Source organism: Kitasatospora sp. NPDC017646 (assembly GCF_044329365.1).
Classification (GTDB): Bacteria; Actinomycetota; Actinomycetes; order Streptomycetales; family Streptomycetaceae; genus Kitasatospora.
On sequence record NZ_JBIRJC010000002.1, the window covers coordinates 5096 to 62098 of the forward strand.

Sequence of the window (57003 nt, forward strand, 5' to 3'; positions counted from 1 at the left end):
GGCCGATCCCCCCCCCGCCTATCTGGGGGGGGGTGCCCCCGGGGTAGGCCCGGGCCATGTCGCCGCCCCCCCCCCCCCCCCCCCGCCCCCCCCCCCCGGGGGGGGGGGGGCGCCCCCTCGGCCGTGGCGTCCAGCAGGCGCAGGACTCCTGGGGGCGCGGGCCCCCGGAGGCGAAGGCCTTACGGGGCGCGCGGGCCCTACTGGGCGCCGGAGGTGGCCGACAGCAGCTGCTCCAGCTCCTCCTCGCGCTCCTGCGCGGCGACGAAGAGCAGCTCGTCGCCGCCCTCCAGGGTGTCGTCCTTGCCCGGCACCAGCACCCGGCCTTCGCGGATGATGCTCACCAGCGCGGTGTCCTGCGGCCAGGCGACCCCGCCGACCCGGGTGCCGACCAGCTCGGCCTCGGCGGCCAGGGTCAGCTCGACCAGGTTGGCGTTGCCCTGGCTGAAGCGCATCAGGCGGACCAGGTCGCCGACGCTGACCGCCTCCTCGACCAGCGCGGACATCAGGCGCGGGGTGGACACGGCCACGTCCACGCCCCAGGACTCGTTGAAGAGCCACTCGTTCTTCGGGTTGTTCACCCGGGCGACCACCCGCGGCACCGCGTACTCGGTCTTGGCGAGCAGCGAGACGACCAGGTTGACCTTGTCGTCACCGGTCGCGGCGATCACCACGTGACAGCGCTGCAGCGCCGCCTCGTCCAGCGAGGTGATCTCACAGGCGTCGGCCAGCAGCCACTCCGCCATGGGCACCCGCTCCACCGAGATGGAGTTGGGGTTCTTGTCGATCAGCAGGACCTCGTGGCCGTTCTCCAGCAGCTCGCCCGCGATCGAGCGGCCCACGGCACCGGCCCCGGCAATGGCGACGCGCATCAGTGACCCTCCTCCTTCGGCCCCTGCGCGAACGCGGCCTCGACCGCCGTCAGGTCGGCCCGGCGCAGCATCACGTGCACCAGGTCGCCTTCCTGCACCACCATCTGGGGCGAGGGCAGCATGCCCTCACCGAGCCGGGTGACGAACGACACCCGGGCGCCGGAGGCCTCCTCCAGGCGGCCGATCCGCTGGCCCACCCAGTTCGGGTGGTACGCGACCTCGGCCAGCTGCACGCTGCCGCTCGGGTCCTGCCACAGCGGCTCGGCGCCGCTGGGCAGCAGCCGGCGCAGCATCTGGTCGGCGGTCCAGCGGACCGTCGCCACGGTCGGGATGCCCAGGCGCTGGTACACCTCGGCGCGGCGCGGGTCGTAGATGCGGGCCGCGACGTTCTCCACGCCGAAGGTCTCCCGGGCGACCCGGGCGGCGATGATGTTGGAGTTGTCACCGCTGGAGACGGCGGCGAAGGCGCCGGCCTCCTCGATGCCCGCCTCGCGCAGGGTGTCCTGGTCGAAACCGACGCCGGTCACCCGGCGCCCGTTGAACCCGGCGCCCAGCCGACGGAACGCGGTCGGGTCCTGGTCCACCACGGCCACCGAGTGGCCCTGTTTCTCCAGCGTTCTCGCGAGGGCCGAGCCCACGCGGCCGCAGCCCATGATGACGATGTGCACCGGCGCTACCTCACCCGTTCCGTAGGGTTCTTGACCTGCGCAAACACCGTTCATCTCCCTTTCCCGCCCGGCTTTCCGGAACGAGGGTTCTCGTGGGGGCATCGGCTGGACACCGCTCGACAACCACAGTGTTGCCCGCCGACTCGTATCCGACACGCTAGCCGGTCCACCGAACACAGTCGCGACGAAGGGGGGGACAAACGGCGGAGCAATGTCCGGCGAGCGCCTACGATTCCTTAACGTGCCTATGCCGACTGACCTTCCGAAACGCATCCTGATCGGGCGCGCCCTTCGCAGCGACAAGCTGGGGGAGACCCTCCTCCCCAAGCGGATCGCGCTGCCCGTCTTCGCCTCGGACGCGCTCTCCTCGGTCGCGTATGCTCCCGAGGAGATCCTGCTCACGCTCTCCGTCGCGGGGGCCTCGGCGATCCACTTCTCCTGGCAGATCGGCGTCGTGGTGGCGGTCGTGATGCTCGCCGTCGTCGCCTCCTACCGGCAGAACGTGCACGCCTACCCCAGCGGGGGCGGCGACTACGAGGTGGCGACCGTCAACCACGGTCCGGCCGCCGGCCTGGTGGTCGCCGCGGCCCTGATGGTCGACTACGTGCTGACCGTCGCCGTGTCCACCACCTCGGGCGTCGCCAACGTCGTCTCCGCCGTCCCCGCGCTGCGCGGGCACGAGACGATCGTGTCCGTGGTCGTGGTCGTGCTGCTGATGGGCATGAACCTGCGCGGGGTGCGCGAGTCCGGCAGCGCCTTCGCGGTGCCCACCTACGCCTTCATGATCGGCGTGATGGGGATGGTCGGCTACGGCTTCCTGCGGCACTTCGTGCTCGGCCAGGACATGCCCGCCGAGAGCTCCGGCTTCCACCTGGAGGCCACCCCGGGCAACGGATCGCTGGCCGGGTTCGCGATGGTGTTCCTGCTGCTGAAGTCCTTCTCCTCCGGCTGCGCCGCGCTCACCGGTGTGGAGGCGATCTCCAACGGCGTGCCCGCCTTCCGCAAGCCCAAGAGCAAGAACGCGGCGACCACGCTGCTGATGATGGCGACCGTCGCCGTGGTGATGTTCATGGGCATCATCTGGCTCGCGCGGCTGACCGGCGTGCAGATGGCCGAGAACCCCGCCGAGCAGCTGGTCGGCGCCGGTTCCGGCTACCACCAGAAGACCGCGCTGGCGCAGATCAGCGAGGCCGTCTTCAGCAACTTCACGCCCGGCTTCTACTTCGTCGCCGCCGTCACGGGCCTGATCCTGGTGTTGGCCGCCAACACCGCGTTCAACGGCTTCCCGGTGCTCGGCTCGATCCTGGCCCAGGACCGCTACCTGCCGCGCCAGCTGCACACCCGCGGCGACCGGCTGGCCTTCTCCAACGGCATCATCCTGCTGGCGATCGCCGCGATCCTGCTGATCATCTCCTTCAACGCGGACCCGAACCGGCTGATCCAGCTCTACATCGTCGGCGTCTTCGTCTCCTTCAACATGAGCCAGTCCGGCATGATCCGGCACTGGACCAGGCTGCTGCGCACCGAGACCGACCCGGCCGCGCGGCGCCACATGCAGCGCAGCCGGGCGATCAACGGCTTCGGCCTGGTGATGACCATGGCCGTGCTGATCGTCGTCCTGGTCACCAAGATCGGCCACGCCTGGATCGCGATCGCCGCGATGGTCGTGCTGTTCGTGATGATGAAGGGGATCCGCCGCCACTACGACCGGGTCTCCGACGAGCTCACCGCCGCCGAGGAGCCGGACGACGTGGCGCTGCCGACCCGGGTGCACGCCATCGTGCTGGTCTCCAAGCTGCACAAGCCGGCGCTGCGCGCCCTCGCGTACGCCAGGCTGGCCCGCGCCCACACCCTGGAGGCGGTCACCGTCAACGTAGACCCGGACGACACGGCGGCGCTGCGGTGGGAGTGGGACGAGCGCGGCATCGAGGTGCCGCTCAAGGTGCTGGACTCGCCGTACCGCGAGATCACCGGGCCGGTGCTGGACTACGTGAAGAACCTGCGGCGCAGCAGCCCGCGCGACGTGGTCTCGGTGTACATCCCCGAATACGTGGTCGGCCACTGGTACGAGCACCTGCTGCACAACCAGAGCGCCCTGCGGCTCAAGGGGCGGCTGCTGTTCAAGCCCGGGGTGATGGTCACCTCGGTGCCCTGGCAGCTGGAGTCCTCGGAGCGGCGCAAGCCGCAGAAGGCCTGGTCGGCGCCCGGATCCGTCCGCCGTGGCGAGCCCCGGGCCCCCAAGGCCGTAAAGTCGAAGGATTCCGCCAGTACCGGTGCGTCCGTCACCGGTGCCTCCGACCTCAGCAAGGATTCCTCCCAGTGACGCGCAACACTCCGTCCCGCTCCTCGGGCTCCTCCGGCGCCTCCGGCAAGGGCAAGGGCGCCCGTCGGGGCGGCTCCCAGCCCGGGCAGGTGGCCCGGCCGCGCTGGGGCCGGCCGGTCCGGCCGGAGGCCACCGACCGTGAGGGGCTGACGGCGCGCACGGCGCCGGTCGTGCCGGGGGAGGCCCCGGCGGAGAAGCCCGTGCGGGGTGGGAAGCCGGCTCGGGACGCCCGGGACGCCCGGGACGCTCGGGACGCTCGGGGCGAGAAGCCGGGCCGGGACGGCCGGGACGGGAAGGGTGCTGCGGGCGCCGCCCGGAAGGCGCCGCGCAAGCAGGCGGTGCGGCCGCCGAAGGCGCTGCGCGGCGCGGCCGCACGGACGTCCCGGCCGGAGGCGCCTACCGGGGAGCCGCTGGTCGGCGAGCGCTACGAGGTCGAGGTCGGCCCGGTCGCGCACGGCGGCGGGCACTGCGTGGCCCGGCACGAGGGGCGGGTGCTGTTCGTCCGGCACGCGCTGCCCGGCGAGAAGGTGGTCGCGCTGGTGACCGAGGGCACCTCCACCTCGCGGTTCCTGCGCGCGGACGCGGTGGAGGTCCTGGAGCCCGCCAAGGACCGGATCGAGGCGCCCTGCCCGTTCGCCGGTCCCGGCAAGTGCGGCGGCTGCGACTGGCAGCACGTCACCCCGGGCGGACAGCGCAAGCTCAAGGCGGCGGTGCTGACCGAGCAGCTGGCGAAGTTGGCCGGGCTGACCCCGGCCGAGGCGGGCTGGGACGGCAGCGTCGAGCCGGTCGGCGGGAAGCTGCCCGCCGGACAGGTGCCGGCCTGGCGCACCCGGGTGCAGTACGCGGTGGACGCGGAGACCGGGAAGGTCGGCCTGCGCAAGCACCGCTCGCACGAGGTGCAGCTGGTGGACCGCTGCCTGATCGCCGCCGAGGGCGTCACCGAGCTGGGCATCGAGTCCCGCGAGTGGCCGGCGGTGGCGAGCGTCGATGTGATCGCCGCGAGCGGCTCCTCGGACCGCCAGGTGGTGCTGACCCCGCGCGACGGCGCCCAGCTGCCGCTGGTCGAGCTGGACAAGCCGGTGTCGATCGCCCGGGTGGACGACCAGGGCGACGTGCACAAGGTGCACGGGCGCAGCTTCGTGCGCGAGCGGGCGGCCGGGCGCACCTGGCGGGTCAGCAACGGCGGCTTCTGGCAGATCCACCCGGAGGCGCCGGACACCCTGGTCGACGCGGTGCTGGACGGCCTGGACCCGCAGTGGGGCGAGAACGCGCTCGACCTGTACTGCGGGGTCGGCCTGTTCGCGGGCGCTCTGGCCGACCGCGTCGGTGAGGACGGCGCGGTGCTCGGCATCGAGTCCGCCAAGCAGGCCGTGGTCGACGCCCGGCACAACCTGGCCGCGCTGGACAACGTGCGGATCGAGTGCGACCGGGTCGAGACGCTGCTGCCGCGCACCGGCATCACCGCCACCGACCTGATCGTGCTGGACCCGCCGCGTTCGGGCGCCGGTCGGGAGACCGTCGCGCACCTGGTCGGTCTGGAGGCGCGTCGGATCGCGTACGTGGCCTGCGACCCGGCGGCGCTCGCCCGGGACCTCAAGTTCTTCCGCGAGGGCGGCTACCGGCCGGTCTCGCTGCGGGCCTTCGACCTGTTCCCGATGACGCACCACTTCGAGTGCGTGGCGATCCTGGAGCCCGCCGGGGAGTGACCCCCGCGTCCGGCGGCAGGACGCCGAGGACGCCGAGGACACCGAGGACACCGAGGACACCGAGGAGGCGGCACCCCGTGGCGTACGGGGGCCGCCTCCTCGGCGTTTGCCCAGCGTCGTGGCTCGGTGTCGTGATCTGCGGTGACCCGGCTCGCGGGGCGCGGCTACTCGTTGCACTCCTCCTCGTCGGCGCTGTGCGGGAGGTCGATGCCGTGCTGGGCGGCGAGCCGGAGGAGCGAGGCGATCCGGCCCTCGTACGCCTGGACGCCGTCGGCGTCCCCTTCGGCCCGGGCCGCCGCGAGGTCCCGCCGGGCCTGGGCGAGCTGCTCGCGCAGCTCCTGGTCGAACATGGCTGTCATTGCCGGCCTCCAGAAAAACCGGTCGGTGCCGCTCGGGGAACGCTCAGGAGAGATCAGAGTCCCGAATGCCGGAGGACTCTTCAAGTCAGATTCGGTCAAATTCGGTCAGGTTCAGGGTAGGTCCGCTCACGGCTGGAGGGTGGGCCGGGCGGCCCCGGGGTAGGGACCCGTCGAAACCGCGGGTTCGAGGGTTCGACGGTTCGAGGTTGCGTGGGGGCGTGCGGGAGGTGTACGGGCGGTGTGCACGCGCCCTTGTTGTGCTAGCACTTCGGCGCTAGCTTGAACGCATGGGCAAGAAGCAGCTGAACGTCCGGGTGGACGCCACGACCGCGGAGATGGCCCGGGAACGGGCGGAGCAGCAGGGGATCAGCATGAACCAGTACATCGAGCGCCTGGTCCAGCAGGACATGGGTGAGTCGGGACGGGCCTTCATCGACGCCGCCGCGCAGTTCATGAAGGAGTACGAGACGGCCTTCCTCGCCGAGTTCGGGGACTCCGGCGAACTCCAGGACGTGCGCCGTTGAAACTGGAGGTCGACCTCTCGTGGCTCCTCATGACCGCCGAGCAGTACACGCCCAGTGACCCGCAGGTCACCGACTACGGCTCGCTGCTCGCGGCCGTCACCCGGCACCAGGCCGAGATCTTCGACATCTCCGTCTACCCCGAGCCGCAGGACCGCGCGGCCGCGCTGATGCACCAGCTGATCCGGGTGCCGGCCCTGGAGAAGACCAACGAGCTCTTCGCGACCGCCGTCGCCTACGCCTACCTCGTCGCCAGCGGCTGCACCGTCGCCACCACCGCGCGCGAGGTGCGCAGCCTGTCCCGGGCCATCCGGGAAGGGCGGCTGGGGGTGTCCGGGGTCGCCGAGCGGCTGGCGGCCTGGGTGGTCGACGAGGCCGAGGGGGAGGGCGTCAGCGGGGCGGAGGACGAGGACGACGACTGAAGGCCGTCCTCGTTCCGCCGCGGCTTGCGTTGTGGGGCTCCCGTTGTGGCGCTCCGTTGCAGTGCTCCGGTTCCGGGGCTCCGGCCGGATCTAGGCTTCGGAGCCCCGTTCTCCGTTCGGCGCGGCGCTCTGCTCGCCGTTCTGCTCGGTGTTCGGGGCGGGGGGCTCCGCGATGAGGGCGGTCGCGAACGGGCGGAAGCCGGCCCGGCGGTAGATCCGGGCGACGTCCTCGTCGGAGGCCGAGAGGAACACCGTCCGCACGCCGTGGGCCCGGGCGTGGGCCACCAGGGCCGCAGTGACCGCCAGGCCCAGCCCGCGCCGCCGGGCGGAGGGGAGCGTGCCGACCCCGACCACCTCGGTGACCGGGCCCACCGGGTTGTGCTGGCCCGCGCACAGCACCTCGCCGCCCTCCAGTACGGCGGCCAGCACGGTGACGCCGTCGGTGATCCGCTGGGCGGTCCGCGTCACACCGCCGTCGGCCGTCAGCGTCGCCGCGCTCGCGGCCAGTTCGGCCGCTCCCGCCGTGCCGGTGGCGGTGCCCGGGTTGCCGAAGGCCACGTGCGGGACGGCGACCGCGGCGGCCAGCTCGGGGGCGTCCGCGGCCAGCACCCGTACCTCCGCCGGCCCGGGGAGGACCGGGGCCGGAGCCGCCTCGTCCTGCGGGCCGAGCACCAGCAGCGGGTGCTCGTGCACCGTCAGCCCGGCGGCCTCTACCGCGGCGCGCAGCTCGGGGTTCCGCTCGGCCACCCACTCGAAGGCCTCCGGCAGGCCCAGCTCGCGCTGCCGCTCCAGTACCCGGCGGACGTCCTCGGCGGTGGCGGCCGGGCCGTCGTGGCCGGGCGTCGGGCGGGCGTAGTAGTGCCAGCCGGTGCTGCCCTTGCGGACGAACAGGGTCAGCGGGCCGAAGTCCTCGGCGGTGGCGGCGCTGCGCGGCACGGCGTCGTAGTAGCGCTCGATGCCGTCGAGCAGGGCGGGGTCGGGAGCACGGTCGACTGGAGTCACGGCGTGCATCCAAGCAGGGGTGCCGGTGGGGCGCCACTGCTTTCCGCGGAGCCCTTCGTGTGGGCTCGCCGCTGCCGGGCGCTCGATTGTTGCCGAACGCTTACCGGCTCGCTGTGATCTTGTGCGTGTACGCCGGGCATGCTGAGGCCTTCACAGCTCTGCCGAGGGGGACGGCGGACGTCCGCACTCGGCGAAGCAAGGGGGAAGTCAGGCCCATGAGGCTCTGCTTTCTGGTGGAGGAGCACTACAGACGGGACGGCATGCCACTGGACGTGGCGCGTCAACTCACCGCGTGGGGGCACCGGGTGGACGTGCTGCGCCCCGGGGACTCGCTGATGGCGATCTCCGAGGCGGTCCGCGGCGGCAGCCACGACGCCTGGGTGCTCAAGACCGTCTCCGGCGGCCCCGGGCTCACCCTGCTGGAGGCGGCCGCCGCCGTGGGCCTCACCACCGTCAACGACGTCCGCTCGATCCGCGGCGTCCGGGACAAGGCGCTCGCCTCGGTGATCGCCCGCACCCGCGGCCTGCCCGTCCCGGTCACCTACGCCGCCGCCCGTTGGGAACGGCTCGCGGAGATCCCGGCCGCCGAGTACCCGCTGGTGGTCAAGCCGGCGGACGGCAGCTCGGGGCGGGGCGTGCGGCTGGTGGCCGGGCCCGACGACCTGATCGGGCTCGGGCCCCAGCTCGCCGGGGAGGGGCTGCTGATCGCGCAGCCGTACGTGCCCAACGGTGGCACGGACCTCAAGGTGTACTGCGTCGACGGCGAGCTCTTCGCGACGGAACGTTCCTCCCCACTGCACCCCGGGGAGGGCGTGCGCGAGCGGCAGGTGCCGCTGCCGGTGAGCGTGGCGCGGATCGCGGCGCAGGTGGGCGAGGTGTTCGGGCTGGACCTGTACGGGGTCGACGTGCTGCTCGGGCCGGACGGACCGGTGGTGGTGGACGTCAACGACTTCCCGAGCTTCCGGCAGGTCCCGGACGCGGTCGCGCGGGTCGCCCGGGCGGTGCTGCGGCTCGCGCGCAGCGGCACGGCGGTGTCCGTGCCCGCGCTGGTACCGGCGGGCGGCGAGGACTACGGCCGACTCGGCCTGGTGGACGGTGAGTTGCGGTGAGGATAGGGCTGATCGCACGCGACCCGGGGCATCCGGTGCTCGCCGCCGCCGCCGAACTGCTGGTGCGGCGCGGGTGCCGGGTGGAGGTCGTCGCGCCGGGCGGTCCGGCTGGGGAACTCGCCGACGTCTATCTGCTCAAGGCGCGCACGCCAGGCGCACTTTCGCTGGCAAGGGAGTTGGAGAGGCGCGGCGCGGCCGTCGTCAACTCGGCGGCGGCGACGGAACTCTGTCAGGACCGGGTGCGGATGGCGGAACTCGCCCGCGCCGCCGGGCTGCCGTTCGCCACCACTGCCGCGGCCGGTCGGCTGTCCGAACTCGCCGACCCCGCCTACCCGTTCGTGGTGAAGAGCCGGCACAGTCGGCGCCACGACCTGGTCGCGCTGGTCCGCGGCGCGGCCCGACTGCGTGAACTCGCCGAGGCCTGGCCGCAGGAGGAGGTCGTCACCCAGCCGTACGTACCGGGCAGCGGTTGGGACCAGAAGCTGTGGGTGGTCGACGGGCAGGTGTTCGCTGCCCTGCGCCGCTCCGAACTCTCCTCCGCGGGGGACGGGTTGGCGGGCGCGGGGGAGTGGGAGCCGTCCGCCGGGCTGGCCGCGCTCGCGCTGCGGGTGGGGGAGGTGTTCGGGCTGGAGGTGTACGGGGTCGACCTGCTGGACGGGGCCGCCGAGCCGGTGATCGTCGACGTCAACGCCTTCCCCGGGGTGCGCGGGCGCCCCGGCGCGCCCGAGGCGCTCGCCGGGCTCGCGCTGCGGGTCGCGGGGGAGCGGGTGCGCCGGGGCTGATCCGTCGGCGGGGGCGGTCGTCGGCGGTTGGCGGTTGGCGGTTGGCGGTCGGCGGGAGCGGGAGCGTTGGCGGGCGGAGGCGGTCGTCGGTGGGCCGGGGTGGTTAGGCTGGCTGGCGCCCCCGAACGGCCGGGGCCGAACGGCGAGAGAAGACGGAACGTTGCTGCAGGACATCGAGCCCTACCTGGCCTGCCCCCACTGCGCGCAGGCCCTCACCCGGCACGAGCGCAGCCTGCGCTGTCCCGCAGGGCACAGCTTCGACCTCGCCAAGCAGGGCTACGTCAGCCTCCTCGCCGGTGACGCCCACACCGGCACCGGCGACACCGCCGAGATGGTCGCCGCCCGCGCCGACTTCCTCGCCGCCGGCCACTACCGGCCGATCGCCGACGCCCTCGCCGAGGCCGCCGCGACCCTGGTCGGGGCCGCCCCGTCCGCGGCCGGCGCCGGTCCGGAGGTCCGAGGGGCCCCGGAGGGCCCGGACGTCGTGGAGGGCCCGGGTGGCCTGGTCGCCGACCTCGGTGCCGGTACCGGCCACTACCTGGCGCACGTCCTGGACGCCCTGCCCGGTCGGGTCGGCGCCGCCCTCGACATCTCCAAGTTCGCACTGCGCCGCGCCGCCAGGGCCCACCCCCGGATCGGCGCCGTGGTCTGCGACGCCTGGCGCCCGCTGCCGCTGCGCGACGCCTCCGCCGAGCTGATGCTCAACGTCTTCGCCCCGCGCAACGGCCCCGAGATCCGCCGGGTGCTGCGCCCCGGCGGCACCCTGCTGCTGGTCTCGCCCACCGCCGGCCACCTGCGCGAACTCGTGGACGCCCTCGGCCTGTTGTCGGTGGACGAGGACAAGCAGCGCCGGATCGACGAGAAGCTCGGCCCGTACCTGACGTCGCTGGACCGGCGGCCGGTCGAGTTCACCCTGCGGCTCTCCGCCCAGGACGTCCGGACCGTCGTCGGCATGGGACCGAGCGCCTGGCACACCGACCCCGACCGGCTCGCGGCCGCCCTCGCGGCCCTGCCGGAACCGGTCGAGGTGACCGCCGCGGTGACGGTGGCCGCCTACCGACGGCCGCTGTAGTCAGCGGTGCGCGGCAGGTCCGCCACGTTGGGATGAATCTGCCGAGCAGGGACGTTTCGCCCGGTCGGGCTGGGGCTAACGTCCGACGGGTGAACCGCGACGCCGCCGCGCCCGCCGGGCCGGCTCCACTGCGCCCGGGCGGCGCACCGGGGCCCGACCGGCCACCCGTCCCACGCCCCACCGTCGAGGAGCTGCGGCTCACCGCCTTCAAGTCCTACCGGCGGGCCGTCCTGCCGCTCGCGCCGCTCACCGTGCTGCACGGGCCGGCCGGAGTCGGCAAGTCCAACGCCCTCGACGCGCTGGCCGTGCTGTCCAGGCTCGCCCTCGGTGAGGAGATCACCGGCTCCCTGAACGGGCTGCCCGACCGCACCGGCCCGCTCGCCACGCCCGTGCGCGGCCGCCTGGACGGATGCGTCCCGCACGGGCGGGACGCCGTCATCCTGGGCTGCACCGTCCGCTCACCGCGCGGCCGGATCCGGCTCGATCTGGTGATCCGCACCGGCGGGGTGGTCCGGATCGCCCGGGAATCGCTCAGCCTCGACGGCCGGATCCTGGTGGACACCGGCGAACAGGACGTACGGAACGGGCGCGTCAACGTGTGCTGGCACAACGACACCCGGCAGGGGGACATCCGGGCGCCGTTCCCCAGCGGCACCATGATCTCCGCGCAGCTGCCGCTGCGGGTGGCCGGCTCGTCCACCGGCGAGCGACTGGTCCTGGCCGCGGTCGAGGACCTGCTCACCGCGCTGCGGGAGGTCTTCCCACTGCACCCCGTCCCGGCGTTGATGCGCGGCTGGGCCAAGGCCGACCCGCAGGCCAGGCTGCGCAGCAACGCCGCCAACATCTCCGCCGTGATCAACCGGCTCGCCCACGAGTGCCCGCGCCGGTACGGGCAGCTGCTGCGGGCCGTCCAGGTGGCCGCGCCGCACCCGCTGCTGGGGCTCACCCTCGCCGAGCGCGAGGGCGGGCGGCGGGTGCTGACCGTCTTCGACGAGGGCGTGCTCGGCCGCACCGGGGCCGACCAGGCCTCCGACGGCATGCTGCGCCACCTCGCCTTCGCGGCGGTGCTGCTGACGGGGGCCGGGGTGCTGGACCTCGACGTGGCCGCCGAGGTGCCGTGGGCGCACCGGCAGCTCACCGTGCTCGCCGAGGACCTCGGGGCCGGGCTCGCCACCGAACAGACCGCCTCGCTGCTGCGCCTGGCGCGGGACATGGCGGGGCGCAACCAGCTGCGGGTGGTGGCCGCGCTGCAGGAGCCGACGGCGGCGCGGGAGGCGTTCGGGGCGGGCGGCGAGTCGGCGGGGGACGTGACACTGGTGGAGTGCCGGCGGGATCCGGCGACGGGGCTGACGGTGCTGCGGCCGGAGGGGGCCCGGGTGCCGGTCCAGTGCGGGCGCGGGGATGAGGCCTCGTCTTCGGTCGGGGGGCCGGCTGTGGTCGGGGGCTCGTCGGCCGTCGGGGACGGGGGTGCCCCGGCTGTGGTCGGTGACGCGGATGCGGTAGACCTGGGAGCGTGAACGAGCGAGTGACGAGGCAGGGGGAGCCTGCGTCGGGCGGAGTGTCCGGGGCGGCGGAGCCCGGGGAGCTGACGCTGGAGGGGCTGCGTCGGCGGCTGGTGGAGTTCGCGGCGGCCCGGCGGTGGGAGCCGTACCACACGCCGAAGAACCTGGCGGCGGCGCTGAGCGTGGAGGCGGGGGAACTGCTGGAGATCTTCCAGTGGCTCACGCCGGAGCAGGCGGCCGCGGTGATGTCCGACCCCGAGCGGGCCCACCGGGTGCGGGACGAGGTCGCGGACGTTCTGGCGTACCTGGTGCAGTTCTGCACGGCGGTCGGGGTGGACCCGTTGGAGGCGCTCGCTGCCAAGATCGAGCGCAACGAGCACCGCTTCCCGGTGCCGGGCGCGACGGCCGACGTCAACCCGGACGTGGGCTGACCACCCTTGTGAGGGACGGAAGTTATCCACAACCCCCAGGTTGTCCACAGCTTCCGACAAGCCGGATGCGGCCCACCCCGCCCTCCCCGCACGCTCTCCCCCGTGACCACTCCACCGCCCCGGCGGCGGTGCTGGTCGACGGCGACGACGAGCGGAGGGAGCGGAGGCCATGGAGGCGCTGCGACTGATCAAGACGGCCCGGCACGCCCTGGCCGAGGCCCGGCAGGTACCGGAGGTGTTGGCAGAGGCGCGCCAGGCCGCGCTGCTCACCGAGGCGGTGGGCGCCCGGCTGGCGGAGTCGGAGGACGACGAGCTGACGGGGCTCGGCCAGCAGCTCTCCGAGGCGGGGGCGCACGCGGCGGTCTGCCTGGACAGGCCCGTCACCGACGGCACCCTGCTGCGTGGCGGACGCGTCGGTCGGCTCACCGAAGTCGGTGAACTGGAGACGGCCTTGGAAGCGCTGGACGAACTGCTGCGGGAGGTCGGCGAGACGCTGGTCGTGCTGGCGTGCGGAGCCGAGACGGAGAGTCTGTACTGGACGTGCATCGACGGCGTCGACGCGATGTCGGAGTGCAAGGACGTGACCGCGCGGTTGCGGGAGGCGGCCGACCTGGGCGGAGGGGCGGAGCGTACGGCGCTCGGCGGCGCGGAACCGGAACGGGCCGGTGGGGGTTCGCCGTTACTCGTGGTCCGGCTCGGCCCGCCGGGTGAGGGCGGGCCGGCGGTGGAGGAGCGGGCGCCGGACTACCGGGTGCCCGGCGCGGCCGGAGCGTCGGAGGTGTCGGTGTCGGCCGGGTAGGCGGCGGCCGGAGCGGTGCTCCGGGTGCCGGACTGCAGCGTGGCGAGGTCCGCGGTCAGCGAGGCGAGCAGTTCCTGCATCTGCTCGAGCGGGGTCTTGGGGGTCGCGGGTCCGGCCGAGTCGCCGGCGGCCGAGCCCGTCGGGTGGCCCGGGGACTGCGGCGTGGCAGAGGGTTCGGACGCAACGAACCGTTCCGGTGACCGGCACCGCGCACCACCCGATGCGGTCCAACTCCGTTACGCGGTAAGTCTCTCGGGTGAGCCCGGGTTGCCGCCGCGGCACGGCCTCGGCTAGCGCGACAGGTGCCGGAGTTCCGACGCGCGGCCCGGAACCGGGCCCGGAGGAAGAGGAAAGGGGGAGAACCCACCCCTTGCCACTCTCAACGTATAGCGCATGGGGGGTCTTGCGGCAAGGCCCCCGTGGGGGCGCACAATCGCAGGCCTCAGATCGGAGCTGATGCCATGAACCCCCTGACCACCAGCGCTTTCGACCTGCCCGAGCGCCTGTCCGCCAAGGCCGACCCCGCGCTCATCGCGGCCGACGAGCGGCACTTCGCGGCCATCGCGGAGAGCCTGGAGCAGGCGATCGCCGAACTCTCCGAGCAGCTCGACACGGCGCGCCGGGCGCCGGGCGGCGCCGGGCAGGCGGCGATGGACCGGGACATCGAGGTCCACCGGTTGAGCGGGCGGCTGCGCGCCCTGCGCCGCTACGGCCTGGACCTGTGCCTCGGGCGCATCGTGACCGCGGAGGACGCCGAGCCCCTGTACGTCGGCCGGCTGGGACTCACCGACAGCGAGGGCCGCCGGCTGCTGGTCGACTGGCGCTCGCCCGCGGCCGAGCCGTTCTTCGCGGCGACGCACGGCGACCCGATGGGCCTGGTGAGCCGCCGCCGGTACCGCTGGACCCTCGGCCGGATCATCGACTACTGGGACGAGGTGTTCACCGCCGAGGGCCTGGAGGGGCACGCCGCGCTGGACGACCAGTCCGCCTTCATCGCCAGTCTCGGCGGCAACCGGTCGGCCCGGATGCGGGACGTGCTCGCCACCATCCAGGCCGACCAGGACGCGATCATCCGGGCCGGCTCGCGCGGCGCCCTGGTGGTCGACGGCGGTCCCGGCACCGGCAAGACCGTGGTCGCCCTGCACCGCTCCGCCTACCTGCTGTACTCCGACCCCCGCCTCGGCCACCGGCGCGGCGGCGTGCTGTTCGTCGGCCCGCACCAGCCGTACCTGAACTACGTCGCCGACGTCCTGCCCAGCCTCGGCGAGGAGGGCGTGCGCACCTGCACCCTGCGGGACCTGCTCCCCGAGGGCGCGGGCGCGGCGGAGGAGGCCGATCCGGAGGTCGCGCGGCTCAAGTCCTCGGCCGAGCTGGTGCGGGCGATCGAGAAGGCCGTCCGCTTCTACGAGGAGCCGCCGACCGAGGGCATGGTGGTCACCACCCACTGGGCGGACCTCTGGCTGAGCGCCGAGGACTGGTCCGAGGCCTTCGACGCCCCGGACCCGGGCACCCCGCACAACGAGGCGCGCGAGCAGATCTGGGACGAGCTGGCCGCGATCCTGCTGGACAAGCTGGAGCAGGACGAGGAGGAGGTCCAGCCCGAGCTGTTCCGGCGCTCGCTGCGGCAGGACCGGGAGCTGGTCGAGACGCTCAACCGTGCCTGGCCGCTGCTCGAAGCTGCCGACCTGGTCGGCGACCTCTGGTCGGTGCCCGCCTATCTGCGGATGTGTGCGCCCCACCTGGCCCCCGAGGAGGTCCGCGCGCTCCAGCGCAAGCACGCCCCGCAGGCCTGGACGGTCTGCGACCTGCCGCTGCTGGACGCGGCCCGCCAGCGCCTCGGGGACCGCGAGGCCACGCTGCGCCGCAACCGCCACCGGGCCTCGGTGGCCGCCGAGCGCGAGCGGATGGCGGACGTGATCGGCGACCTGCTCCGGGCCGACGACGACGGCGAGGGAGCGGTGACGATGCTGCGCGGCCGGGACCTCCAGGGCACCCTGGTCGACGACGGTGCGCTGCCCGGCACCGACGGGGACCGGCTGGCCGGCCCGTTCGCCCACATCGTGGTGGACGAGGCGCAGGAGCTGACCGACGCGCAGTGGCAGATGCTGCTGCTGCGCTGCCCGTCCCGGAGCTTCACCATCGTCGGGGACCGCGCCCAGGCCCGGCACGGCTTCACCGAGTCGTGGCAGGAGCGCCTCGGCCGGGTCGGGCTCGACCGCATCACCATGGCCTCGCTGAGCATCAACTACCGCACGCCGGAGGAGGTGATGGCGGAGGCCGAGCCGGCCATCCGGGCGGCGTTCCCGGACGCCAACGTGCCGGCCTCGGTGCGCAGCAGCGGCCTCCCGGTCCGGCACGGGTCGGCGGCGGAGCTGACGGAGGTGCTGGACGCCTGGCTCGCCGAGCACGAAGAGGGCGTCGCCTGCGTCATCGGCGCCCCAGGCTTCGAGGAGCGGGCGCGGGTCCGCTCGCTCACCCCGCAGCTGGCCAAGGGGCTGGAGTTCGACCTGGTCGTCCTGGTCGACCCGGAGGCGTTCGGCGAGGGTGTCGAGGGGGCGGTCGACCGCTACGTCGCGATGACCAGGGCGACCCGGCAGCTGGTCGTCCTGCGGAGTCACTGAGGGTCGGCCGGGACGCCACCGCCGGGACGCCACCGCCGGGACGCCACCGCCGGTGCATCCCCCGGTCGAGTGACGGGGCTGTCGGTCACCGCCGTCCGCAGTCCAGACTGGCGCGATGGACGAGGACGAACCGCTGGCGTCGTGGGCCGAGCGGCGGGAGCAACGGCTGCGGCCGGTAGGACAGTTGAGGGCGGTACGGCTCGCGGACGGGCAGCAGCGCGGTGCCCACGTGGCGCCCGACGGGCCGCGCCTGATCGTGCGGTGGGACGGCTACCAGTGGCTGCCGGAGACGGTGGCCGAGGACTACGCCGCCGCCCAGCGGATCCTGCACGGGATCAAGGGCGACGGCGTACGGAGGCCCCCCTATGCGGCGCCGCGACCGCGGAAGGCCCCGGGGCGCCACCGCCGGCCGTAGCCCGCGCCGCCCGTCAGGGCCCCCGGGCGCCTGCGGAACGCGGAAGGCGGTCCGGCGCACCCGGCGCCGGACCGCCGGAGGCCCCCACGGGCCAGACGGCCGATCAGCCAACCCTGCCCGCAGGTCAGTTGTGAGCGTGCAGGTCCGCGTTCAGTCCGCCCCAGGAGCCGGAGCGGGCGATGACCTCGACCGCGCCGGTCTGCGAGTTGCGGCGGAACAGCAGGTTGTCCTGGCCGGACAGCTCGACGGCCTTGGCGACCGTGCCGTCCGGGGTGGTGACCCGGGTGCCGGCGGTGACGTACAGGCCGGCCTCGACCACGCAGTCGCTGCCCAGCGAGATGCCGATGCCCGCGTTGGCGCCGAGCAGGCAGCGCTCGCCGACCGAGACGACCTGCTTGCCGCCGCCGGACAGGGTGCCCATGATCGAGGCGCCGCCGCCGATGTCGCTGTGGTCGCCGACCACGACGCCCGCGCTGATCCGGCCCTCGACCATCGAGGTGCCGAGGGTGCCGGCGTTGAAGTTGACGAAGCCCTCGTGCATCACGGTGGTGCCGGCGGCCAGGTGGGCACCGAGCCGGACGCGGTCGGCGTGGGCGATGCGCACACCGCTCGGGGCGACGTAGTCGGTCATCCGCGGGAACTTGTCGATCCCGTACACGGCCAGCTGGCCACCCTGGGCGCGGACGGCGAGGCGGGCCTGCTCGACCCTGTCCACCGGGACGGGGCCGATGCTGGTCCACGCGACGTTGGCGAGCAGGCCGAAGATGCCGTCCAGGTTCTGGCCGTGCGGCCGGACCAGGCGGTGGCTGAACAGGTGCAGACGAAGGTACACGTCGTGGGTGTCCAGCGGCTTCTCGTCCAGCGAGGAGATGGTGGTGCGCACGGCGACCACCTCGACCCCGCGGCGGGCGTCGGCGCGCAGGGCGTCGGCGGCGCCGGCGCCGAGCTCGGCCTCGGCCTGCTCGGCGGTCAGGCGCACGGTGCCGGCCGGACCGGGCTCGGCGGCCAGCGCGGGGGCGGGGTACCAGGTGTCGAGGACGGTGCCGTCGGCGGCGATGGTGGCCAGACCGGCGGCCACGGCGCCGTTCGGCGGGGAGGTGGATTCGAGCGAGGTGGATTCAGCAGTCACACCGTGCACGTTAACCAATGCGGCGCCCCGCTGCCGAACACGCCCAGCGTCCGGACGTGCCGGTCGGACCCGCAGGCCAGCGGGGTGTCGCGCCGGAAAACCCGGTGCCCGGGCTCCTCCCACTGGGCAATACTCGGCCGGGTGTTCATGTCGATCTCCACCACCGGCAGCGCCGAGACCCCCGCTACGGACCTCGGGTTCCTGCTGCACAAGCACCCCGGCAAGGTCCAGCGGTTCACGACGTCGCACGGCGAGGCCCACGTCTTCTACCCCGAGGCGGGGGACGAGGTCTGCACGGCGGCGCTGCTGCTGGACATCGACCCGATCGCGCTGGTCCGCAAGGGCCGGGGCAACGGCAAGGGCCGGGGCGGCTCGCCCGACTTCGCCCTCTCCCAGTACGTCAACGACCGGCCGTACGCCGCGTCCTCGCTGCTCGCGGTGGCGCTGCGGACGGTGTTCCGCTCCGCGATGAAGGGCGACTGCCAACTGCGCCCGGAGCTGCCGGGGCGGGTCCGCCCGCTGCGGATCGAGCTGCCCGCGGTGCCCGCGAACGGCGCGGGCGAGGGTGGCGGCCCGGCGATGGTGGCCCGGCTGTTCGAGCCGCTGGGCTGGCGGGTCGAGGCGGCGGCGATCCCGCTGGACGAGGACTTCCCGGAGTGGGGCGAGTCCCGTTACGTCCGGGTCGCGCTGGCCTCGGAAGCGGTCCGGCTCGCCGACGCGCTCCAGCAGCTGTACGTGCTGCTGCCGGTGCTGGACGGCGCCAAGCACTACTGGGTCGCCCCGGACGAGGTGGACAAGCTGCTCGCCGCCGGTGAGGGCTGGCTGGCCGCCCACCCCGAGCGCGCCCTGATCGCCCGGCGCTACCTGTCCCGGTGCTGGTCGCTGACCCGGGCCGCGATGGAGCGCCTGGAGCTGGCCCGGCTCGCCGAGGCGGACGACCGCGAGGTCGAGGAGATCGACAACGCGGTCGACGACCGCCCGTACGAGGACCCCGGGGCCATCGACGGCGCCGGCTCCACCGAAACCGCCGGCTCCACCGAAACCGCCAGCTCCACCGAAACCGCCGGGACCAGCGCGCCCCGGCCGCCCTCCCTCGCCGAGCAGCGCCGCACCGCGATCCTCGCCGCCCTGCGCGACAGCGGCGCGGCCCGGGTCGCCGACCTCGGCTGCGGCCAGGGCGAGCTGATCGGCGAGCTGATGAAGGACGCGCGGTTCACCGAGATCCTCGGCGTGGACGTGTCCGCGCGGGCGCTGCAGGCGGCGAACCGCAGGCTGCGCCTGGCGCGCCTGCCCGAACGGCAGGCGGCGCGGGTGAGGCTGGCGCAGGGCGCGCTGACGTACACCGACGCCCGGCTGAAGGGGTACGACGCCGCGGTGCTGTGCGAGGTGATCGAGCACCTGGACCTGCCGCGGCTGCCCGCCCTGGAGTACGCGGTGTTCGGCGCGGCCCGTCCGAGGGCCGTCGTCGTCACCACGCCCAACGTGGAGTACAACGTCCGCTGGGAGAGCCTCCCGGCGGGCCGTGCCCGGCATGCCGACCACCGCTTCGAGTGGTCCCGCGCCGAGTTCGAGGCCTGGGCCGGGAAGGTCGCGGCGTCGTACGGCTACACGGTCGAGCTGCGTCCGGTCGGCCCCGAGGACCCGGAGGTCGGCCCGCCGACCCAGCTGGCCCTGTTCCGCACCGGCACCACCACGACGGAAACCGACCCCACCGCGACGCCCGAAGGAGGCGAGAACCGATGACCGACGACGCGACCGAGACCGACGCGACCGAGACCGACACGCCCGAGACCGAAGCAGCCGAGAGCAGCGCGCCCCCGACCCCCACCACCCCTCGCCGCCTCCCCGTCACCGACGTCTCCCTCGTCGTCCTCGTCGGCACCAGCGGCGCGGGAAAGTCCACCTTCGCCCGCCGCCACTTCCTGCCCACCCAGGTGATCTCCTCCGACTTCTGCCGCGGCCTGGTCGCCGACGACGAGAACGACCAGTCCGCCTCCGCCGAGGCATTCGACGTCCTGCACTACATCGTCGGCAAGCGCCTCGCCGCCGGCCGCCTCACCGTCGTGGACGCCACCAACGTCCAGCCGGAGGCCCGCCGCCGGCTGGTCGCGATCGCCCGCGAGCACGACGTGCTGCCGATCGCGATCGTGCTGGACGTCCCGCCCGGCGTGTGCGCCGAGCGCAACCGCTCCCGCCCGGACCGCCAGCTGCCGGCCCACGTGGTGCCGCGTCAGCACCGCGAACTGCGAAGGTCGCTCAGGGGTCTGGAGCGCGAGGGCTTCCGCAAGGTGCACATCCTGCGCGGCGAGGCCGAGGTGGCGGCCGCCGGGATCGAGCTGGAGAAGCGCTACAACGACCTTCGCCACCTCACCGGCCCGTTCGACATCGTCGGTGACGTCCACGGCTGCCGGGCCGAGCTGGAGACCCTGCTGCTCCGTCTCGGCTACACCCTCACCCGGGACGCCGAGGGTCGTCCGGTCGACGCGGCCCACCCGGCGGGCCGCACCGCCGTGTTCGTCGGTGACCTGGTCGACCGCGGCCCGGACACCCCGGGCGTGCTGCGCCTGGTGATGGGCATGGTGGCGGCCGGTCACGCGCTCTGCGTGCCCGGCAACCACGAGAACAAGCTCGGCCGTGCGATGGCCGGGAAGAAGGTCACCGTCTCGCACGGCCTTCAGGAGTCGCTAGACCAACTGGCCGGTGAGTCCGAGGAGTTCAGGGCCGAGGTGCGCGCCTTCATGCGCGGTCTGGTGAGCCACTACCTGCTGGACGGCGGCGCCCTGGTGGTCTGCCACGCCGGCCTGCCGGAGAGGTACCACGGCCGCGCCTCCGGCCGGGTGCGCTCGCACGCGCTGTACGGGGAGACCACCGGCGAGACCGACGAGTACGGCCTGCCGGTGCGCTACCCGTGGGCGGAGGAGTACCGGGGCCGGGCGCTGGTGGTCTACGGCCACACCCCGGTGCCGAGCGCGAGCTTCCTCAACAACACCATCTGCCTGGACACCGGTTGCGTCTTCGGCGGCAGCCTGACCGCGCTGCGCTACCCGGAGCGCGAGCTGGTGGGCGTCGAGGCCGAGCAGGAGTGGTACGCCCCGGTGCGCCCGCTGGTCACCGACGCGCCGGGCGCCCGTGAGGGCCGTCCGCTGGACCTCGCCGACGTGGCCGGGCGCAGGATCGTGGAGACCGGCCTGCACGGGAGGGTGGCCGTCCGGGAGGAGAACGCGACGGCCGCGCTGGAGGTCATGAGCCGCTTCGCGCTGGACCCACGGCTGCTCGCCTACCTGCCGCCGACCATGGCCCCGAGCCCGACCTCCCGCCGGGAGGGCTACCTCGAGCACCCGGAGGAGGCCTTCTCCGCCTACCGCGAGGACGGCGTCCGGCACCTGCTCTGCGAGGAGAAGCACATGGGCTCGCGCGCGGTGCTGCTGGTCGCCCGGGACAGCGCCGCGCTGGAACGGCGCTTCGGGGTGGCCGGCCCGGGCGCGATCTGGACCCGGACCGGCCGGGCCTTCCTCGACGACGAGGAGCTGACCGCCGCCGTGCTGGACCGGGTCCGGTCGGCGGCCGAACGCTCCGGGCTGTTCGGGGAGCTGGGCACCGACTGGCTGCTGCTGGACGCCGAGCTGATGCCCTGGTCGCTGAAGGCGGTGGAGCTGCTGCGCCGCCAGTACGCCGCGGTCGGGGCGGCGGCCGGCGCCGCGCTGCCCGAGGTGCTGTCGGCCCTGGAGCGGGCGGCGGCGCGCGGGCTGGAGCTGGGGGAGCTGACCTCCCGCCAGCGCCGCCGCGCCGCCGACGCCCGGGCCTTCACCGAGGCGTACCGGCGCTACTGCTGGCCGACCGAGGGCCTGTCCGGCATCCGGCTCGCGCCGTTCCAGCTGCTGGCCGCTGAGGGGGTGAACCTCGCGGCGCGCCCGCACGACGAGCACCTGGCCCGGATCGACCGCCTGGTGGAGGCCGACGAAGCGGCCGCGGCGGAGAGCGGCGCCCGGGAGCCAGTGCTGCACCGCACAGGCCGGGTGCTGGTGGACACCGAGGACGAGGCCTCGGTGGCCGTTGCCACCGCCTGGTGGGAGGAGCTGACGGTGGCGGGCGGCGAGGGCATGGTGGTCAAGCCGCTGGCCTCGGTGGTGCGCACGGCGCGCGGCGAGGGCCGCCCGGGAGGTCTGGTGCAGCCGGGGGTGAAGGTGCGCGGCCGGGAGTACCTGCGGATCATCTACGGCCCGGACTACACCGAGCACCTGGACCGGCTGCGGATGCGCTCGCTGGGCCACAAGCGCTCGCTGGCGCTGCGCGAGTACGCGCTGGGCCTGGAGGCGCTGGACCGGCTGGCGGCCGGGGAGCCGCTGTGGCGGGTGCACGAGCCGGTGTTCGCTGTGCTCGCGCTGGAGTCCGAGCCGGTGGACCCGCGCCTCTAGCGGAGGCCGGAGGAGGGGGAGTCCGGACCGGGGCTCCCCCTCCTCCAGCCCCGTTCTGTATAGAAATTCCAACCATCGTATAGACTTGCCGCCTTCCCCGTAGTCCCGTCACCCCAGGAGCCCGGTATGGCCTTCAACCTCCGGAACAGGCACTTCCTCAAGGAGCTCGACTTCACGCCCCAGGAGTTCCGCTTCCTGGTGGACCTCGCGGCCGGGCTCAAGGCGGCCAAGTATGCGGGCACCGAACAGCCCCGGCTGCGCGGGAAGAACATCGCGCTGATCTTCGAGAAGACCTCCACCCGTACCCGCTGCGCCTTCGAGGTCGCCGCGCACGACCAGGGCGCCACGACCACCTACCTGGACCCGTCCGGCTCGCAGATCGGCCACAAGGAGTCCGTCAAGGACACCGCCCGGGTGCTCGGCCGGATGTTCGACGGCATCGAGTACCGCGGCCACGGCCAGGAGATCGTCGAGGAGCTGGCCCGGCACGCCGGTGTCCCGGTCTGGAACGGCCTGACCGACGAGTGGCACCCCACCCAGATGCTGGCCGACGTGCTCACCGTCACCGAGCACACCACCAAGCCGCTCACCGACGTCGCCCTCGCCTACCTCGGCGACGCCCGCTCCAACATGGGCAACTCGCTGCTGGTCACCGGCGCCCTGCTCGGCATGGACATCCGGATCGTCGCCCCGCGAGCCCTCTGGCCGGCCGAGGAGGTGCGGAAGGCGGCGCAGGTGCTGGCCGAGCGGACCGGCGCGATGATCACCCTGACCGAGGACGTGGCCGAGGGCGTGGCCGGCGCCGACTTCCTCTACACCGACGTCTGGGTCTCGATGGGCGAGCCCAAGGAGGTCTGGGCCGAGCGGATCGAGCTGCTCAAGCCCTACCAGGTGTCCATGGACACCGTCCGGGCCACCGGCAACCCGAACGTGAAGTTCCTGCACTGCCTGCCCGCCTTCCACGACCTCGGCACGGTGGTCGGGCGGCAGATGTACGAGGCGACCGGCATGACCGAGCTGGAGTGCACCGACGAGCTGTTCGAGTCGGCGCACTCCATCGTCTTCGACCAGGCCGAGAACCGCCTGCACACCATCAAGGCGGTCCTGGTCGCCACCCTGGGCTCCTGAGGGCCCGTGCCGGAGGGTCAGCGCGCCAGACGGACGCAGGCCACCCGGTCGCCCGCCGCGTGCCGGCCGGCCGGGGTGCCCGCGTGCAGCACCAGCGAGCGCGCCCCTCCCGGCCGCGGCTGCCAGTCCACCGCGGCCCTCGCGGTGCCCCGGCCCTGCCCGTCGGTGCGCAGCACCAGCCGCAGTTCGTTGCGGTCGTTGGCGTAGGCCGGATCGGTGGACGGCTGCACCGGGTCGACTACGTCCTGGTAGTGCGGCCCGGAGGAGGCCGGGTCGGCCCCGCAGTCGCCGGTGTGCAGGTGCACCGGGAACTCGTGGTCGGGGGCGAGCCCGGCCACCGTCAGGGTGAGCACCGTCCGCCCGGGCACCGAGCGGTCGGTGACGATCCGGGCGTGCGAGCCGTACGGCACCAGGTCCTCGGCGTAGCTGATCGCGGTCGGCCGGACGAAGGCGGTCGCCGGGTCGAAGGCCGTCTCCGCCACGGAGACCGGCGAGGCGGCGGGGGCGAGCAGGGCCAGCGGCAGCAGGGCGGCGGCGAACGGAGCGGGCATCGGGTCGGGCCTTCCACGGGCAGGGCGACGGTCACCCTGCTAACGGCGCCGGGCCCCCGGGGACACTCTCAGCTCACCTCGCGCGTGATTCCCCGGATCTCGCAGCGCGGCCCGCTGGCCCGCATCAGCCGCAGGTCGGCGGTGACCAGCGGCGCGCCGTACCGCTCGGCGACCGCGACGTACGCGGCGTCATCCGGGGTGAGGTTGTCCTTGAGCTCCCAGATCCGGCCGAGCAGCGGCGCCACCTCGACCTTGCGGACGGTCACCGCGGCCAGTTCGCCGGTGAGTTCGGCGACCCGCTCGGCGGTCAGCTCCTTGGCGAGGTAGAGGCCGCGCAGGGACTGCATCACCTCGATCACGATGTGCTCGGGCGCCACCCAGTCGCCATCGGCGGCGAGTTCGGCCCGGGCGCGGTCCCCGCGCGGGCCCGGGTCGGCGAGCGCCAGCACCAGCGCGGACGCGTCCACCACGATCATCCTCGGCCCCCTCTGCCCGTCACCACAGCGGTCACCGTACCCGGCCGGGCTCACCCGGTGGAGCCGGGCCCGGGGGTCGCACTGCCGGACGGCCGGTTGTGCTCCGGGCTGCCGTCATGGAACGGCCGGATCGTCCGCTCGGCCCGCTGCGCGGTCTCGGGGGTGATCCACTCCTGCAGGTCGGCGGACAGCGCGGCGGTCTTCAGCTGGTCGAGGCTGAGCGGCAGCCCGTCCCGGACGACCTGGACCTCGGCCTGTCCGGCGACCTCGGCCGTGTTGATCGAGTTGAGCGTCACCCTGGCCTGGTCGGGCCGCAGCACGTCGACCTCGCGGGAGAGGACGTCGCCGGTCGCCTTCTCGGTGAGCAGCAGACGGGTGCCGTCCGGGAGCACACTGTCGGAGCAGTAGCGGTAGTGGCCGCCGCCGCTCCCGTTCATCCAGGCGCAGCTGAACAGGTCGGCGGCGCTGGGGTGGGAGTCGGACCGGTGGTGGGTGCCGAAGCCGCCCTCCAACGAGAGCCGGACGTTCGCGGGGCCGGAGCCGTCGTCGTAGAGCAGGTTGGCCGTGACCTGCACGTACCCGGGGTCGGTACTGCCGGTTCCGGCCGGCTGGGAGTAGCCGGAGTAGTTGGAGGTGCGCCCGTCCGGGGGCAGGGACTTGGTCAGGGCGGCCAGCGCGGCGTGGCCGGTCATGGCGACCTTGCCGACGTGCGGCCCGGTGCCCGGCCGAGGCTGCTCGGGACTGTCGTCGGTGCGCTCCACCGGTCGCGGGTACCGTCCGCTGGAAGCCGACGCGGTCGAGGAAGCGGTCGGGGAACCGGCGGTCGAGGCGGCGGCCGCCGCCTGACCGCCGTTCCCGGCCCCGTCGCCGGTGCGCAGGGCGACCGCGCCGCCGACGGCGAGTGCGGCGACCGCCGTCACGGCGCCCGCGACGGTCAGCCGGCGGCGCCGCCGGATCGAGTGGCCCTGCCGGGCGCTCGCGGCGACCAGCGGGCCGAGGTCGGGGCCGAGGCCGTCCATCGTGCGCTCGAAGGCGGCGGACAGCTTCCGGCCGTCCGCGTCGGGCTCGTTCATGGTCTTCCTTCCGAAGCAGTGGGTGGGGGGCTCAGGAGCGGGTGAGGTGATCGGCCGCCCCGGGGCCGAGGACGGCGCGCAGCCGGCCGAGGGCGCGCAGCGACTGGGCGCGCACCGCGCCCGCGCTGACGCCGAGTTCGGCGGCGGTCTCCTCGACGCTGCGGTCCTCCCAGTACCGCAGGACGAGCACCGCCCGGTCCCGGGGCTGGAGTTCGGCGAGGGCGGCGAGCAGGGTGACCCGCAGCGCCGGGTCGTCGCCGGGGGCGGTGCCCTCGGGGAGTTCGCCGAGTGCGGGCCGTTCGCCGCTGCGGCGCAGCCGCCGGTGGGAGAGGTAGCTGCGCACCAGGGTGCCGCGCGCGTAGGCGTCCTGGTTGTCCGCCCGGCGGACCTTGGGCCAGGCGGCGAAGAGCTTGGCCAGGGTGACCTGGGTGAGGTCCTCGGCGAGGTGCCAGTCGCCGCAGAGCAGCAGCGCGGTGCGGAAGAGCCGCTGTCCACGGCTGTGCGCGAAGTGCTCGAACTCCGCGCGCTCCTCGGCCCGTCGCGTCTTCCCGATCACGCTGTTCCCCTCGTGCCCCGTGGGCGGGTGCTCCCGCCCCTGTGTCCGACTGGACGCGCGAGCCGTGGGTCCGCGTTACGGGCTCTGCGGCGCCGACCGGGTGCGGACGGCACGAAAGGAGGTGAAGGTATGAGGGGCGGCGCCCCGTGGGCCAACGCGGCGGGGCATGCCTGCGGTGGTGATGGCGGCGGCATGCACTATGGTTTATCTCGACATCGAGATAACTGCCCCTTACGATATATCTCGACATCAAGATACTTGCCGAGAGGCGCTCACCGGCGATGCGGGTAAGGCAAGCCTAACTAAGGCTGACCTTTATCACCGCGTGGCGGCCGGATACCGCACGAAGCACCAGAAGGAGTCAGTCGTGTCCGCGAACAGCTTCGACGCCCGCAGCTCGCTGCAGGTGGGCGACGAGTCGTACGAGATCTTCAAGCTCTCCGCCGTCGAGGGTTCCGAGCGGCTGCCCTACAGCCTCAAGGTGCTGCTGGAGAACCTGCTCCGCACGGAGGACGGCGCGAACATCACCGCCGACCACATCCGCGCCCTCGGCAACTGGGACGAGAACGCCCAGCCGAGCCAGGAGATCCAGTTCACGCCCGCCCGCGTGATCATGCAGGACTTCACCGGTGTGCCGTGCGTGGTCGACCTCGCCACCATGCGCGAGGCCGTCAAGGAGCTGGGCGGCGACCCGGCCAAGATCAACCCGCTGGCCCCGGCCGAGCTGGTCATCGACCACTCGGTCATCGCCGACAAGTTCGGCACCAAGGACGCGTTCACCCAGAACGTCGAGATCGAGTACGGCCGCAACAAGGAGCGCTACCAGTTCCTGCGCTGGGGCCAGACCGCCTTCGACGAGTTCAAGGTCGTCCCGCCGGGCACCGGCATCGTCCACCAGGTGAACATCGAGCACCTGGCCCGCACCGTCATGGTCCGCGGTGGCCAGGCCTACCCGGACACCTGCGTCGGCACCGACTCGCACACCACCATGGTCAACGGCCTGGGCGTGCTGGGCTGGGGCGTCGGCGGCATCGAGGCCGAGGCCGCCATGCTCGGCCAGCCGGTCTCCATGCTGATCCCGCGCGTGGTCGGCTTCAAGCTGACCGGCGAGCTGCCGGCCGGCACCACCGCCACCGACCTGGTGCTCACCATCACCGAGATGCTGCGCAAGCACGGTGTGGTCGGCAAGTTCGTCGAGTTCTACGGCGACGGCATCGGCGCCATCCCGCTGGCCAACCGCGCCACCATCGGCAACATGTCGCCGGAGTTCGGCTCGACCTGCGCGATCTTCCCGATCGACGCCGAGACCATCAACTACCTGCGCCTGACCGGCCGCGACGAGCAGCAGCTCGCCCTGGTCGAGGCGTACGCCAAGGAGCAGGGCCTCTGGCACGACCCGTCGGTCGAGCCGGTCTACTCCGAGTACCTGGAGCTGGACGTCTCCACCGTCGTCCCGTCGATCTCCGGCCCGAAGCGTCCGCAGGACCGCGTCGTCCTGGCCGAGGCCGCCCAGAAGTTCGCCGAGGCGCTGCCGACCTACTCCGCCGAGGCCTCGAAGCCGACCACCGTCACCGCCCCCGACGGCTCGACCTACGAGATCGACAACGGCGCGGTCGTGATCGCCTCGATCACCTCCTGCACCAACACCTCCAACCCCTCCGTCATGCTGGGCGCCGCCCTGCTCGCGAAGAAGGCCGTGGAGAAGGGCCTGCACGTCAAGCCCTGGGTCAAGACCACCCTGGCGCCCGGCTCCAAGGTCGTCATGGACTACTACGAGAAGGCCGGCCTGCTCCCGTACATGGAGAAGCTGGGCTTCAACCTGGTCGGCTACGGCTGCGTCACCTGCATCGGCAACTCGGGTCCGCTGCCCGAGGAGGTCTCGGCCGCCGTCAACGAGTCCGACCTCGCGGTCGTCTCGGTGCTCTCCGGCAACCGCAACTTCGAGGGCCGGATCAACCCGGACGTCAAGATGAACTACCTGGCCTCCCCGCCGCTGGTGGTCGCCTACGCCCTCGCCGGCAACATGAACATCGACATCACCAAGGACGCCCTGGGCCAGGACGCCGACGGCAACGACGTCTTCCTCGCCGACATCTGGCCGTCCGAGCAGGAGGTCGCCGAGACCGTCGCCGGCTCCATCGACGAGGCGATGTTCGACAAGGGCTACCAGGACGTCTTCGCCGGTGACCACCGCTGGCAGTCGCTCCCGGTCCCGACCGGCAACACCTTCGAGTGGGACGCCGAGTCCACCTACGTCCGCAAGCCCCCGTACTTCGAGGGCATGGCCAAGACCCCGAGCCCGGTGACCGACATCGCCGGCGCCCGCGTCCTGGCCAAGCTGGGCGACTCGGTCACCACCGACCACATCTCCCCGGCCGGCAACATCAAGCCGGGCACCCCGGCGGCGCAGTACCTGACCGCCAACGGCGTCGAGAAGCGTGACTTCAACTCCTACGGCTCGCGCCGTGGCAACCACGAGGTCATGATCCGGGGCACCTTCGCCAACATCCGACTGCGCAACCAGATCGCGCCGGGCACCGAGGGCGGCTACACCCGCGACTTCACCCAGGCCGACGCCCCGGTGTCGTTCATCTACGACGCCTCGCAGAACTACCAGGCCGCCGGCGTCCCGCTGGTCGTCCTGGCGGGCAAGGAGTACGGCTCCGGCTCGTCCCGCGACTGGGCCGCCAAGGGCACCGCGCTGCTCGGCGTCAAGGCCGTCATCGCCGAGTCCTACGAGCGCATCCACCGCTCGAACCTGATCGGCATGGGCGTCCTGCCGCTGCAGTTCCCGGAGGGCGAGAACGCCGACTCCCTCGGCCTGACCGGCGAGGAGACCTTCTCCATCACCGGCGTGACCGAGCTCAACGAGGGCCGCACCCCGAAGACCGTCAAGGTCAAGGCGGGCGACAAGGAGTTCGACGCGGTCGTCCGCATCGACACCCCCGGTGAGGCGGACTACTACCGCAACGGCGGCATCCTGCAGTACGTGCTGCGCTCGCTGATCGGCTGAGCCTCGCGCTAGCGCCCGAAGGGGGGCCGGACCGCACTGCGCGGTCCGGCCCCCTTCCGCATGCGGGCCCGGATGCCGACGCCCCTTCCGGCCTGCGCCGGGACTGGGCCCGGGACGAGGCAGGGGGCCCGCCGACACGCGGTCGGCGGGCCCCCTGTCAGCCCGGTCAGGCCCGGTCGTCAGCCGGTCGTGCCCCGTCGCAGGCCTGCGCCCGCAGGGCGCGGGCCAGGTCGTCCCGGCGCTCCAGCACCAGCCGGCGCAGCGCCGGCGCGGCCTGCGGGTGGCCCTCCAGCCAGGCGTCCGCCTCGGCCAGGGTCTGCTCGTCGGTCTGGGCGATCGGGAAGAAGCCGCCGACGATCCGCATCGCGATCTCGATGGTCCGCTCGGCCCAGACCCGCTCCAGCAGCTTGAAGTACGGCGCCGCGTAGAGGGCGGTCAGGTCGCGCTGGGCGGGGATCGCGAAGCCCGCGCTGTTGGCCTCGACCAGGGCGCTCGGCAGCTCGTCGGAGTCGACCACGGCCGACCAGGCGGCGGCCTTGGCCTCCGGGGTGGGCCGGGCGGCCAGGCACTGGGTGTACTGGCGCTTGCCGCCCGCGGTGTTGTCGGCGGCCAGCTCGCCGGCCAGTTCCTCGTCGGTGGCCTGTCCGGCGGCGGCCAGCGCCAGCCACAGCGACCAGCGCAGTTCCTGGTCGACCTCCAGACCGTCGATCCGGGCGCTGCCGGCCAGCAGGCCGCGGACCAGGCCGAGGTGTTCGGCGCCGCCCGCCGTCTGGGCCAGGAAGCGGGCCCAGGCGAGCTGGTGGTCGCTGCCGGGGACGGCCGCGCGCAGCTCGTGCAGGGCGCCGTCGGCGAGCCGGCGGGCGCCCTCGGCGCGCCACTCGGGGGCGGCGTACAGGTCGACGGCGGTCTTGGACTGGGCGTGCAGCGACTGCAGCACGCCGATGTTGCCCTCCTGGCCGGCGAAGCGCAGCACCAGGGCGACGTAGTCGCGGGCCGGCATCAGGCCGTCCCGGGTGAGGTTCCAGACGGCGGACCAGGCGAGCGCCCGGGCCAGTTCGTCGCGGATGTCACCGAGGCCGGTGCGCAGGGTCTCCAGCGAGTCGGCGTCGAAGCGGACCTTGCAGTAGGTCAGGTCCTCGTCGTTGAGCAGGATCAGGTCCGGGCGCCGGCGGCCGACGGCCCCGGCGACGACGGTGCGGGCGCCGGTGACGTCCAGCTCGATCCGGTCGGTGCGCAGCAGGGCGCCGTCGGCGTCGCGGTCGTACAGGCCGACCGCGATCCGGTGCGGGCGCAGGCCACGCGACGGGGTCGCGGAATCGTCCGCGGTGCCGCCCTGGAGGACGGCCAGCTCGGTGATCCGGCCCTCGGCGTCGGTGGTGACCTGCGGGGTGAGCGCGTTGACCCCGGCGGTCTGCAGCCAGGCGGCGGCCCAGCTCTTCAGGTCGCGCCCGCTGGTCTCCTCCAGCGCGCCCAGTAGGTCGCCCAGTTCGGTGTTGCCGAAGGCGTGCCGCTTGAAGTAGCGGCGGGCGCCCTCGAAGAAGGCCTCCGAGCCGACGTACGCGACCAGCTGCTTGAGGACGGAGGCGCCCTTGGCGTAGGTGATGCCGTCGAAGTTGAGCTTGGCGTCCTCCAGGTCGCGGATGTCGGCGGTGACCGGGTGGGTGGTGGGGAACTGGTCCTGCCGGTAGGCCCAGGCCTTGCGCTGGTTGGCGAAGGTGACCCAGGCGGAGGAGTAGCGGGTGCGGGCGCCGATCAGGGCGTAGGAGCCCATGAAGTCGGCGAAGGACTCCTTCAGCCACAGGTCGTCCCACCAGCGCGGGGTGACCAGGTCGCCGAACCACATGTGCGCCATCTCGTGCAGCACGACGTTGGCGCGGGCCTCGTAGGAGGCATCGGTGACCTTCGAGCGGAAGACGAACTCCTCCTTGAACGTCACGCAGCCGGGGTTCTCCATCGCGCCGATGTTGTACTCGGGGACGAAGGCCTGGTCGTACTTGCCGAAGGGGTACGGGTAGTCGAAGGTCTCGTGGAAGAAGTCGAGTCCGAGCTTGGTGACGCCGAGGATCTCCTCCGCGTCGAAGTGCGGGGCCAGCGACTTGCGGCAGAGCGCGGCGAGCGGGATCTCCAGGGCGGTGCCGTCGGCGAGTTCGCGGCCGTAGTGGTCGGTCACGACGTGGTAAGGGCCGGCCACCACGGCGGTGAGGTAGGTGGAGATCGGCTTGGTCGGCGCGAACTCCCAGGTGCGGGCGGAGCCTTCGGTGCTGACGGACTCGTGCACGGCGTTGGAGCGCACGTCCCAGGCCGCGGGCGCGGTCACCGTGAAGGTGAACGGCGCCTTCAGGTCGGGCTGTTCGAAGTTCGCGAACACCCGGCGGGCGTCGGCCGGCTCGTAGTGGGTGTACAGGTAGGTCTCGCCGTCCGCCGGGTCGACGAAGCGGTGCAGGCCCTCGCCGGTGCGGCTGTAGGCGCAGTCGGCCTCGACGGTGAGGACGTTCTCGGCGGCCAGGCCGTCGACGTGCACCCGGGCGCCGTCGTAGGCGGTGGCCGGGTCGAGGGCGCGGCCGTTGAGGGTGACCGAGCGGACGGCGGGGGCGAGCAGGTCGAGGAAGGTGCCGGCGCCGGGCTCGGAGCAGCGGAAGGTGATCGTCGTCGTGGAGCGGAAGGTGGCGGCGGCCGGGTCGGGGGCCGAGGTCACGTCCAGCCGGACCAGGTAGCCGTCGACGGCCAGGACGCCGGCTCGCTGCTGCGCTTCCTCGCGGCTCAGGTTCTTGCCCGGCACGGCGGTACTCCTTTGTCCGGCTCGCACGGTGGTGCGCGTGTGGGTGGTGCGGTTCCGCGCGCGGTGTGCATCGCGCACGCAGGGGCATCCTTTCACGCCCGCCCCGGCCGGTACCATTGCACAGGCCGCCGCGTCCGGGCCGGAATCAGGGGCGGCGCGCGGGTGTTGGGGACCGGGTGGGGGCCATGCCCCGTTGCCTCGGAACACCTCACGAAGGACGAGACCCAGTGACGACTGCCGCTGAGCGCAAGACCGCCGACTTCTGGTTCGACCCGGCCTGCCCGTGGGCGTGGATGACGTCCCGCTGGCTGATCGAGGTCCAGCAGCTGCGCCCGGTCGACGTGAACTGGCACGTGATGAGCCTGTCGGTGCTCAACGAGCACCGTGACCTGCCGCAGAACTACCGCGAGCTGCTGGACAACGCCTGGGGCGCGGTGCGGGTGTGCATCGCGGCCGCCCAGCAGCACGGCGAGGAGGTGCTGGGCCGCCTCTACACCGAGCTGGGCCTGCGCTTCCACAACCAGGGCCTGCCGCAGAACCGGGAGACGGCGCAGGCCGCCCTGGTGGCCGCGGGCCTGCCCGTCGAGCTGGCGGACGCGGCGGACACCGACGCGTACGACGAGGCCCTGCGCGCCTCCCACAAGGAGGGCATCACCCTGGTCGGCGAGGACGTCGGCACCCCGGTGATCGCGGTCGAGGGCGTGGACGGCGAGCGGGTCGCCTTCTTCGGCCCGGTGGTCACCCCGGCCCCCAAGGGCGAGGCCGCGGCCCGGCTGTGGGACGGCACCCTGCTGGTGGCCTCCACCCCGGGCTTCTACGAGATCAAGCGCACCCGGACGGCGGGCCCGTCCTTCGAGTAGGCCCGGCGGAACGACGGAAGGGGCCCGGTACCAGCGGTACCGGGCCCCTTCCGCGTGTCGGAGGGATCAGCCCGCGGCCGCGTCCCGGCGCTGCTTCAGCAGGCCGCCCGTGATGAGCAGCACGACCAGCACCCCGGCCGCGTACAGCTGCTGGCGGTTGCCCTCGGTGGTGGTCATCAGGGCGAGGATGCCGGCCACCGCGGCCATGGCGGTCCAGGTCAGGTACGGGTAGCCCCACATCTTCACGGTGAGCAGCTCGGGCGCCTCGCGCTCCAGCCGGCGGCGCATCCGCAGCTGGACGATGCAGATGAACAGCCAGACCACCAGGATCGCGACGCCGGTGGTGTTCATCAGCCAGGTGAAGACGGTGGCCGGCCAGAACTTGGCGGCCAGCACGGCGCCGAAGCCGAACAGGCAGGAGGCCAGCACGGCCCGGCGCGGCACCCCGCCGCTGACCTTGGCCAGCGCCCTGGGGCCCTGGCCGCGGCCGACCAGCGAGTACGCCATCCGGGACGCGCCGTAGATGTTGGCGTTCATCGCGGACAGCAGCGCGACCAGCACCACCACCTCCATGATCGTCCCGGCCCCGGGGACGCCGAGGTGGCGCAGCACCGTGACGTACGGGCCGTCGGCGACGACCGCCTTGTCCCTCCAGGAGACCAGGGTGACCACCAGGGCCATCGAGCCGATGTAGAAGATCGCGATCCGCCACACCGCCGTGCGCACCGCGTTGGCGACGTTCTTCTTGGGGTCGTCGGACTCGGCCGCGGCGATGGTCACCGTCTCCAGGCCGCCGTACGCGAAGACCGAGGCGAGCAGGCCGACGATCAGTCCGCTGACGCCGTTGGGCAGGAAGCCGCCCTGCCCGGTGAGGTTGGCGGTGCCGGGGGAGCCGGGGCCGATCACGCCGGCGATGCCGAGCCCGCCGAGGACCAGGAAGGTGATGATCGCGGCGACCTTGATGGTGGCGAACCAGAACTCGAACTCGCCGAAGTTCTTCACCGCGGTCAGGTTGCTCGCGCAGAAGAAGACCATGAACAGGCCGACCCATATCCAGGACGAGACCCCGGGTATCCAGCCGTTGACGATCTTCCCGGCGGCGGTGGCCTCGGCGGCGACGCCGCAGCAGAGCATCACCCAGTACATCCAGCCGGCCGTGATCCCGGCCCAGGGGCCGATCTCCTTCTCGGCGTGGACCGAGAAGGAGCCGGAGGCGGGGCGGGCGGCGGACATCTCGCCGAGCATCCGCATGATCAGCATGACCAGCAGGCCGGAGAGGGTGAAGGCGAGGATGATCGCGGGTCCGGCGGCGGCGATGCCGGCGCCGGAGCCCACGAACAGGCCCGCACCGATGACGCCGCCGAGGGCGATCATCGACAGGTGGCGCTGCTTGAGCCCGTGGCTGAGCTGCTGGCCGCCGGACGCCTGCGGGTTGCTGTCGGTGGTCCCGGGCGCCGGGGGCGCGGGGGTGGGGGCCATAGGGCTGGATCCAGACTGTGCGGAATGCGGCATGAGTTGTCCAATATCCGGGGGCCCCGCTGTTCATGCCAAGGATGTCCGCCTCGGGCCCACCATGCGGACCGGCCGGTAACCCTACGCAGCGGTAGATTGACGGAACGTCGTTCCGAGCCGGTTCCGACAACGCCCGGGGGCGCGGCTTTGTCCGAAACCGTGGCGGCGACGCAGTGGATCACCACGTAGGTTCACAGGTGTTCACTCACCTGGACCCTCACGGAGGAGCCCCCGATGGCCACTGCCACCACCCCGATAGCGCCCCGCGCCGTCCTCGCCGACCTGCTGCCCACCGCCTCCACCCGCCTCGGCGCCCAGGCCCGCGACCTGGCCCTGGTGGTCGGCGGCGCCGCGCTGACCGGCGTGGCCGCCCAGCTGTCGGTGAACGTCCCCGGCTCGCCGGTGCCGGTCACCGGCCAGACCTTCGCCGCCCTGCTGGTCGGCACCGCGCTCGGCGCCCGTCGCGGCGTCGCCTCGCTGGCGCTCTACCTGCTGGCCGGCATGGCGGGCCTGCCCTGGTTCGCCGAGGGCACCTCCGGCTGGGCCATGCCCTCCTTCGGTTACGTGCTCGGCTTCGTCCTCGCCGCCGCCCTGACCGGCGCGCTGGCCCGCCGCGGCGCCGACCGCACCCCGGTGAACACCGCCGTCACCATGGTCCTCGGCAGCCTCGCCATCTACGCGGTCGGCGTCCCGTACCTGGCCCTCACCCTGCACGTGTCGCTCGCCCGCGCCGCCGAACTGGGCCTCTACCCGTACCTGGTCGGCGACGCGCTCAAGGCCGCCTTCGCCGCCGGCGCCCTGCCGCTCGCCTGGAAGCTGCTCGGCCGGCGCTGACGCCGACGCCCCCGTTGTCGGGCCCGGGCGCGCCCGCATGCCACACTCATGGCATGCGCGTGTACCTGGGCTCCGACCATGCCGGATACGAACTGAAGAACCACCTGGTGGAGTGGCTGAAGGGGGCCGGCCACGAGCCGGTCGACTGCGGGCCGCACATCTACGACGCCGAGGACGACTACCCGCCGTTCTGCCTGCGCGCCGCCGAGCGCACCGCCGCCGACGAGGACGCCCTGGGCATCGTGATCGGCGGCTCGGGCAACGGCGAGGCGATCGCCGCGAACAAGGTCAAGGGCGTCCGCGCGGCGCTGGCCTGGAGCGTGCAGACCGCCGAGCTCGGCCGCCAGCACAACAACGCCAACGTGATCTCCATCGGCGGACGGATGCACACGGTCGAGGAGGCCACGAAGTTCGTCGAGGTCTTCCTCGGCACCCCCTACAGCGGCGAGGCCCGGCACACCCGCCGGATCGAGATGCTGAGCGAGTACGAGACCACCGGCGAGCTCCCGCCGATCCCGGCCCACCACCCCCAGGGCTGACCCCGCCACCCACCTGCCACCGACGGCCGGCCGCACCCTCCCGTGCGGCCGGCCGCCGCCGTTCGCGGCCCGGCGCCACCTGTGGGATCGGCCACAGGCCCCGGCGCACCCGCACTCCCCGCACGCGGGGCGCACGCGCCGCCCGCAGGCTCCGTACGCCCAACCGGCACACGCCTCCTGACGGCGCGCCCGCCACCGCCCCGATCGGCCGAAATCCTCCCGGCGGCCCGCGCGCCCTCGCCGCCGCCCGCCCCCGGCCCGTCGACGCCGGACCGCACCCGTGGATAGGGTCGGGCCCCATGGCTGGCAGACCGCAGGGCGCACCGCCCCAGACGACTGCGACGAGGCCCGGCGCCGCCCCGGCGTCCGAGCCCGTGACGGCCCGGCTGCGCAAGAGGCTCCGCCGGGTCCGCCGAAGGCTGCGCACGGCCGGGGTCGACTACTTCCGCGGCGGCGCCGCCGACTGGCCGGTGCTCTGCGCGCTGGCCCTGCTCGTCCCGCTGATGATCCTGCTCAACATCTGGATCCCCGACTGGGCCCCGCCCACCGCCCTGGTCCTGCCGATCCTGGCCGGCGCGCTGCTGCTGCGTCCCGGCAGCCTGGTGGTGCTCTACGCGCTGGCCGCCCTCGGGCTGTCCGCCGAGTCCGTGATCCACACCGGCCAGCGGGTCGCCAGCGAGAACCCCCAGGCGTACGTCTACGGCGTGACCCCCGGCGCGGCCCTGGTGGTCGGCGCCGCCGGGGTGGGCGGCCTGCTGCTGGCCCAGTTCCGGGCCCGGGTCGGCGTCCCCTGGTGGGGCGGCTCCACCATGCTGTTCGACCTGCGCGAGCGGCTGCGGGTGCAGAGCCGGGTGCCCGAGCTGCCGGTCGGCTGGCACGCCGACATGGCGCTGCGCCCGGCCGGCGGCCAGTCCTTCTCCGGCGACTTCGTGGTGGCGGCCCGCACCGGTTCCGGCCAGCGGCTGCTGGAGGTGGTCCTCGCGGACGTCTCCGGCAAGGGCATGGATGCGGGCTCGCGGGCGCTGCTGCTGTCCGGCGCCTTCGGCGGCCTGGTCGGCTCGCTGCCCGCGCACGACTTCCTGCCCGCCGCCAACGGCTACCTGCTGCGCCAGTCCTGGGACGAGGGCTTCGCCACCGCCGTCCACCTGGTGCTGGACCTGGACACCGGCGAGTACGAACTGCTCTCGGCCGGGCACCTGCCCGGCATGCAGCGCCTGGCCGGCGCCGGGCGCTGGGAGATCAAGGAGGCCGAGGGTCCGCTGCTCGGAATCTACGACGGCGCCAAGTTCGAGGGCGTGCGCAGCCGGCTGAACCGGGGCGACGTGCTGATGCTGTGCACCGACGGCATGGTCGAGGCACCCGGCCGGGACCTCACCGAGGGCATGGACCGGCTGATGGGGGAGGCCGACCGGCTGGTCCCCGGCGGCGCCCCGGGCAGCGGCGCGGGCGCGGCGGCCGCACTGATCGAGACGGTGGCCCGCGACATCAACGACGACCGCGCCGTCCTGCTGCTCTGGCGGGACTGATATCGGCCCGCTCGCCTCCGGGGCGCTCGGACCCGGTGCCGACGGTCGTCGCTCCAACGCTCGAGCCTCGCTCGTCGCTCCTCCCTTTCGGCACCGGTGCGCCCCTTCGGCTCGGGACTGGTATCCGCCCGCTCGCCTCCGGGGCGCTCGAACCCGGCACATGCCGCAGGCAGCCGCTGTCAAGCCTGGCAGCTGATCTTCGGCCATATCGGATGCCCCGTCGGCTGACCGGACCAGCGGCTTCCGTTCCCTGCTCCCGGGCGTTTCGCGGCCGCTCAGCACCGCCCCGCCGACGATTGGTCAGAGCGGCTCCGCTATCGTCCCGGTCGGCGGAAACTCGTCTCGCATCGCAGGATGTCGGCGCTGGGCCGACTGTCAGACCTTTACGCAATCGGCACGGTCGACCACACTGAGTCCGGGCGGGACTGTTCAGGATTCGGGGAATGGGGGGCGAGACGTGCGACACGCCAGACGGCCGGCCGACGCGGGCCCCCTCACCGGCGCTGCGCCGGACGGTCCGCGATTCCGCCTCGGGACCGTCGGACAGGCCGGGGTCCGGCTTCGCAGGTGCCGCCGGGCGGCGGCGCCACGCTATGAAACGAGGAAGTGAGTCCGGGTGGCACTCTCCGTCTCCGCGCTGGTCCTGTTCGCGATCCTGTGCATCATCTTCATCCGGAACAAGCAGTTGAAGATCCCGCACGCGATCGTCGCCGCCCTCTTCGGCTTCATGCTGCACGAGACCACGATGGCAACTTCGATCAACTCCCTGCTGGCCAACCTGGCGCACAGCATCTCCAGCATCACGGGCGGCTGACCGGGCCGGGCCGACGGTCGGCCCTGCACGCCCCGGAGGCGAGCGGGCGAGTCGCCGCTACCGGCCGGCCCGTCTGGCCTCCCGCCAGCGAGCGAACAGACCCCGGGGGCGCGCCGCCGCCGGGGCCGGAGCACGTACCGGTACGGGTGCCGCGGCACCCGCCGGCGCGGCCGCGACCGGTGCTGCCCGTTCCGCCGTCAGCAGCACGAACAGCCGTGCCCAGCACAGCCGTTCGCCGCGCGGCCAGTCCAGCGCGCGCAGCGCTGCGGAGGCAGCCTCCGACACCTCGCCGCCGACCCGGACCTCGGCGACGTCGTCACCCGCCTTCCCGCCCAGGAAGAGCTTCACCCCGACCGGGCCCGGCCCGGCCAGTTCCCGGCGCAGCGCCGGCGCCAGCGCGGGCAGCACCCGGTGCTCGGCGAGCCAGGCCGCCAGGTGCTCGTTGCCGAAGCCGAACACCGCCGCCGGCCCCTGCACCGCCCGCCAGCCCGGGAGTTCGGGCAGGTCCGGGTGGTCGGCGTGCACGCCGCGCCCTTCCGCCAGCTCGACCAGCACCGAGGCGGTGGTGGTCGCCCACATCTTCACCGCGTTCGCGAGCTTCTCCTCCTCGGTCTTGCCGAGGCCGGCCGCGCAGTCCCATACCACCGGTGCGTCCGCCCGGCCGAGCTGCAGTACGAAGCCGAGGTCCACGTGGCCGACGCCGTCGTCGCCGGGGTGCTCACGCACCGCCACCGCCGTGCTGCCGGGACCGCGCACCACCTCGCCGTCCGGAAGGAACACCTGGCCCAGCCGCGCCATCTCCCGGACCACACAGCGCTGTATGACGGCCAGTCGCTCCTGCGGACGCACCGGGACTCCTCCACCTCGGGAGCGCGGCGCGTGAGGTCGCGCTCGAACTGCGCTCGAACGCCGCCGAGGCTATCGGCCCGACCGCCGTGCGGGAAACCGCGTGCACGGTCCGGATCTCCGGTCGCGGAAATGTCCTGAATGCACCACTTTGGGGAGCGGAAGCCGAAGGTCGCCCGCCTGGAGAGCCCGCATGCCCCGCCCCGCCCCGACGCCCCCTGAGCCGTACCCGCTCCCGCTCCTGCTCCCGGACGGCTCCGGCCTGGTCGCCGAGATCGAGGCCTACCTGGCCTCGCTACCCGCCCCCGCCCGCACCCCCGGGCCGTACGTCTGCCGGTACGGGAGCACCCCGAGCCCCTGGCACGCCGGCCACCCGGAGCCCCGGGCCACCCTGCTCGACCGGGCGCTGCGCCGCCCCGCCCGGCCCGTCCCGGTCACCGCCGCGGACCACCTGCGGCTCGCCTCCCGCTACATCGGTGCCCACGGTTGGCTCCAGGGCGCGATGTGGGACGGGGCGGGCCGGGTCTGCCTGCTCGGCGCCCAGGCGGCCGTCCTGGCGCACGGCTACGGCACCCCGTCGACGGTGCGCACCGCCCGGGTCCAGCTGATGGAGGTGCTGCACGCCACCGGCCGCCCGGCGCGCTCCCCGGACGAGTACAACGACCGCCCGACCACCCGGGAGGGCGACGTGCACCAGCTGCTCGACCGGGCCGCCGCCCGGGCCGCCCGGCTCGGGTTCTGAACGACGACGGCCCCGGTGCGCTGGGCACACCGGGGCCGGACTCCTGGAGCGGGCGACGAGAATCGAACTCGCGTGACTAGTTTGGAAGACTAGGGCTCTACCATTGAGCTACGCCCGCGCGACCCCCCAGCCGTCTCCGGCCGGAAGTTCGGGAGACAGCGTACCCGCTCCGGCCGCTCCCGTGCACACCGGATTCCCCGCGCTCCCTCTTCCGCCCTGCTTGCGTCGCGCCCCGAATAACTCGGCGAGCCGTACAGGCCCGGCGTGTACGCTTCCTCTCGGCACCACGGGGTGTGGCGCAGTTTGGTAGCGCGTCCGCTTTGGGAGCGGAAGGCCGTCGGTTCGAATCCGGTCACCCCGACAGTGCGGCAGGGTCTCGCCCACCGGGGCGGGGCCCTGTTCTGTTGGGGCGGTACGGTGGCGTCTGGCGTCCGCCTTTCGTGGTACCGGTAGGATGGGGCGCTGGCGGTAGTCCCTGTGGCGTCCACCCAGGTCAACCGCACGAGGGCGAGGAGTCAAGCTCACCGTCCACCCCACACGGGAGATGCAGCTCCAACCGCCCATCGCCCGTCTCGCCCGACCCACCCGTTCCGGCTCCGGCCGGGCGCGAGGGGCGGGCGGAGGCAACCTGACCGCAAGCCCATAGGAGACCTAACCGTGAAGAGCGCCGTCGAGACTCTGAACCCGACCCGGGTTCGACTCACCGTCGAGGTGCCCTTCGAGGAGCTCAAGCCCAGCCTCGACGCGGCGTACAAGAAGATCAACCAGCAGGTCACGGTTCCGGGCTTCCGCAAGGGCAAGATCCCGGCTCGCGTCATCGACCAGCGCTTCGGCCGTGGTGCCGTGCTGGAGGAGGCCGTCAACGACGCCCTGCCGCGCTTCTACACGCAGGCCGTCGACGAGGGCAAGATCGAGGTCCTCGGCCAGCCCGACATCACCAACATCGAGGGTGTCGAGAAGATCGCCGATGGCGGCGACCTGAAGTTCACCGCCGAGGTGGACATCCGTCCCGAGATCACCCTGCCGGAGTTCTCCTCCATCGAGGTGACCGTCGACCCGATCGCCGTCTCCGACGAGGACGTCGAGAAGTCGCTGGAGCAGCTGCGCGAGCGCTTCTCCTCGGTCAAGGACGTCGAGCGCGCCGCGGCCGCCGGTGACATCGTGGTCGTCGACCTCGTCGCCAAGGTCGACGGTGAGGTGCCGGAGGACGGCACCGCCACCGGCGTCAGCTACGAGATCGGCTCGGGCCGCCTCATCGACGGCATCGACGAGGCCGTGACCGGCCTGTCCGCCGGCGAGGAGAAGACCTTCGAGACCGAGCTCAAGGGTGGCACCCAGGCCGGCAAGACCTCCGAGGTCACCGTCACCGTCACGGCCGTCCAGGAGAAGGAGCTGCCGGAGCTGGACGACGAGTTCGCCCAGCTGGCCAGCGAGTTCGACACCCTGGAGGACCTGCGCGCCGACTCCCGCAAGCGCCTGGAGCGCATGAAGGAGTACGACCAGGCCACCCAGGCCCAGGAGAAGGTCCTCGACGCCCTGCTCGCGCTGGTTGAGATCGAGTACCCCGAGAAGCTCCTGAAGGACGAGATCGAGACCCGCAAGCACAACGTCGAGCACCACCAGCTCGAGCCGATGGGCCTCAACCTCGACACCTACCTGGAGACCCAGGGCAAGACCCGCGAGGAGTGGGACGCGGAGATCGAGGAGCAGGCGAAGAAGGGCATCAAGACCCAGTTCGTCCTGGACCAGATCGTCGCCAACGAGGAGCTGGGCGTCAACCAGGAGGAGCTCACCGAGCACCTCATCCGCCGCGCCGCCGGTTCGGGCCTCACCCCGGACCAGTTCGCCCAGCAGGTCGTCCAGGGCGGCCAGGTTCCGCTGCTGGTCGGCGAGGTCGCCCGCGGCAAGGCGCTGGCCACCGTGGTCGAGGCCGCCAAGGTCGTCGACACCGAGGGCAACGAGATCAACTTCGACGACGAGGACGAGACGGCCGAGACCGTCGACGCCTCCGCCGAGGCCGCCGAGGACAAGGCCGAGGAGGGCACCGAGGCCTGAGCGCCCCGGTAGCCCCTGAGGCGACCCAGCGGGCCCGGACGCCGTACGGTGTCCGGGCCCGCTGCCGTCCCACCGCGCGCGGCGCGACCCTGCGCTCACAGCGAACAGTTCTGCGTGAGGGATTCTGCGGCCGGGCCTGCGCGTTAGGGTCCTTGGACAGCAACAATCACGACGTGATACCCGGAAGCTGTGCGACACCGTGAGAGCCGTGGAGCGGCCCTCCAAATCGACTGAGCAGGTGGCTAAGTGACGTTCCCGCAGATGCAGATGCCTGGCCCGATGGCGCCGCACGCCGCCGCTGGTGACGTGCTCGGCGGCCTTGGCGACCAGGTCTACAACCGGCTGCTGGGCGAGCGGATCATCTTCCTCGGCCAGCAGGTCGACGACGACATCGCCAACAAGATCACCGCCCAGCTGCTGCTGCTGGCCGCGGACCCCGACAAGGACATCTTCCTCTACATCAACTCCCCGGGTGGCTCGATCTCGGCGGGCATGGCGATCTACGACACCATGCAGTACATCAAGAACGACGTCGTCACCATCGCGATGGGCATGGCGGCGTCGATGGGCCAGTTCCTGCTGACCGCCGGCGCCAAGGGCAAGCGCTTCTCGCTGCCGAACGCCAACATCCTGATGCACCAGCCCTCCGCGGGCCTCGGCGGCTCCGCCACCGACATCCGCATCCAGGCCGAGCAGCTGCTCCGCACCAAGAAGCGGATGTCCGAGCTGATCGCGTTCCACAGCGGCCAGTCCTTCGACCAGATCACCCGGGACTCCGACCGCGACCGCTGGTTCACCCCGGAGGAGGCCCAGGAGTACGGCCTCATCGACGCGATCATGCACAGCGCCGCGGACGTCCCCGGCGGCGGCGGCACGGGCGCCTGAGCCTCGGCCCGGCCCACGAGACCACAGCCACAACGCCCCGGAGGACAAGAACCCCCATGAACATCCCCAGCCTGTCGGCCGCCCAGGCCCGCGTCGAGGACATGCGCGCCGAGGGCCGCTACATCGTCCCGCGCTTCGTCGAGCGCACCACGCAGGGCATCCGCGAGTACGACCCGTACGCCAAGCTGTTCGAGGAGCGCATCATCTTCCTCGGCTCGCAGGTGGACGACGTCTCGGCCAACGACATCATGGCGCAGCTGCTGTGCCTGGAGTCGATGGACCCGGACCGCGAGATCCAGATGTACATCAACTCGCCCGGCGGCTCGTTCACGGCCCTGACGGCCATCTACGACACCATGCAGTACGTCAAGCCGGACATCACCACGGTCTGCATGGGCCAGGCGGCCTCCGCCGCGGCCGTGCTGCTCGCCGCCGGCACCCCCGGCAAGCGGATGGCGCTGCCGAACGCCCGCATCCTGATCCACCAGCCGTACACCGAGACCGGCCGCGGCCAGGTGTCCGACCTGGAGATCCAGGCCAAGGAGATCTTCCGGATGCGCGAGCAGCTGGAGGAGATGCTCTCCAAGCACTCCAACAAGTCGGTGGAGCAGGTGCGCGACGACATCGAGCGCGACAAGATCCTGACCGCCGAGGAGGCCGTCGAGTACGGCCTGGTCGACCAGATCATCTCCACCCGCAAGACCTCGCTGACCTCCTGAGGCCGGCACCGACGGGGCGGGGCGCGCACCCGGTTGCGCGCCCCGCCCCGGCCCGTCGGCGGGTCCTGTCACGGCATCTGTTCGGTATCAATTCGCCCAGGGCGTAGGGCAGACCCGGCGAAGAGGACGGAATCACGGGCCCGGCAGAGTACCGTCGGATAGCGAGACCGAGCGCCGTCGGCGCGGACGGTCCACAGCACCAGGCCCCGGAACCCCTGCGGGGCCCCTGGCGAAGGGGAAGCACCTCGTGGCACGCATCGGAGACGGTGGCGACCTGCTCAAGTGCTCGTTCTGCGGCAAGTCCCAGAAGCAGGTGAAGAAGCTGATCGCCGGCCCAGGCGTGTACATCTGCGACGAGTGCATCGACCTGTGCAACGAGATCATCGAGGAGGAACTCGCCGAGACCTCCGAGGTGCGCTTCGAGGAACTCCCGAAGCCGCGTGAGATCTACGAGTTCCTGGACCAGTATGTGGTCGGCCAGGACCTCGCCAAGAAGGCGCTGTCGGTGGCCGTGTACAACCACTACAAGCGCGTCCAGGCGGGGGAGGCCGGTCGCAGCGGCGGCAACGGCCGCGAGGACGCGATCGAGCTGGCCAAGTCGAACATCCTGCTGCTGGGCCCGACCGGCTCCGGCAAGACGCTGCTGGCGCAGACCCTGGCCCGGATGCTGAACGTGCCGTTCGCGATCGCGGACGCCACCGCGCTGACCGAGGCCGGCTACGTCGGCGAGGACGTCGAGAACATCCTGCTCAAGCTGATCCAGGCGGCCGACTACGACGTCAAGAAGGCCGAGACCGGGATCATCTACATCGACGAGATCGACAAGGTCGCGCGCAAGAGCGAGAACCCGTCGATCACCCGTGACGTCTCGGGCGAGGGCGTGCAGCAGGCGCTGCTGAAGATCCTGGAGGGCACCACCGCCTCGGTGCCGCCGCAGGGCGGGCGCAAGCACCCGCACCAGGAGTTCATCCAGATCGACACCACCAACGTGCTCTTCATCGTCGGTGGCGCGTTCGCCGGCCTGGAGCGGATCATCGAGGGCCGGGCGGGCGCCAAGGGCATCGGCTTCGGCGCCAACATCCGCTCCAAGCGGGAGTCGGACGCCAGCGACCACTTCCGCCAGGTGATGCCCGAGGACCTGGTGAAGTTCGGCATGATCCCCGAGTTCATCGGCCGTCTGCCGGTGATCACCAGCGTGCACAACCTCGACCGCGAGGCGCTGCTGCAGATCCTCACCGAGCCGAAGAACGCGCTGGTCAAGCAGTACCGCAAGCTCTTCGAACTGGACGGCGTGGAGCTGGAGTTCTCCCGGGACGCACTGGAGGCGATCGCCGACCAGGCGATCCTGCGCGGCACCGGCGCGCGCGGTCTGCGGGCCATCATGGAGGAGGTGCTGATGTCCGTGATGTACGAGGTCCCCTCGCGCCAGGACGTCGCCCGCGTGGTGGTCACCGGGGACGTGGTCTCCAAGCACGCCATCCCCACCCTGGTCCCGCGCGACATGATCAAGCGCGAGCGCCGCGACAAGAGCGCCTGACGCCGGAGGACGCACGGAGGGGCCCCGCACCGGATCCGGTGCGGGGCCCCTCCGCGGTTGCGGGCCCGGGCGCCTACTTGGGCACCTCGGCCACCGCGCGCAGGTCGCGGGTGTCGGCGGCGAGCTTGTCCACGTCGGGCTGGCTGCCGTCGTCGGAGCCCTTCAGCACCATGACGACGCTGCTCTTGTCGGCCCAGGCGCAGAGGGCGAGCTTGCTCTCGCCGTCCTCGGACGTGGCGCAGTCCATCTGGCCGCCCATGGGGCCCGGGTCGACCGAGTGCCGGCCGGTGACCTTGGCGCCCGCGCCGGTGAAGCCGGTGAACATCTGGTCCAGCTCCTGCTTGGGCAGCAGCACCTTGCCGTAGACGCCCACGGCGATCAGCTGGGGGTTGGAGTCGGAGTCCTGGTAGACCCCGGCGACACCGGTGGGCTTCCAGTTGCCGTCGCCCTGGCCGATCTTCGAGGTGAGTTCGTCCTGGATCTTGCCGGTCACCGCCGGGTCGTCGTTGGCCTTGAGGTCCTTGAAGGTCGCCGGGAAGGCGATCTTCTGGGTGCCCGCGTTGCTGGTGGTGTCCCAGACGAAGTACGCCAGGGCACCGCCGACCAGCACCAGCACGGCGGCGATGGTGCCGAGCACGATCCACAGCGTCTTGCGGGACTTGCGCGGCGGCGGCACCGGCGCGTACCCGCCGTAGCCGGGGTAGGCCCCGGGCGCCGCCTCCGCGTACCCCGGGTAGCCGCCGGCCTCCGGCGTGCCGGGCGCGGGGTAGCCGGGCGGCGGGGCCTGCGGCGGGACACCGCCGTAGCCGGGGGCGGCCGGCGGCGGCGTCGCCGGGTAGCCGGGCTGCGGCGGCCCGTACGGGTTCTGGTCGGACATGCGAGGCCCTTTCTGGGACGTCACGCGTGGATGCCGCCGGAAGCTCCGGCGGTGTGGTGGTGCTGCGGTGTGCCCCGGGCGCGCGCCCGGGTTACTTGGCGACCTTCATGGCGTCGCGGATGGTGCGGGTCTTCTCCGCGGCCTGGTCCGGGGTGATGCCCTGGCTGCCGCCGGTGCTGTCCAGGCTGAGGTGGCTGAAGGTGACCCGGCCGTAGGTGGACTTGTCCGCCCACACGCAGACCGTCGGGCCGGGCTTGCCGATGATGCTGGCCACGCCGCAGCTGAGCTTGCCGGCGGAGGCGTGGCTGTCCTGGGCGGGGTAGTCGGTCATCGGGGTGGACCAGGTCAGGCCGCCGCTGTCCTTCTTGGAGTCGGCGATGATCTGGCCCGGGTCGTTGAGGGTCCCGTAGATGCCGATGATCGACAGCGAGTCCATGTTCTTGATGTCGGTGCCCTTGCTGTAGCTGGCGCCCAGCGCGTGCAGGTCGGTGCCGATCTTGGCGACATCGGGCTTGCTCATGTCGGCGGCCTCCTCCTTCGCCGACTTCTGGACGTAGCCGTCCAGCAGCGTCTGCGGGGCGCTGAGCTTGTACTGTCCGCCCGCGTCGCTGCCGCCGAGGAACTTCCAGGCGGCGAAACCGCCGCCGCCGAGCACCAGGGCGCCGATCACCAGGCCGATCACCAGGCCGCCCTTGCCCTTGCGCGGCGGCGCCGGGTAACCCGACTGGCCGTACGGGCCCTGCGGCGGCATGCCGTACTGGGGCTGCGGCGGGCCGTAGGGCTGCTGGGGCGGGTAGCCGTACTGGGGCTGCGGGGCGCCGTACGGCTGCTGCGGCGGCGGTGCGCCGTACGGCTGGCCCCCGTACGGCTGTCCCTGCTGCGGATACTGCTGGTTCTGGCCGTACATCAGTCCTCGTGCTCCCCCGCCGCACCCGCGGCCGATCTGGTGGTAGTGGTTCCGTGCACGTCCGGTCACCCGGACGAGTGCCCGGGCACGCTACCGCACGGCGCCCGCCCCGGCGGTGTCCGGGCGGGGGGAGTCCGCGGACCGAAAGCGGTTCGTAACCAGCGCCCCCGGTTACGTAAACTGTGCGTCGTGACCGACACGACGAACCAGCGCCCCGTGAGCACCACCGGGGACGATGCGGCAACCCTCCCGACGACCTACACCCCCGCGGACGTAGAGGGCGAGCTGTACGAGCGCTGGGTGGAGCGTGGCTACTTCACCGCGGACGCGAAGAGCGACAAGCCCGCGTACACGATCGTCATCCCCCCGCCGAACGTCACCGGCGTCCTGCACCTGGGCCACGCCTTCCAGCACACGCTGATGGACGCGCTGACCCGCCGCAAGCGCATGCAGGGCTTCGAGACGCTCTGGCTGCCCGGCATGGACCACGCCGGCATCGCCACCCAGAACAAGGTCGAGCAGCAGCTCGCCGAGGCCGGCCTCTCCCGGCACGACCTGGGCCGCGAGGCCTTCGTCGAGAAGGTCTGGGAGTGGAAGAAGAGCTACGGCGGCCGCATCCTCGGCCAGATGCGCCGCCTCGGCGACGGCGTGGACTGGTCGCGCGAGCGCTTCACCATGGACGAGGGCCTGTCCCAGGCCGTCCAGACCATCTTCAAGCGACTCTTCGACGACGGCCTGATCTACCGCGCCGAGCGCATCATCAACTGGTGCCCGCGCTGCCTCACCGCTCTGTCCGACATCGAGGTGGAGCACGAGGAGGTGCCCGGCGAGCTGGTCTCGATCCGCTACGGCGAGGGCGAGGACTCCATCGTCGTCGCCACCACCCGGGCCGAGACGATGCTGGGCGACACCGCCGTGGCCGTCCACCCGGAGGACGAGCGGTACAAGCACCTGATCGGCCGGACCATCAAGCTGCCGCTGACCGACCGGGAGATCCCGGTCGTCGCGGACGAGCACGTCGACCCGGAGTTCGGCACCGGCGCCGTCAAGGTGACGCCCGCGCACGACCCGAACGACTTCGCCATCGGCCAGCGCCACGACCTGCCGAACCTGACCGTGATGGACGACCACGGCGCGATCACCGTGCACGGCCCCTTCCTCGGCATGGACCGGCTGGAGGCCCGCTCGGCCGTCGTCGGCGCGCTGCGCGAGCAGGGCCGGATCGTCGCCGAGAAGCGCCCCTACATGCACGCCGTCGGCCACTGCTCGCGCTGCCACACCGTGGTCGAGCCGCGGCTGTCGCTGCAGTGGTGGGTCAAGGTCGAGCCGCTGGCCAAGGCCGCCGGCGACGCCGTTCGCGACGGCAAGGTCGAGATCCACCCGAAGGAGCTGGAGCGCCGCTACTTCGACTGGGTCGACAACATGTACGACTGGTGCATCTCGCGCCAGCTCTGGTGGGGCCACCGGATCCCGGTCTGGTACGGCCCCGAGGGCGAGGTCGTCTGCGTCGGACCGGACGAGCAGCCGCCGACCGGCGAGGGCTGGCACCAGGACCCGGACGTCCTGGACACCTGGTTCTCCTCCGGCCTGTGGCCGTTCTCCACGCTCGGCTGGCCGGAGAAGACCGCCGACCTGGAGAAGTTCTATCCGACCGACGTCCTGGTCACCGGCCACGACATCATCTTCTTCTGGGTCGCGCGGATGATGATGTTCAGTCTGTACGCGATGGACGGTCAGGCGCCGTTCAAGACCGTCGCCCTGACCGGTCTGGTGCGCGACGAGTTCGGCAAGAAGATGTCGAAGTCCTCCGGCACCGCCGTGGACCCGCTGGACTGGATGGACGCCTACGGCGCCGACGCCGTCCGCTTCACCCTGGCCGGCGGCGCCAACCCCGGCGCCGACGTGCCGATCGGCGAGGACTGGGTCAAGGGCTCGCGCAACTTCTGCAACAAGATCTGGAACGCGACCCGCTTCGCGCTGATGAACGGCGCCACCGTCGAGGGCCCGCTGCCCGCGCCGGAGGAGATGACCGCGGTCGACCGCTGGATCCTGTCGCGGCTGAACACCACCGTCGCCAAGGTGGACGCGCTGTACGACGACTTCCAGTTCGCCAAGGTCTCGGACGCGCTGTACCACTTCGCCTGGGACGAGGTCTTCGACTGGTACGTCGAGCTCTCCAAGACCACCCTCGGCAAGGGTGGCCCGCAGGCCGACGCCTCGCGCCGGGTCCTGGGCGAGGTCCTGGACGTCACCCTGCGGCTGCTCCACCCGATCGTCCCGTTCGTCACCGAGGCGCTGTGGACGACGCTCACCGGCGCCGAGTCGCTGGTCGTCGCCGAGTGGCCGAAGGACAGCGGCTACCGTGACACCGCCGCCGAGGCGGAGATCGCCACGCTCCAGCAGGTGGTCACCGAGGTCCGCCGGTTCCGCTCGGACCAGGGCCTCCAGCCCGCGCAGCGCGTCCCGGCCCGGCTGGAGCTGGCCGGCACCGTGCTGGCCGTCCACGAGGACGCGATCCGCTCGCTGCTGCGGCTGACCGTCCCCGAGGAGGGCTTCGCGGCCACCGCCTCGCTGCCGGTCGCCGGTGCCACCGTCTCGCTGGACCTCTCCGGCACCATCGACGTCGCGGCGGAGCGCAAGCGCCTCGCCAAGGACCTCGCCGCCGCCGAGAAGGAGAAGGCCCAGACCACCGCCAAGCTCGGCAACGAGGCCTTCCTGGCCAAGGCGCCGGACGAGGTGGTCGCGAAGATCCGGACCCGCCAGGAGGCCGCCGAGGCCGACATCGCCCGGATCACCGCCCAGCTCGCGGCCCTGCCGCAGGGCTGAGCCGCCCGGAGTCCGAGGAAGGGCCGCACCCCGCGACGCGCGGGGTGCGGCCCTTCGGGTTTTCCGGTGCGTGCGCCGGGCGCGCCTTCTTCCTGCGACTAACAGCGCGGCTGCTACGCCTAATAGAGCAGCAACATTGCTCTCTTCCGGCGAATATTCATCCTGGACCGGGTGAGGTCCTATTCCGAGCGAATTGATTCCGGTCTTGCCCGCGCGCGTTCACAGAAGTTTCCAGGTCGGATGTGTACGGTGTGCACGGAGTTTCCGAAGGCGTTTCCGCTGAGCGTTCCTGCTGAGCGACGGACGGGAGGTCATGGCGTGGTGGTGACCGAGGAGTTGGCCCAGGAACTGCCTGCCGAGGCGGTCGAGGAGGCCAAGGCCAGGGCAGCGACGCTGCTGCTCGCCTTCCGGCACGGGAACCAGCTCGCTTTCGACCACGAGCTGGACCTGCTGCTGGCCGAGAACATCGAGCGGGAGGTGACCACCCTGCTCACCTGGATCGCCGCCGAGGCCGTCCGCAAGGCGTACGCCCCGGAGGTCGGCGACCGGGTGCTGCGGGCGATGGCCCGGCGGGCGCCGAAGGACAGCGCGGCGGTCCAGGTGGACGAGGAGACCGCGAACGCCGCCCAGCTGATCGAGGCGGTCGCGGGCGGACGGGTGGCCGAGGTCCGCGGCCTGGTCGCCGCGACGGCGGACACCACCTACCTGCTCGGCGGCCTGCTACAGGGGGTGGCGATGATGCTGCCGCTGCTGCCCGAGGGCGAACTGGCCGAGATCACCGCGGAGTTGCGCCGCCGCCACGGCGGCGCCGCGCACGTCCCGGAGGCCCGCGCCGGGGTCTGACCCCCGCGCCCGGCCGCCCGGACGACCTACGCGGCCAGCGGCACCACGGGCTCCACGGTGCGGTCGGCCAGCGCGGCGGTCAGCGCGGCGGTCAGTGCGGCGATCCGGGCCGAGGCCAGGCCGTCGCCGACGGGCTCGGGGTGGCGGCCAGCCGCGCACCGGGGTGCCGGCCCGGGCGATCCGGTCCAGCTCGGCGAGCACGGCGCCGAGCGCCTCGGCGGTGTCGGTGTTCGCCGGGCGGTGCGCGCTGGCCAGCACATGCCCGTCCGGCCGCGGCCCGTGCGCGGCGGTCAGCGCGGCGCGGGTGGCCCGGGCCGGCAGCACGTGGCCGACGAGTGCCAGGGAGACCAGTCCAGCGAACCGGACGACGGCGTCCTGGCGGAGCACGATCCAGTCGTGCAGGGCGTCAGGCATGGCGCGGTCCTCATGATCAAAGGCAATCGGATCCCAGGTGTTGCGAATCGATGCTAACTGCCGTCCAAATTCGCCAAATCGATAGCGAAGTGGGCAAGCTGGAGACTTGAGGCAAAGCCGGGGCAAAGTGGCCGTTCTCACCTCGCCGTCCGTCGTGTTCGCGCCATGACACTCACCTTGTGAGGGCGGGCGGCCACCGCTCCGTAGACTGTGGTCGTGAGCGACAAGGCCGATCCCAACCCGTACACCCTCCGCCCCGCCGACGGCGGCACCGACGACGCGCTGCGCGACGTCGAGCTGGAGCTCTCCAAGCGCTGGCCGGAGAACAAGCTGGAGCCCTCGCTCGACCGGATCGAGGCGCTGATGGACATCCTGGGCGAGCCCCAGCGGGCCTTCCCGTCCATCCACATCACCGGCACCAACGGCAAGACCTCCACCGCCCGGATGATCGAGCAGCTGCTCAACACCTTCGAGCTGCGCACGGGCCGCTACACCAGCCCGCACGTGGAGACCGTCACCGAGCGGATCAGCCTGGACGGCGCGCCGATCAGTCCCGAGCGCTTCGTCGAGGTCTACCGCGACATCGAGCCCTACGTGCAGATGGTCGACGCCGCCCAGCCGGTGCCGATGTCCTTCTTCGAGGTGCTCACCGGCATGGCCTACGCCGCCTTCGCGGACGCCCCGGTGGACGTCGCGGTGGTCGAGGTCGGCATGGGCGGCTCTTGGGACGCCACCAACGTCATCGACGCCGCCGTCGCCGTGATCACCCCGGTCGGGCTGGACCACACCGACAAGCTCGGCGAGACCACCGGCGAGATCGCGGTCGAGAAGTCCGGGATCATCAAGTCCGGTGCCGTCGCCGTGGTCGCCCAGCAGCAGCTGGACGCCGCCCAGGCCATCCTGCGCCGGGCCGTCGAGGTGGACGCCACCGTCGCCCGCGAGGGCATGGAGTTCGGCGTGATCCGCCGTGAGCTCGCCATCGGCGGCCAGCTGGTGACGCTGCGCGGACTCGGCGGCGAGGAGTACGAGGACGTCTTCATCCCGCTGCACGGCGAGCACCAGGCGCACAACGCGGCGCTGGCACTGGCCGCGGTCGAGGCCTTCTTCGGCGTCGGGGGCGCCCGCGGCGGCCAGCTGGACGCCGACAAGGTCCGTCAGGCCTTCTCCGGCGTCTCCTCGCCGGGCCGCCTGGAGGTCGTCCGCCGCAGCCCCACGATCATCCTGGACGCCGCCCACAACCCGCACGGCGCCCGGGCGACCGTCGCCGCGATCTCCGAGTCCTTCGGCTTCACCCGCCTGGTCGGCGTGATCGGCACCTCGGGGGACAAGGACGTGGCGGGCGTGCTGGAGGCCTTCGAGCCGATCCTGGCCGAGGTCGTCATCACCCAGAACTCCACCCACCGCGCGATGGACGTGGACGCGCTCGCGGCCCTGGCCGTCGACATCTTCGGCGAGGACCGGGTCCAGGTCGAGCCCCGGCTCGACGACGCCATCGCCGCCGCGGTCACCCTGGCCGAGGAGGAGGGCGACCTCGGCGGCGCCGGGGTGCTGGTCACCGGTTCGGTCATCACGGTGGGCGAGGCCCGCCTGCTGCTCGGGAGGAAGTGACATGAGGACGCTCTGCTCCTCGACGCTGATCGGCGAAGCGCTGCTGATCATGTTCGCGGCGCTGGTCGCGATGCAGCTGTCCAGCGTCTCGACGGCCACGGTGTGGGTCGTCAGCGGCATCGCGATGGCGCTGTGCGTCGCGCTCTGCGGCATGATCAACCGCCCCGGCGCGGTGCAGATCGGCTGGGCGCTGCAGATCGGCCTGATCGCCAGCGGCTTCGTCCTGCCGACGATGTTCGGCCTCGGCGTGGTCTTCGCCGGCCTGTGGTGGTGCTCGGTGCACTACGGCCGCAAGGTCGACGAGTTCAAGGCCGCCCGCGCGGCCGTCGAGGCCCAGGCCGCCTGACGGCCCGGCGGAACGGCCCTGGCGGCCCGGCGGAACGGTCGCCGGGACCGGGGAGCCGACAGGTCGTTCACGCAAGGTAACCTCTGCCCCATACCGCATGCCGTACCAGATCCCCAGGAGACGCACCGTGTCCCAGCGCACTCTCGTCCTGCTCAAGCCCGACGCCGTCCGCCGCGGCCTGGCGGGCGAGATCATCAGCCGCATCGAGCGCAAGGCCGGCTGGCAGCTGACCGCCGTCGAGCTGCGCACCTTCGACCGGGAGACCCTGGAGACGCACTACGCCGAGCACGTCGGCCGCCCCTTCTACGAGCCGCTGCTCGAGTTCATGACCTCCGGCCCGTCGATCGCGATGATCGTCGAGGGCGAGGAGGTCGTGAAGGGCATCCGCATGCTGGCCGGCGCCACCAACCCGCTGGAGGCCGGCTCCGGCACCATCCGCGGCGACTACGCGACCATCACCCGCGAGAACCTGATCCACGCCTCCGACTCCCCGGAGTCCGCCGAGCGCGAGATCAAGATCTTCTTCCCCGCCCACGCCTGATCCCGGCGGGCGACGAGCCCGGGGGACGCTCGTGCCGCCCCGGTCGGGACCATTGGCCCGGCCGGGGCATTCTTATCGTGAAATAGGGAACTGGGGAGCCCGACACGGCGTCCCAATCCTGGGAGAAGCGATCACGCTCCGGACAATGGACGCTATGCCCCACGTCGATGTCCGTACCGCGAGGCGTGACTACGATGGACGCGACTCAAGGGCCCGGTAAGGCAGCTCAGCTGGTCTCCGCCCAAGCGTGGGCGCACGCATCCGTCCACCCCATGAACTCCGAGCCCGGGAAGGCACCCACACCCCATGGCGAGCAACCTGTCGTTCATCGGCCGCGACTTGGCGATCGACCTCGGAACAGCCAACACGCTGGTGTACGTCAGGGGCAAGGGGATCGTCCTCAACGAGCCGTCCGTCGTCGCGGTCAACACGAACACCGGCGGCATCCTCGCGGTCGGCGCCGAGGCCAAGAAGATGATCGGCCGCACCCCGGGCAACATCGTCGCCATCCGCCCGCTCAAGGACGGTGTGATCGCCGACTTCGAGATCACCGAGCGGATGCTGCGCTACTTCATCCTCAAGATCCACCGGCGCCGCTACCTCGCCCGCCCGCGTGTCGTGATCTGCGTGCCGTCCGGCATCACCGGCGTCGAGCGCCGCGCCGTCATCGAGGCCTCCTCGCAGGCCGGCGCCCGCCAGGTGCACATCATCGAGGAGCCGATGGCCGCCGCGATCGGCGCCGGACTGCCCGTCCACGAGGCCACCGGCAACATGGTCGTCGACATCGGCGGCGGCACCACCGAGGTCGCCGTGATCTCCCTCGGCGGCATCGTCACCGCCCAGTCCATCCGGGTGGCCGGCGACGAGCTGGACAACGCGATCGTCCAGCACATCAAGAAGGAGTACTCCCTCCTCCTCGGTGAACGCAGCGCCGAGCAGATCAAGATGAGCATCGGCAGCGCCTACGGCCTCGAGGGCGAGAAGGACGAGCACGCCGAGATCCGCGGCCGCGACCTCGTCAGCGGCCTGCCCAAGACCGTGGTCATCTCCGCCGCCGAGGTCCGCACCGCCATCGACGAGCCGGTCAACTCGATCATCGACGCCGTCAAGACCACCCTCGACCAGTGCCCGCCCGAGCTCGCCGGCGACGTCATGGACCGCGGCATCGTGCTCACCGGCGGCGGCGCCCTGCTGCGCGGCCTGGACGAGCGGCTGCGCCGCGAGACCGGCATGCCCATCCACATCGCCGAGAACCCGCTCGACTCCGTCGCACTCGGCTCCGGCAAGTGCGTCGAGGAGTTCGAGGCGCTCCAGCAGGTACTGGACGCCTCGCCGCGCCGTTAGCACCACAGCGAAGAATCCGACACTCAACTGAACGGGCCGCCGCCCGGGCCCCACAGCCCCGGGCGGCCGCCAGGTACGAAGGGGCAGTACCAGCACCGTGAGGGACACACGAGAGAGCCGGCTACTGCTCATCCTGCTGGTGGCCGTCGCCTTCGCGCTGATCACCGTGGACATCAAGGGCGGTGAGGACTCCCCGCTCGGCCCGGCCCGGCACGCGGCCGCCGGCGTCCTCGGCCCGGTCGAGCGCGGCGCCGCCAGCGTCGTCGACCCGGTCGCGAACACCGTCCGCGCCTTCCGCGACACCGCCACCAGCAGCGGCCGCACCGACCAGCTCGCCCGCGAGAACATCGAACTGCGGCAGAAGCTCGCCTCCTCCGACATGGCCACCGGGCGCACCAAGCAGCTGGACGACCTGCTGCGCACCGCCGGCGCCGGCGGCTACACCGTCAAGGCCGCCCAGGTCATCGCGATCGGCCCGGCCCAGGGCTTCTCCTGGACCATCACCATCGACGCCGGCAGCGACGACGGCCTCACCCGCGACATGACGGTCATCAACGGCCAGGGCCTGGTCGGCCGGGTCACCACCGTCGCCCCGACCACCGCCACCGTGCTGCTCGCCTCCGACCCGGGCTTCTCGGCCGGCACCCGGCTGGAGGGCAGCGGCGAGATCGGCTTCGCCTCCGGCGGCGGCGACAGCCCGATGAAGGTCTCCCTGCTCAACGGCAAGGCGCAGGTGAAGAACGGCGACCGGCTGGTCACCTTCGGCTCGCAGAGCGGCCGCCCCTTCGTGCCCGGCGTACCGGTCGGCAAGGTCATCGAGGTCCAGGCCAACGCCGGCCAGCTGACCAAGACCGTCCTGGTCGAGCCCTTCGTCCAGTTCACCCGGCTGGACCTGGTCGGCGTGGTCGTCGTGCCGCCGCGCACCGACCCGCGCGACGCCGTGCTGCCGCCCGCCCCCACGCCGGGGCAGGGCCAGGCGCCGGCCGCCCAACCGACGGCCACCGCGCCCGCCGCCCCGCCCGCCAAGCCCAATGGGGGGAACTGAGCCATGCGCCTCGCCCGCATCCCCGTCTCCGCCGCGCTGATGCTGCTCGGCCTGATCCTCCAGGTCAGCGTCTTCGGCCGGCTCCAGCTCCCGGGAGCCACCCCGGACGTACTGCTGCTCATCGTGGTCGGCCTGGCCATGGTCTACGGGCCGACCGGTGGCTGCCTGGTCGGCTTCTCGGCCGGTCTGCTGGCCGACCTCGCACCGCCCTCGGACCACGCGATCGGCCGCTACGCCCTGGTGCTCTGCCTGATGGGCTACGTCGCCGGGCTGCTGCGACCCGAGCACGGCCGCCAGCACTCCGTCTCCAGCGCGCTGCTGGCGGTCGGCGCCGCGGCGATCGCCTCCACCCTGCTGTACGCGATGGTCGGCGCCCTGGTCGGCGACACCGCGGCCCGGCACGTCGGCCTCGGCGGCCTGGTGATCAGCGCGCTGCTGTACGACCTGCTGCTGGCCCCGTTCGTGGTGCCACTGGTGATGCTGCTCGGCCGCCGCTTCGGGCGCGACCCGGTGGCCGCCGCCAGCGACGACGACCAGGGCGGCCCGGGGCTGGGCACGCTGGCCCGCTACCGCACCACGCGTGAGGTCTCGGCCGGCCCGTCCTACAAGAAGCGGCGCATCCCCGGCTTCGCCCGGCGCCCGTAACGGACCCCTGACGGTCCGTCCCGGTCCGTCCCGGGCCGGCCCAGGCCCGTCGAGGCCCGTCGAGGCCCGCGCGGGCCCCCGACCTCCTGACCCTCCCGCATCCCTGGAGCGCACGAGACGTGAGCAACATCCCCGAGACCGGCCGTACCCGGCGGGTGACGATCCGTCTGGTGGTGCTGCAGATCCTGGTGCTGTCGCTGCTCGCCACCCTCGGCGGACGGCTGTGGTACCTGCAGATCCGCAACGCCAAGGAGTACACCGCCAAGGCGACCGGCAACCACATCCGCGAGGTGGTCGAACCGGCCGTCCGCGGCGAGATCCTGGACGCCTCCGGCCGGATCCTGGCCGGCAACGAGACCCGGCTGGTGGTCTCCGTCAGCCGCACCTCGCTGCTCCAGCAGAAGGACGGCGGCAAGGCGGTGCTGGGCCGGCTGGCCCAGGTGCTCGGGATGCCCGCCAAGGACGTGCAGGAGAAGGTCCGGCTCTGCGACGCCAAGACCCCGCAGCCGTGCTGGAACGGCTCGCCGTACCAGCCGATCCCGGTCACCAAGGAGGCGACCACCCAGCAGGCGATGCAGATAATGGAGCGCCGCGAGGACTTCCCCGGGGTCACCGCGCAGCCCACCGCCGTGCGCCGCTACACCGGCGCCGAGGGCGCCAACATGGCCCAGGTGCTCGGCTACCTCTCGCCGGTCACCGACGACGAGGTCAGCAAGACCGCGGACAAGAGCGGCCTGGACCGCTACCTGCCGGCCGACCAGATCGGCCGGGCCGGCCTGGAGTCGGTGTACGACCGCGACCTGCGCGGCACGGCCGGCATCACCAAGCTGGAGGTGGACAACCTCGGCCGGGTGATCGGCACCGCCGGCACCGTCGCCCCCCAGACCGGCGACAACCTGGTCACCAGCATCGACGCGCGGGTGCAGAAGGTAGTCGAGGACAACCTGGCGCAGGCCATGGCCGACGCCCGGAACACCTTCGACAAGGTCACCAACCGCAACTACGAGGCCGACTCCG

Annotated in this window: 51 protein-coding genes and 2 tRNA genes (1 of these 53 running past the window's edge); 36 read left to right on the forward strand and 17 right to left on the reverse strand. The window is 72.6% G+C overall.

The genetic code is table 11. The features are described from left to right. Positions 1 to 197 precede the first annotated feature (197 nt). Positions 198 to 869, reverse strand: a complete 672-nt coding sequence (locus ACH4J0_RS03030) for a potassium channel family protein (RefSeq protein ID WP_396235944.1) — start codon at positions 867 to 869, stop codon at positions 198 to 200. Further along, positions 869 to 1537, reverse strand: coding sequence for a potassium channel family protein (locus ACH4J0_RS03035; protein WP_396235945.1), 669 nt, complete (start codon positions 1535 to 1537; stop codon positions 869 to 871). The genes ACH4J0_RS03030 and ACH4J0_RS03035 overlap by 1 nt, the downstream gene beginning before the upstream one ends. A 247-nt stretch (positions 1538 to 1784) precedes the next feature. On the opposite strand from ACH4J0_RS03035, the gene ACH4J0_RS03040 reads away from it, so the two are divergent. Beyond that, positions 1785 to 3860 (forward strand): APC family permease, encoded by a 2076-nt coding sequence (locus ACH4J0_RS03040; protein ID WP_396236494.1) that lies wholly within the window; start codon positions 1785 to 1787, stop codon positions 3858 to 3860. 356 nt (positions 3861 to 4216) lie between these two features. Then, positions 4217 to 5566: a class I SAM-dependent RNA methyltransferase gene (locus tag ACH4J0_RS03045; protein ID WP_396236496.1), complete on the forward strand. Its 1350-nt coding sequence runs from the start codon at positions 4217 to 4219 to the stop codon at positions 5564 to 5566. Positions 5567 to 5730: 164 nt separating this feature from the next. On the opposite strand, the gene ACH4J0_RS03050 is transcribed toward ACH4J0_RS03045, so the two are convergent. Next, the gene (locus ACH4J0_RS03050) at positions 5731 to 5925 is read right to left on the reverse strand and encodes a hypothetical protein (protein WP_396235946.1); all 195 of its coding nucleotides are present in this window, start codon (positions 5923 to 5925) and stop codon (positions 5731 to 5733) included. Positions 5926 to 6212: 287 nt separating this feature from the next. Between ACH4J0_RS03050 and ACH4J0_RS03055 the strand changes: the two genes are divergently transcribed. Together ACH4J0_RS03055 and ACH4J0_RS03060 are read left to right on the forward strand one after the other, a co-directional pair. After that, positions 6213 to 6449: a toxin-antitoxin system HicB family antitoxin gene (locus tag ACH4J0_RS03055; protein WP_030291064.1), complete on the forward strand. Its 237-nt coding sequence runs from the start codon at positions 6213 to 6215 to the stop codon at positions 6447 to 6449. Beyond that, the gene (locus ACH4J0_RS03060; protein ID WP_396235947.1) at positions 6446 to 6868 is read left to right on the forward strand and encodes a fic family toxin-antitoxin system, toxin component; all 423 of its coding nucleotides are present in this window, start codon (positions 6446 to 6448) and stop codon (positions 6866 to 6868) included. The genes ACH4J0_RS03055 and ACH4J0_RS03060 overlap by 4 nt, the downstream gene beginning before the upstream one ends. Positions 6869 to 6958: 90 nt before the next feature. Here the strand turns inward: ACH4J0_RS03060 and ACH4J0_RS03065 are convergent, their stop codons facing one another. Then, positions 6959 to 7870 carry a GNAT family N-acetyltransferase gene (locus tag ACH4J0_RS03065; RefSeq protein ID WP_396235948.1) on the reverse strand — a complete coding sequence of 304 codons (912 nt, stop codon included), beginning with the start codon at positions 7868 to 7870 and terminating at the stop codon, positions 6959 to 6961. 215 nt (positions 7871 to 8085) lie between these two features. Between ACH4J0_RS03065 and ACH4J0_RS03070 the strand changes: the two genes are divergently transcribed. The 6 genes from ACH4J0_RS03070 (at position 8086) to ACH4J0_RS03095 (ending at position 13565) form a co-directional block, all read left to right on the forward strand. Next, on the forward strand, positions 8086 to 8979 hold the full coding sequence (locus tag ACH4J0_RS03070) for a RimK family alpha-L-glutamate ligase (protein WP_396235949.1): 894 nt from the start codon (positions 8086 to 8088) through the stop codon (positions 8977 to 8979). After that, positions 8976 to 9761 (forward strand): RimK family alpha-L-glutamate ligase, encoded by a 786-nt coding sequence (locus ACH4J0_RS03075; protein WP_396235950.1) that lies wholly within the window; start codon positions 8976 to 8978, stop codon positions 9759 to 9761. The genes ACH4J0_RS03070 and ACH4J0_RS03075 overlap by 4 nt, the downstream gene beginning before the upstream one ends. A 160-nt stretch (positions 9762 to 9921) precedes the next feature. Beyond that, positions 9922 to 10833 (forward strand): putative RNA methyltransferase, encoded by a 912-nt coding sequence (locus ACH4J0_RS03080; RefSeq protein WP_396235951.1) that lies wholly within the window; start codon positions 9922 to 9924, stop codon positions 10831 to 10833. 89 nt (positions 10834 to 10922) lie between these two features. Then, the gene (locus tag ACH4J0_RS03085; protein WP_396235952.1) at positions 10923 to 12350 is read left to right on the forward strand and encodes an AAA family ATPase; all 1428 of its coding nucleotides are present in this window, start codon (positions 10923 to 10925) and stop codon (positions 12348 to 12350) included. Positions 12351 to 12418: 68 nt separating this feature from the next. Then, positions 12419 to 12766 (forward strand): nucleotide pyrophosphohydrolase, encoded by a 348-nt coding sequence (locus ACH4J0_RS03090; RefSeq protein WP_396236498.1) that lies wholly within the window; start codon positions 12419 to 12421, stop codon positions 12764 to 12766. 169 nt (positions 12767 to 12935) lie between these two features. After that, a complete protein-coding gene (locus tag ACH4J0_RS03095; protein ID WP_396235953.1) occupies positions 12936 to 13565 on the forward strand; it encodes a DUF6099 family protein in 630 nt (209 codons plus the stop codon). Here ACH4J0_RS03095 and ACH4J0_RS03100 read toward each other — a convergent pair. Then, positions 13511 to 13645 (reverse strand): hypothetical protein, encoded by a 135-nt coding sequence (locus tag ACH4J0_RS03100; protein WP_396235954.1) that lies wholly within the window; start codon positions 13643 to 13645, stop codon positions 13511 to 13513. The genes ACH4J0_RS03095 and ACH4J0_RS03100 overlap by 55 nt on opposite strands. Positions 13646 to 14026: 381 nt before the next feature. Here ACH4J0_RS03100 and helR point away from each other — a divergent pair, with 381 nt between their 5' ends. Then, positions 14027 to 16186, forward strand: a complete 2160-nt coding sequence (gene helR, locus ACH4J0_RS03105) for an RNA polymerase recycling motor ATPase HelR (RefSeq protein ID WP_396235955.1) — start codon at positions 14027 to 14029, stop codon at positions 16184 to 16186. Positions 16187 to 16301: 115 nt separating this feature from the next. Continuing rightward, the gene (locus ACH4J0_RS03110) at positions 16302 to 16601 is read left to right on the forward strand and encodes a DUF6087 family protein (protein WP_396235956.1); all 300 of its coding nucleotides are present in this window, start codon (positions 16302 to 16304) and stop codon (positions 16599 to 16601) included. Positions 16602 to 16725: 124 nt separating this feature from the next. Here ACH4J0_RS03110 and dapD read toward each other — a convergent pair whose 3' ends face one another. Next, complete coding sequence (gene dapD, locus ACH4J0_RS03115; RefSeq protein WP_396235957.1) at positions 16726 to 17730, reverse strand: 2,3,4,5-tetrahydropyridine-2,6-dicarboxylate N-succinyltransferase; 1005 nt, start codon at positions 17728 to 17730, stop codon at positions 16726 to 16728. 141 nt (positions 17731 to 17871) lie between these two features. On the opposite strand from dapD, the gene ACH4J0_RS03120 reads away from it, so the two are divergent. The 3 genes from ACH4J0_RS03120 (at position 17872) to argF (ending at position 23273) form a co-directional block, all read left to right on the forward strand. After that, positions 17872 to 19473: a 3' terminal RNA ribose 2'-O-methyltransferase Hen1 gene (locus ACH4J0_RS03120; RefSeq protein WP_396235958.1), complete on the forward strand. Its 1602-nt coding sequence runs from the start codon at positions 17872 to 17874 to the stop codon at positions 19471 to 19473. After that, positions 19470 to 22145: a polynucleotide kinase-phosphatase gene (locus tag ACH4J0_RS03125; RefSeq protein ID WP_396235959.1), complete on the forward strand. Its 2676-nt coding sequence runs from the start codon at positions 19470 to 19472 to the stop codon at positions 22143 to 22145. Before ACH4J0_RS03120 ends, ACH4J0_RS03125 begins: the two co-directional genes overlap by 4 nt. Before the next feature lie 126 nt (positions 22146 to 22271). Then, entirely contained in the window at positions 22272 to 23273 is a 1002-nt protein-coding gene (gene argF / locus ACH4J0_RS03130) for an ornithine carbamoyltransferase (protein ID WP_396235960.1), read from the forward strand. A 17-nt stretch (positions 23274 to 23290) separates the two neighbouring features. On the opposite strand, the gene ACH4J0_RS03135 is transcribed toward argF, so the two are convergent. The 4 genes from ACH4J0_RS03135 to ACH4J0_RS03150 all read right to left on the reverse strand — a co-directional run bounded on the left by ACH4J0_RS03135 (position 23291) and on the right by ACH4J0_RS03150 (position 25929). After that, positions 23291 to 23824, reverse strand: coding sequence for a superoxide dismutase family protein (locus ACH4J0_RS03135; protein ID WP_396235961.1), 534 nt, complete (start codon positions 23822 to 23824; stop codon positions 23291 to 23293). A gap of 68 nt (positions 23825 to 23892) precedes the next feature. Then, positions 23893 to 24300, reverse strand: coding sequence for a type II toxin-antitoxin system VapC family toxin (locus ACH4J0_RS03140; RefSeq protein WP_396235962.1), 408 nt, complete (start codon positions 24298 to 24300; stop codon positions 23893 to 23895). Positions 24301 to 24350: 50 nt separating this feature from the next. Then, the gene (locus ACH4J0_RS03145; RefSeq protein ID WP_396235963.1) at positions 24351 to 25373 is read right to left on the reverse strand and encodes a hypothetical protein; all 1023 of its coding nucleotides are present in this window, start codon (positions 25371 to 25373) and stop codon (positions 24351 to 24353) included. 31 nt (positions 25374 to 25404) lie between these two features. Further along, on the reverse strand, positions 25405 to 25929 hold the full coding sequence (locus ACH4J0_RS03150; protein WP_396235964.1) for a SigE family RNA polymerase sigma factor: 525 nt from the start codon (positions 25927 to 25929) through the stop codon (positions 25405 to 25407). Positions 25930 to 26296: 367 nt separating this feature from the next. Between ACH4J0_RS03150 and acnA the strand changes: the two genes are divergently transcribed. Then, positions 26297 to 28942, forward strand: coding sequence for an aconitate hydratase AcnA (gene acnA / locus ACH4J0_RS03155; protein WP_396235965.1), 2646 nt, complete (start codon positions 26297 to 26299; stop codon positions 28940 to 28942). 166 nt (positions 28943 to 29108) lie between these two features. Here acnA and pepN read toward each other — a convergent pair whose 3' ends face one another. Beyond that, entirely contained in the window at positions 29109 to 31721 is a 2613-nt protein-coding gene (gene pepN, locus ACH4J0_RS03160) for an aminopeptidase N (protein ID WP_396235966.1), read from the reverse strand. Positions 31722 to 31906: 185 nt separating this feature from the next. Between pepN and ACH4J0_RS03165 the strand changes: the two genes are divergently transcribed. Next, complete coding sequence (locus ACH4J0_RS03165) at positions 31907 to 32581, forward strand: DsbA family protein (RefSeq protein WP_396235967.1); 675 nt, start codon at positions 31907 to 31909, stop codon at positions 32579 to 32581. 66 nt (positions 32582 to 32647) lie between these two features. On the opposite strand, the gene ACH4J0_RS03170 is transcribed toward ACH4J0_RS03165, so the two are convergent. After that, entirely contained in the window at positions 32648 to 34060 is a 1413-nt protein-coding gene (locus ACH4J0_RS03170) for an amino acid permease (RefSeq protein ID WP_396235968.1), read from the reverse strand. Between the two features lie 267 nt (positions 34061 to 34327). Here ACH4J0_RS03170 and ACH4J0_RS03175 point away from each other — a divergent pair, with 267 nt between their 5' ends. The 4 genes from ACH4J0_RS03175 (at position 34328) to ACH4J0_RS03190 (ending at position 37806) form a co-directional block, all read left to right on the forward strand. Continuing rightward, on the forward strand, positions 34328 to 34927 hold the full coding sequence (locus ACH4J0_RS03175) for a biotin transporter BioY (protein WP_396235969.1): 600 nt from the start codon (positions 34328 to 34330) through the stop codon (positions 34925 to 34927). Between the two features lie 53 nt (positions 34928 to 34980). Further along, a complete protein-coding gene (locus ACH4J0_RS03180; RefSeq protein ID WP_396235970.1) occupies positions 34981 to 35466 on the forward strand; it encodes a ribose-5-phosphate isomerase in 486 nt (161 codons plus the stop codon). Positions 35467 to 35765: 299 nt separating this feature from the next. Further along, entirely contained in the window at positions 35766 to 36992 is a 1227-nt protein-coding gene (locus tag ACH4J0_RS03185) for a PP2C family protein-serine/threonine phosphatase (protein ID WP_396235971.1), read from the forward strand. A 616-nt stretch (positions 36993 to 37608) separates the two neighbouring features. Then, positions 37609 to 37806 (forward strand): hypothetical protein, encoded by a 198-nt coding sequence (locus ACH4J0_RS03190; protein WP_188304780.1) that lies wholly within the window; start codon positions 37609 to 37611, stop codon positions 37804 to 37806. A 57-nt stretch (positions 37807 to 37863) separates the two neighbouring features. Here the strand turns inward: ACH4J0_RS03190 and ACH4J0_RS03195 are convergent, their stop codons facing one another. Beyond that, entirely contained in the window at positions 37864 to 38655 is a 792-nt protein-coding gene (locus tag ACH4J0_RS03195) for a DUF6348 family protein (RefSeq protein ID WP_396235972.1), read from the reverse strand. 190 nt (positions 38656 to 38845) lie between these two features. Between ACH4J0_RS03195 and ACH4J0_RS03200 the strand changes: the two genes are divergently transcribed. After that, positions 38846 to 39394, forward strand: a complete 549-nt coding sequence (locus tag ACH4J0_RS03200; protein ID WP_396235973.1) for a hypothetical protein — start codon at positions 38846 to 38848, stop codon at positions 39392 to 39394. A 44-nt stretch (positions 39395 to 39438) separates the two neighbouring features. Here ACH4J0_RS03200 and ACH4J0_RS03205 read toward each other — a convergent pair. Continuing rightward, positions 39439 to 39512: transfer RNA gene (locus tag ACH4J0_RS03205), tRNA-Gly, on the reverse strand. A gap of 169 nt (positions 39513 to 39681) precedes the next feature. Between ACH4J0_RS03205 and ACH4J0_RS03210 the strand changes: the two genes are divergently transcribed. The 5 genes from ACH4J0_RS03210 to clpX all read left to right on the forward strand — a co-directional run bounded on the left by ACH4J0_RS03210 (position 39682) and on the right by clpX (position 44590). Continuing rightward, positions 39682 to 39755, forward strand: a tRNA-Pro gene (locus ACH4J0_RS03210). A 296-nt stretch (positions 39756 to 40051) separates the two neighbouring features. Continuing rightward, a complete protein-coding gene (gene tig / locus ACH4J0_RS03215) occupies positions 40052 to 41449 on the forward strand; it encodes a trigger factor (RefSeq protein WP_396235974.1) in 1398 nt (465 codons plus the stop codon). Between the two features lie 267 nt (positions 41450 to 41716). Then, the gene (locus tag ACH4J0_RS03220) at positions 41717 to 42334 is read left to right on the forward strand and encodes an ATP-dependent Clp protease proteolytic subunit (RefSeq protein ID WP_396236500.1); all 618 of its coding nucleotides are present in this window, start codon (positions 41717 to 41719) and stop codon (positions 42332 to 42334) included. A 56-nt stretch (positions 42335 to 42390) separates the two neighbouring features. Next, complete coding sequence (locus ACH4J0_RS03225) at positions 42391 to 43053, forward strand: ATP-dependent Clp protease proteolytic subunit (RefSeq protein WP_391489865.1); 663 nt, start codon at positions 42391 to 42393, stop codon at positions 43051 to 43053. A gap of 247 nt (positions 43054 to 43300) precedes the next feature. Next, positions 43301 to 44590, forward strand: a complete 1290-nt coding sequence (gene clpX / locus ACH4J0_RS03230) for an ATP-dependent Clp protease ATP-binding subunit ClpX (RefSeq protein ID WP_030283761.1) — start codon at positions 43301 to 43303, stop codon at positions 44588 to 44590. Positions 44591 to 44663: 73 nt separating this feature from the next. Here clpX and ACH4J0_RS03235 read toward each other — a convergent pair whose 3' ends face one another. Together ACH4J0_RS03235 and ACH4J0_RS03240 are read right to left on the reverse strand one after the other, a co-directional pair. Further along, complete coding sequence (locus ACH4J0_RS03235; protein WP_396235975.1) at positions 44664 to 45467, reverse strand: hypothetical protein; 804 nt, start codon at positions 45465 to 45467, stop codon at positions 44664 to 44666. Positions 45468 to 45558: 91 nt separating this feature from the next. Next, positions 45559 to 46374: a hypothetical protein gene (locus ACH4J0_RS03240; protein WP_396235976.1), complete on the reverse strand. Its 816-nt coding sequence runs from the start codon at positions 46372 to 46374 to the stop codon at positions 45559 to 45561. Positions 46375 to 46563: 189 nt separating this feature from the next. On the opposite strand from ACH4J0_RS03240, the gene ACH4J0_RS03245 reads away from it, so the two are divergent. Beyond that, positions 46564 to 49200 (forward strand): valine--tRNA ligase, encoded by a 2637-nt coding sequence (locus ACH4J0_RS03245; RefSeq protein WP_396235977.1) that lies wholly within the window; start codon positions 46564 to 46566, stop codon positions 49198 to 49200. Between the two features lie 318 nt (positions 49201 to 49518). Then, on the forward strand, positions 49519 to 50043 hold the full coding sequence (locus ACH4J0_RS03250) for a hypothetical protein (protein WP_396235978.1): 525 nt from the start codon (positions 49519 to 49521) through the stop codon (positions 50041 to 50043). 26 nt (positions 50044 to 50069) lie between these two features. Here the strand turns inward: ACH4J0_RS03250 and ACH4J0_RS03255 are convergent, their stop codons facing one another. Then, a complete protein-coding gene (locus tag ACH4J0_RS03255) occupies positions 50070 to 50303 on the reverse strand; it encodes a hypothetical protein (RefSeq protein ID WP_396235979.1) in 234 nt (77 codons plus the stop codon). A gap of 370 nt (positions 50304 to 50673) precedes the next feature. Here ACH4J0_RS03255 and ACH4J0_RS03260 point away from each other — a divergent pair, with 370 nt between their 5' ends. The 7 genes from ACH4J0_RS03260 to mrdA all read left to right on the forward strand — a co-directional run. Then, positions 50674 to 52065: a bifunctional folylpolyglutamate synthase/dihydrofolate synthase gene (locus ACH4J0_RS03260; RefSeq protein ID WP_396235980.1), complete on the forward strand. Its 1392-nt coding sequence runs from the start codon at positions 50674 to 50676 to the stop codon at positions 52063 to 52065. Position 52066: 1 nt separating this feature from the next. After that, positions 52067 to 52411 carry a DUF4233 domain-containing protein gene (locus ACH4J0_RS03265; RefSeq protein WP_396235981.1) on the forward strand — a complete coding sequence of 115 codons (345 nt, stop codon included), beginning with the start codon at positions 52067 to 52069 and terminating at the stop codon, positions 52409 to 52411. 127 nt (positions 52412 to 52538) lie between these two features. Continuing rightward, a complete protein-coding gene (gene ndk, locus ACH4J0_RS03270) occupies positions 52539 to 52952 on the forward strand; it encodes a nucleoside-diphosphate kinase (RefSeq protein ID WP_396235982.1) in 414 nt (137 codons plus the stop codon). Between the two features lie 318 nt (positions 52953 to 53270). Beyond that, entirely contained in the window at positions 53271 to 54296 is a 1026-nt protein-coding gene (locus ACH4J0_RS03275) for a rod shape-determining protein (RefSeq protein ID WP_396236502.1), read from the forward strand. A 97-nt stretch (positions 54297 to 54393) separates the two neighbouring features. Continuing rightward, the gene (mreC, locus tag ACH4J0_RS03280) at positions 54394 to 55341 is read left to right on the forward strand and encodes a rod shape-determining protein MreC (protein WP_396235983.1); all 948 of its coding nucleotides are present in this window, start codon (positions 54394 to 54396) and stop codon (positions 55339 to 55341) included. A 3-nt stretch (positions 55342 to 55344) separates the two neighbouring features. Beyond that, positions 55345 to 55986: a rod shape-determining protein MreD gene (mreD, locus tag ACH4J0_RS03285; protein WP_396235984.1), complete on the forward strand. Its 642-nt coding sequence runs from the start codon at positions 55345 to 55347 to the stop codon at positions 55984 to 55986. A 119-nt stretch (positions 55987 to 56105) separates the two neighbouring features. Then, positions 56106 to 57003, forward strand: the 5' end (the start) of a protein-coding gene (mrdA, locus tag ACH4J0_RS03290) for a penicillin-binding protein 2 (protein ID WP_396235985.1). It continues 1430 nt past the right edge of the window; the window shows 898 of its 2328 coding nt (coding positions 1–898); it begins with the start codon at positions 56106 to 56108; its stop codon lies off the right edge, out of view.

Excerpts from the sequence above, each read along its gene's own strand:
- ACH4J0_RS03135 (WP_396235961.1), bottom strand. The coding sequence starts at position 23,824 with ATGCCCGCTCCGTTCGCCGCCGCCCTGCTGCCGCTGGCCCTGCTCGCC.
- ACH4J0_RS03050 (WP_396235946.1), bottom strand. The coding sequence starts at position 5,925 with ATGACAGCCATGTTCGACCAGGAGCTGCGCGAGCAGCTCGCCCAGGCC.
- ACH4J0_RS03030 (WP_396235944.1), bottom strand. The coding sequence starts at position 869 with ATGCGCGTCGCCATTGCCGGGGCCGGTGCCGTGGGCCGCTCGATCGCG.
- ACH4J0_RS03070 (WP_396235949.1), top strand. The coding sequence starts at position 8,086 with ATGAGGCTCTGCTTTCTGGTGGAGGAGCACTACAGACGGGACGGCATG.
- ACH4J0_RS03240 (WP_396235976.1), bottom strand. The coding sequence starts at position 46,374 with ATGTACGGCCAGAACCAGCAGTATCCGCAGCAGGGACAGCCGTACGGG.
- mreD (WP_396235984.1), top strand. The coding sequence starts at position 55,345 with ATGCGCCTCGCCCGCATCCCCGTCTCCGCCGCGCTGATGCTGCTCGGC.
- ACH4J0_RS03040 (WP_396236494.1), top strand. The coding sequence starts at position 1,785 with ATGCCGACTGACCTTCCGAAACGCATCCTGATCGGGCGCGCCCTTCGC.
- ACH4J0_RS03110 (WP_396235956.1), top strand. The coding sequence starts at position 16,302 with ATGGACGAGGACGAACCGCTGGCGTCGTGGGCCGAGCGGCGGGAGCAA.
- ACH4J0_RS03200 (WP_396235973.1), top strand. The coding sequence starts at position 38,846 with ATGCCCCGCCCCGCCCCGACGCCCCCTGAGCCGTACCCGCTCCCGCTC.
- helR (WP_396235955.1), top strand. The coding sequence starts at position 14,027 with ATGAACCCCCTGACCACCAGCGCTTTCGACCTGCCCGAGCGCCTGTCC.
- ACH4J0_RS03220 (WP_396236500.1), top strand. The coding sequence starts at position 41,717 with ATGCCTGGCCCGATGGCGCCGCACGCCGCCGCTGGTGACGTGCTCGGC.
- argF (WP_396235960.1), top strand. The coding sequence starts at position 22,272 with ATGGCCTTCAACCTCCGGAACAGGCACTTCCTCAAGGAGCTCGACTTC.
- ACH4J0_RS03180 (WP_396235970.1), top strand. The coding sequence starts at position 34,981 with ATGCGCGTGTACCTGGGCTCCGACCATGCCGGATACGAACTGAAGAAC.
- ACH4J0_RS03235 (WP_396235975.1), bottom strand. The coding sequence starts at position 45,467 with ATGTCCGACCAGAACCCGTACGGGCCGCCGCAGCCCGGCTACCCGGCG.
- ACH4J0_RS03170 (WP_396235968.1), bottom strand. The coding sequence starts at position 34,060 with ATGGCCCCCACCCCCGCGCCCCCGGCGCCCGGGACCACCGACAGCAAC.
- ACH4J0_RS03125 (WP_396235959.1), top strand. The coding sequence starts at position 19,470 with ATGACCGACGACGCGACCGAGACCGACGCGACCGAGACCGACACGCCC.
- ACH4J0_RS03185 (WP_396235971.1), top strand. The coding sequence starts at position 35,766 with ATGGCTGGCAGACCGCAGGGCGCACCGCCCCAGACGACTGCGACGAGG.
- ACH4J0_RS03255 (WP_396235979.1), bottom strand. The coding sequence starts at position 50,303 with ATGTGCTGGCCAGCGCGCACCGCCCGGCGAACACCGACACCGCCGAGG.
- ACH4J0_RS03055 (WP_030291064.1), top strand. The coding sequence starts at position 6,213 with ATGGGCAAGAAGCAGCTGAACGTCCGGGTGGACGCCACGACCGCGGAG.
- ACH4J0_RS03225 (WP_391489865.1), top strand. The coding sequence starts at position 42,391 with ATGAACATCCCCAGCCTGTCGGCCGCCCAGGCCCGCGTCGAGGACATG.
- ACH4J0_RS03265 (WP_396235981.1), top strand. The coding sequence starts at position 52,067 with ATGAGGACGCTCTGCTCCTCGACGCTGATCGGCGAAGCGCTGCTGATC.
- ACH4J0_RS03095 (WP_396235953.1), top strand. The coding sequence starts at position 12,936 with ATGGAGGCGCTGCGACTGATCAAGACGGCCCGGCACGCCCTGGCCGAG.
- ACH4J0_RS03145 (WP_396235963.1), bottom strand. The coding sequence starts at position 25,373 with ATGAACGAGCCCGACGCGGACGGCCGGAAGCTGTCCGCCGCCTTCGAG.
- ACH4J0_RS03140 (WP_396235962.1), bottom strand. The coding sequence starts at position 24,300 with ATGATCGTGGTGGACGCGTCCGCGCTGGTGCTGGCGCTCGCCGACCCG.
- ACH4J0_RS03175 (WP_396235969.1), top strand. The coding sequence starts at position 34,328 with ATGGCCACTGCCACCACCCCGATAGCGCCCCGCGCCGTCCTCGCCGAC.
- ACH4J0_RS03165 (WP_396235967.1), top strand. The coding sequence starts at position 31,907 with ATGCCCCGTTGCCTCGGAACACCTCACGAAGGACGAGACCCAGTGACG.
- ACH4J0_RS03100 (WP_396235954.1), bottom strand. The coding sequence starts at position 13,645 with ATGCAGGAACTGCTCGCCTCGCTGACCGCGGACCTCGCCACGCTGCAG.